The 55002-nt window shown below is 72.0% G+C and carries 60 protein-coding genes (2 of these 60 only partly in view); 25 read left to right on the plus strand and 35 right to left on the minus strand.

Features of this window, described 5'->3' with window-relative positions; all coding sequences use genetic code 11:
- The 9 genes in view from EDF48_RS12445 to EDF48_RS12485 are tightly spaced (at most 55 nt apart) and all read right to left on the minus strand, a layout consistent with a single transcriptional unit that may run on beyond the window.
- A protein-coding gene (locus EDF48_RS12445; RefSeq protein WP_131846590.1) for a TetR-like C-terminal domain-containing protein crosses the window boundary here: on the minus strand, positions 1-287 show its 5' end (the start). 370 nt of this gene lie to the left of the window's left edge; only the first 287 of its 657 coding nucleotides appear in the window; its start codon is at positions 285-287; its stop codon lies off the left edge, out of view.
- Positions 284-907 (minus strand): isochorismatase family protein, encoded by a 624-nt coding sequence (locus EDF48_RS12450; protein WP_131846591.1) that lies wholly within the window; start codon positions 905-907, stop codon positions 284-286. The genes EDF48_RS12445 and EDF48_RS12450 overlap by 4 nt, the downstream gene beginning before the upstream one ends.
- 46 nt (positions 908-953) lie before the next feature.
- Complete coding sequence (locus EDF48_RS12455; RefSeq protein ID WP_165932389.1) at positions 954-2411, minus strand: MFS transporter; 1458 nt, start codon at positions 2409-2411, stop codon at positions 954-956.
- Between the two features lie 43 nt (positions 2412-2454).
- Positions 2455-4152 carry an amidase gene (locus EDF48_RS12460; RefSeq protein WP_131880352.1) on the minus strand — a complete coding sequence of 566 codons (1698 nt, stop codon included), beginning with the start codon at positions 4150-4152 and terminating at the stop codon, positions 2455-2457.
- On the minus strand, positions 4149-5060 hold the full coding sequence (locus EDF48_RS12465; RefSeq protein ID WP_131880354.1) for a carbon-nitrogen hydrolase family protein: 912 nt from the start codon (positions 5058-5060) through the stop codon (positions 4149-4151). The genes EDF48_RS12460 and EDF48_RS12465 overlap by 4 nt, the downstream gene beginning before the upstream one ends.
- Positions 5057-6157, minus strand: coding sequence for a pyrimidine utilization protein A (gene rutA / locus EDF48_RS12470; protein WP_131846595.1), 1101 nt, complete (start codon positions 6155-6157; stop codon positions 5057-5059). Before rutA ends, EDF48_RS12465 begins: the two co-directional genes overlap by 4 nt.
- Before the next feature lie 55 nt (positions 6158-6212).
- Positions 6213-7250 (minus strand): ABC transporter permease, encoded by a 1038-nt coding sequence (locus EDF48_RS12475; RefSeq protein ID WP_123341179.1) that lies wholly within the window; start codon positions 7248-7250, stop codon positions 6213-6215.
- The gene (locus tag EDF48_RS12480; protein WP_243648863.1) at positions 7250-8863 is read right to left on the minus strand and encodes a sugar ABC transporter ATP-binding protein; all 1614 of its coding nucleotides are present in this window, start codon (positions 8861-8863) and stop codon (positions 7250-7252) included. The genes EDF48_RS12475 and EDF48_RS12480 overlap by 1 nt, the downstream gene beginning before the upstream one ends.
- On the minus strand, positions 8860-10041 hold the full coding sequence (locus tag EDF48_RS12485; RefSeq protein WP_131880356.1) for a sugar ABC transporter substrate-binding protein: 1182 nt from the start codon (positions 10039-10041) through the stop codon (positions 8860-8862). The genes EDF48_RS12480 and EDF48_RS12485 overlap by 4 nt, the downstream gene beginning before the upstream one ends.
- A gap of 632 nt (positions 10042-10673) precedes the next feature.
- On the opposite strand from EDF48_RS12485, the gene EDF48_RS12490 reads away from it, so the two are divergent.
- Together EDF48_RS12490 and EDF48_RS12495 are read left to right on the plus strand one after the other, a co-directional pair.
- Complete coding sequence (locus EDF48_RS12490; RefSeq protein WP_131880358.1) at positions 10674-11189, plus strand: NAD(P)H-dependent oxidoreductase; 516 nt, start codon at positions 10674-10676, stop codon at positions 11187-11189.
- On the plus strand, positions 11186-11689 hold the full coding sequence (locus EDF48_RS12495) for a flavin reductase family protein (protein WP_123673676.1): 504 nt from the start codon (positions 11186-11188) through the stop codon (positions 11687-11689). The genes EDF48_RS12490 and EDF48_RS12495 overlap by 4 nt, the downstream gene beginning before the upstream one ends.
- Before the next feature lie 83 nt (positions 11690-11772).
- Here EDF48_RS12495 and EDF48_RS12500 read toward each other — a convergent pair whose 3' ends face one another.
- The 5 genes from EDF48_RS12500 to EDF48_RS12520 all read right to left on the minus strand — a co-directional run bounded on the left by EDF48_RS12500 (position 11773) and on the right by EDF48_RS12520 (position 16746).
- Positions 11773-12849, minus strand: coding sequence for an ABC transporter permease (locus EDF48_RS12500; RefSeq protein WP_111086644.1), 1077 nt, complete (start codon positions 12847-12849; stop codon positions 11773-11775).
- Positions 12846-13727 carry an ATP-binding cassette domain-containing protein gene (locus tag EDF48_RS12505; RefSeq protein ID WP_123341174.1) on the minus strand — a complete coding sequence of 294 codons (882 nt, stop codon included), beginning with the start codon at positions 13725-13727 and terminating at the stop codon, positions 12846-12848. The genes EDF48_RS12500 and EDF48_RS12505 overlap by 4 nt, the downstream gene beginning before the upstream one ends.
- 373 nt (positions 13728-14100) lie before the next feature.
- A complete protein-coding gene (locus EDF48_RS12510; protein ID WP_123291748.1) occupies positions 14101-14805 on the minus strand; it encodes a response regulator transcription factor in 705 nt (234 codons plus the stop codon).
- A complete protein-coding gene (locus EDF48_RS12515; protein ID WP_243698099.1) occupies positions 14787-16061 on the minus strand; it encodes a sensor histidine kinase in 1275 nt (424 codons plus the stop codon). The genes EDF48_RS12510 and EDF48_RS12515 overlap by 19 nt, the downstream gene beginning before the upstream one ends.
- 10 nt (positions 16062-16071) lie before the next feature.
- Complete coding sequence (locus tag EDF48_RS12520; protein ID WP_131880360.1) at positions 16072-16746, minus strand: peroxiredoxin-like family protein; 675 nt, start codon at positions 16744-16746, stop codon at positions 16072-16074.
- A 147-nt stretch (positions 16747-16893) separates the two neighbouring features.
- Here EDF48_RS12520 and EDF48_RS12525 point away from each other — a divergent pair, with 147 nt between their 5' ends.
- A complete protein-coding gene (locus tag EDF48_RS12525) occupies positions 16894-17232 on the plus strand; it encodes a YciI family protein (RefSeq protein ID WP_131880362.1) in 339 nt (112 codons plus the stop codon).
- Here the strand turns inward: EDF48_RS12525 and EDF48_RS12530 are convergent.
- Positions 17138-18361, minus strand: coding sequence for an MFS transporter (locus EDF48_RS12530; protein ID WP_165932390.1), 1224 nt, complete (start codon positions 18359-18361; stop codon positions 17138-17140). The genes EDF48_RS12525 and EDF48_RS12530 overlap by 95 nt on opposite strands.
- A 53-nt stretch (positions 18362-18414) precedes the next feature.
- Between EDF48_RS12530 and EDF48_RS12535 the strand changes: the two genes are divergently transcribed.
- Positions 18415-18975, plus strand: coding sequence for a TetR/AcrR family transcriptional regulator (locus tag EDF48_RS12535; protein WP_131880366.1), 561 nt, complete (start codon positions 18415-18417; stop codon positions 18973-18975).
- Positions 18976-19094: 119 nt separating this feature from the next.
- Positions 19095-19988, plus strand: coding sequence for a hypothetical protein (locus tag EDF48_RS12540; RefSeq protein WP_207913263.1), 894 nt, complete (start codon positions 19095-19097; stop codon positions 19986-19988).
- 118 nt (positions 19989-20106) lie between these two features.
- On the opposite strand, the gene EDF48_RS12545 is transcribed toward EDF48_RS12540, so the two are convergent.
- Genes EDF48_RS12545 through EDF48_RS12555 form a run of 3 tightly spaced genes read right to left on the minus strand, consistent with a single transcriptional unit; the run spans position 20107 to position 21728 of the window.
- A complete protein-coding gene (locus EDF48_RS12545) occupies positions 20107-20589 on the minus strand; it encodes a RimK/LysX family protein (protein ID WP_123939327.1) in 483 nt (160 codons plus the stop codon).
- Between the two features lie 33 nt (positions 20590-20622).
- Positions 20623-21255, minus strand: coding sequence for an RES family NAD+ phosphorylase (locus tag EDF48_RS12550; RefSeq protein WP_131880368.1), 633 nt, complete (start codon positions 21253-21255; stop codon positions 20623-20625).
- Positions 21252-21728 (minus strand): hypothetical protein, encoded by a 477-nt coding sequence (locus EDF48_RS12555; protein WP_131880370.1) that lies wholly within the window; start codon positions 21726-21728, stop codon positions 21252-21254. Before EDF48_RS12555 ends, EDF48_RS12550 begins: the two co-directional genes overlap by 4 nt.
- A 338-nt stretch (positions 21729-22066) precedes the next feature.
- Between EDF48_RS12555 and rimK the strand changes: the two genes are divergently transcribed.
- Genes rimK through EDF48_RS12575 form a run of 4 tightly spaced genes read left to right on the plus strand, consistent with a single transcriptional unit; the run spans position 22067 to position 28099 of the window.
- Complete coding sequence (rimK, locus tag EDF48_RS12560) at positions 22067-23245, plus strand: 30S ribosomal protein S6--L-glutamate ligase (RefSeq protein ID WP_123291758.1); 1179 nt, start codon at positions 22067-22069, stop codon at positions 23243-23245.
- A 53-nt stretch (positions 23246-23298) separates the two neighbouring features.
- Positions 23299-24405 (plus strand): 3-oxoacyl-ACP synthase III, encoded by a 1107-nt coding sequence (locus tag EDF48_RS12565; RefSeq protein WP_111084764.1) that lies wholly within the window; start codon positions 23299-23301, stop codon positions 24403-24405.
- A complete protein-coding gene (locus EDF48_RS12570; protein ID WP_243698100.1) occupies positions 24402-27116 on the plus strand; it encodes an alpha/beta fold hydrolase in 2715 nt (904 codons plus the stop codon). The genes EDF48_RS12565 and EDF48_RS12570 overlap by 4 nt, the downstream gene beginning before the upstream one ends.
- Positions 27113-28099 (plus strand): NAD-dependent epimerase/dehydratase family protein, encoded by a 987-nt coding sequence (locus tag EDF48_RS12575; protein WP_131880372.1) that lies wholly within the window; start codon positions 27113-27115, stop codon positions 28097-28099. The genes EDF48_RS12570 and EDF48_RS12575 overlap by 4 nt, the downstream gene beginning before the upstream one ends.
- On the opposite strand, the gene EDF48_RS19470 is transcribed toward EDF48_RS12575, so the two are convergent.
- The 11 genes from EDF48_RS19470 to EDF48_RS12630 form a co-directional block, all read right to left on the minus strand.
- Positions 28075-28725: a gamma-glutamylcyclotransferase family protein gene (locus EDF48_RS19470; RefSeq protein WP_243698101.1), complete on the minus strand. Its 651-nt coding sequence runs from the start codon at positions 28723-28725 to the stop codon at positions 28075-28077. The two genes, EDF48_RS12575 and EDF48_RS19470, sit on opposite strands and share 25 nt — an antisense overlap.
- 73 nt (positions 28726-28798) lie before the next feature.
- Positions 28799-28990: a hypothetical protein gene (locus tag EDF48_RS12585; RefSeq protein WP_111084762.1), complete on the minus strand. Its 192-nt coding sequence runs from the start codon at positions 28988-28990 to the stop codon at positions 28799-28801.
- Between the two features lie 38 nt (positions 28991-29028).
- Positions 29029-29445, minus strand: a complete 417-nt coding sequence (locus EDF48_RS12590) for an MFS transporter permease (protein WP_131880374.1) — start codon at positions 29443-29445, stop codon at positions 29029-29031.
- On the minus strand, positions 29442-30557 hold the full coding sequence (locus EDF48_RS12595; protein ID WP_131880376.1) for an Asp23/Gls24 family envelope stress response protein: 1116 nt from the start codon (positions 30555-30557) through the stop codon (positions 29442-29444). The genes EDF48_RS12590 and EDF48_RS12595 overlap by 4 nt, the downstream gene beginning before the upstream one ends.
- Positions 30558-30633: 76 nt before the next feature.
- Positions 30634-30807 carry a CsbD family protein gene (locus tag EDF48_RS12600; RefSeq protein ID WP_131880377.1) on the minus strand — a complete coding sequence of 58 codons (174 nt, stop codon included), beginning with the start codon at positions 30805-30807 and terminating at the stop codon, positions 30634-30636.
- A 98-nt stretch (positions 30808-30905) separates the two neighbouring features.
- Positions 30906-31469 (minus strand): hypothetical protein, encoded by a 564-nt coding sequence (locus EDF48_RS12605; RefSeq protein WP_111084758.1) that lies wholly within the window; start codon positions 31467-31469, stop codon positions 30906-30908.
- Positions 31466-32041, minus strand: a complete 576-nt coding sequence (locus tag EDF48_RS12610) for a DUF6286 domain-containing protein (RefSeq protein WP_111084757.1) — start codon at positions 32039-32041, stop codon at positions 31466-31468. Before EDF48_RS12610 ends, EDF48_RS12605 begins: the two co-directional genes overlap by 4 nt.
- Positions 32042-32050: 9 nt before the next feature.
- The gene (locus tag EDF48_RS12615; RefSeq protein ID WP_123291765.1) at positions 32051-32368 is read right to left on the minus strand and encodes a hypothetical protein; all 318 of its coding nucleotides are present in this window, start codon (positions 32366-32368) and stop codon (positions 32051-32053) included.
- Positions 32365-32556: a DUF2273 domain-containing protein gene (locus EDF48_RS12620; protein WP_123291766.1), complete on the minus strand. Its 192-nt coding sequence runs from the start codon at positions 32554-32556 to the stop codon at positions 32365-32367. The genes EDF48_RS12615 and EDF48_RS12620 overlap by 4 nt, the downstream gene beginning before the upstream one ends.
- Positions 32553-33020 (minus strand): Asp23/Gls24 family envelope stress response protein, encoded by a 468-nt coding sequence (locus EDF48_RS12625; RefSeq protein WP_131880379.1) that lies wholly within the window; start codon positions 33018-33020, stop codon positions 32553-32555. Before EDF48_RS12625 ends, EDF48_RS12620 begins: the two co-directional genes overlap by 4 nt.
- Before the next feature lie 162 nt (positions 33021-33182).
- A complete protein-coding gene (locus tag EDF48_RS12630) occupies positions 33183-34391 on the minus strand; it encodes a helix-turn-helix domain-containing protein (RefSeq protein ID WP_131880381.1) in 1209 nt (402 codons plus the stop codon).
- Between the two features lie 114 nt (positions 34392-34505).
- Here EDF48_RS12630 and EDF48_RS12635 point away from each other — a divergent pair, with 114 nt between their 5' ends.
- The 4 genes from EDF48_RS12635 (at position 34506) to pgi (ending at position 39173) form a co-directional block, all read left to right on the plus strand.
- A complete protein-coding gene (locus EDF48_RS12635; protein ID WP_111084793.1) occupies positions 34506-34796 on the plus strand; it encodes a metal-sensitive transcriptional regulator in 291 nt (96 codons plus the stop codon).
- Positions 34797-34861: 65 nt separating this feature from the next.
- Positions 34862-35050, plus strand: coding sequence for a heavy metal-associated domain-containing protein (locus EDF48_RS12640; protein ID WP_123292282.1), 189 nt, complete (start codon positions 34862-34864; stop codon positions 35048-35050).
- Positions 35047-37284 (plus strand): heavy metal translocating P-type ATPase, encoded by a 2238-nt coding sequence (locus tag EDF48_RS12645; protein ID WP_131880383.1) that lies wholly within the window; start codon positions 35047-35049, stop codon positions 37282-37284. Before EDF48_RS12640 ends, EDF48_RS12645 begins: the two co-directional genes overlap by 4 nt.
- Positions 37285-37451: 167 nt before the next feature.
- Positions 37452-39173, plus strand: a complete 1722-nt coding sequence (gene pgi, locus EDF48_RS12650; RefSeq protein WP_131880385.1) for a glucose-6-phosphate isomerase — start codon at positions 37452-37454, stop codon at positions 39171-39173.
- Positions 39174-39357: 184 nt separating this feature from the next.
- Here the strand turns inward: pgi and EDF48_RS12655 are convergent, their stop codons facing one another.
- Positions 39358-40257: a LysM domain-containing protein gene (locus EDF48_RS12655; RefSeq protein WP_131880387.1), complete on the minus strand. Its 900-nt coding sequence runs from the start codon at positions 40255-40257 to the stop codon at positions 39358-39360.
- Between the two features lie 140 nt (positions 40258-40397).
- Here EDF48_RS12655 and EDF48_RS12660 point away from each other — a divergent pair, with 140 nt between their 5' ends.
- The 4 genes from EDF48_RS12660 to EDF48_RS12675 all read left to right on the plus strand — a co-directional run bounded on the left by EDF48_RS12660 (position 40398) and on the right by EDF48_RS12675 (position 43942).
- Complete coding sequence (locus tag EDF48_RS12660) at positions 40398-40952, plus strand: hypothetical protein (RefSeq protein ID WP_131880389.1); 555 nt, start codon at positions 40398-40400, stop codon at positions 40950-40952.
- Positions 40949-41752, plus strand: coding sequence for a zeta toxin family protein (locus EDF48_RS12665; protein ID WP_123338485.1), 804 nt, complete (start codon positions 40949-40951; stop codon positions 41750-41752). The genes EDF48_RS12660 and EDF48_RS12665 overlap by 4 nt, the downstream gene beginning before the upstream one ends.
- A gap of 40 nt (positions 41753-41792) precedes the next feature.
- Positions 41793-42326: a hypothetical protein gene (locus EDF48_RS12670; protein ID WP_123938435.1), complete on the plus strand. Its 534-nt coding sequence runs from the start codon at positions 41793-41795 to the stop codon at positions 42324-42326.
- 158 nt (positions 42327-42484) lie between these two features.
- On the plus strand, positions 42485-43942 hold the full coding sequence (locus EDF48_RS12675) for a sugar porter family MFS transporter (protein WP_131880391.1): 1458 nt from the start codon (positions 42485-42487) through the stop codon (positions 43940-43942).
- Positions 43943-44033: 91 nt separating this feature from the next.
- Here the strand turns inward: EDF48_RS12675 and EDF48_RS12680 are convergent, their stop codons facing one another.
- Genes EDF48_RS12680 through EDF48_RS12690 form a run of 3 tightly spaced genes read right to left on the minus strand, consistent with a single transcriptional unit; the run spans position 44034 to position 45953 of the window.
- Positions 44034-45008 carry a zinc-binding dehydrogenase gene (locus EDF48_RS12680; protein ID WP_131880631.1) on the minus strand — a complete coding sequence of 325 codons (975 nt, stop codon included), beginning with the start codon at positions 45006-45008 and terminating at the stop codon, positions 44034-44036.
- Positions 45009-45035: 27 nt separating this feature from the next.
- Positions 45036-45458 carry an organic hydroperoxide resistance protein gene (locus EDF48_RS12685; RefSeq protein WP_123291776.1) on the minus strand — a complete coding sequence of 141 codons (423 nt, stop codon included), beginning with the start codon at positions 45456-45458 and terminating at the stop codon, positions 45036-45038.
- A 21-nt stretch (positions 45459-45479) separates the two neighbouring features.
- Entirely contained in the window at positions 45480-45953 is a 474-nt protein-coding gene (locus tag EDF48_RS12690; protein ID WP_185020884.1) for a MarR family transcriptional regulator, read from the minus strand.
- 81 nt (positions 45954-46034) lie between these two features.
- Between EDF48_RS12690 and mvk the strand changes: the two genes are divergently transcribed.
- Genes mvk through EDF48_RS12715 form a run of 5 tightly spaced genes read left to right on the plus strand, consistent with a single transcriptional unit; the run spans position 46035 to position 51339 of the window.
- Positions 46035-47030 carry a mevalonate kinase gene (gene mvk / locus EDF48_RS12695; RefSeq protein ID WP_131880393.1) on the plus strand — a complete coding sequence of 332 codons (996 nt, stop codon included), beginning with the start codon at positions 46035-46037 and terminating at the stop codon, positions 47028-47030.
- Positions 47030-48055 (plus strand): diphosphomevalonate decarboxylase, encoded by a 1026-nt coding sequence (mvaD, locus tag EDF48_RS12700; RefSeq protein WP_243648866.1) that lies wholly within the window; start codon positions 47030-47032, stop codon positions 48053-48055. The genes mvk and mvaD overlap by 1 nt, the downstream gene beginning before the upstream one ends.
- Positions 48052-49134, plus strand: coding sequence for a phosphomevalonate kinase (locus EDF48_RS12705; RefSeq protein WP_123291779.1), 1083 nt, complete (start codon positions 48052-48054; stop codon positions 49132-49134). Before mvaD ends, EDF48_RS12705 begins: the two co-directional genes overlap by 4 nt.
- The gene (locus EDF48_RS12710) at positions 49127-50191 is read left to right on the plus strand and encodes a hydroxymethylglutaryl-CoA reductase (protein WP_123291780.1); all 1065 of its coding nucleotides are present in this window, start codon (positions 49127-49129) and stop codon (positions 50189-50191) included. The genes EDF48_RS12705 and EDF48_RS12710 overlap by 8 nt, the downstream gene beginning before the upstream one ends.
- Positions 50188-51339, plus strand: coding sequence for a hydroxymethylglutaryl-CoA synthase (locus tag EDF48_RS12715; RefSeq protein WP_131880397.1), 1152 nt, complete (start codon positions 50188-50190; stop codon positions 51337-51339). The genes EDF48_RS12710 and EDF48_RS12715 overlap by 4 nt, the downstream gene beginning before the upstream one ends.
- 66 nt (positions 51340-51405) lie before the next feature.
- Here the strand turns inward: EDF48_RS12715 and EDF48_RS12720 are convergent, their stop codons facing one another.
- Positions 51406-52389 (minus strand): SRPBCC family protein, encoded by a 984-nt coding sequence (locus tag EDF48_RS12720; RefSeq protein ID WP_131880399.1) that lies wholly within the window; start codon positions 52387-52389, stop codon positions 51406-51408.
- Positions 52389-52733 (minus strand): metalloregulator ArsR/SmtB family transcription factor, encoded by a 345-nt coding sequence (locus EDF48_RS12725; RefSeq protein ID WP_123291783.1) that lies wholly within the window; start codon positions 52731-52733, stop codon positions 52389-52391. The genes EDF48_RS12720 and EDF48_RS12725 overlap by 1 nt, the downstream gene beginning before the upstream one ends.
- Before the next feature lie 158 nt (positions 52734-52891).
- On the opposite strand from EDF48_RS12725, the gene EDF48_RS12730 reads away from it, so the two are divergent.
- The 3 genes in view from EDF48_RS12730 to EDF48_RS12740 are tightly spaced (at most 4 nt apart) and all read left to right on the plus strand, a layout consistent with a single transcriptional unit that may run on beyond the window.
- Positions 52892-53281 carry a hypothetical protein gene (locus tag EDF48_RS12730; protein ID WP_123938427.1) on the plus strand — a complete coding sequence of 130 codons (390 nt, stop codon included), beginning with the start codon at positions 52892-52894 and terminating at the stop codon, positions 53279-53281.
- On the plus strand, positions 53281-54186 hold the full coding sequence (locus EDF48_RS12735; protein WP_123938426.1) for a hypothetical protein: 906 nt from the start codon (positions 53281-53283) through the stop codon (positions 54184-54186). The genes EDF48_RS12730 and EDF48_RS12735 overlap by 1 nt, the downstream gene beginning before the upstream one ends.
- 4 nt (positions 54187-54190) lie before the next feature.
- Positions 54191-55002, plus strand: partial view of an alpha/beta fold hydrolase gene (locus EDF48_RS12740; RefSeq protein WP_131880401.1) — the 5' portion only. Its footprint extends 331 nt past the window's final position; only the first 812 of its 1143 coding nucleotides appear in the window; it begins with the start codon at positions 54191-54193; its stop codon lies off the right edge, out of view.

The raw sequence follows: 55002 nt of genomic DNA on the forward strand, positions 1-55002 counted from the left end.
GCGATCGGGGCGTCCTGGATCGTGGGGATGTGCTCCTCCATCAACCGGATGACGGTCTCGGTGAGCAGCACCTCCTTGCTCGACCACCGCCGGTAGATCGTCGCCGCCCCGACCCCGGCAGCGTCGGCGACGGCCCGGATCGTGAACGCGCGCGGGTCGCCCTCGGCCAGGATCTCGACGCACGCCGTGTAGACGGCCTCGCCGACGGCGGCACTCCGGGGCCGACCGCGGACCGGCGCCGCGGTGCTCGTCACCGTGCTCGCCGCGGTGCTCGTCGCGGGGCTCATGCCGCGTCCCAGTGCTCGAGGACCCGGTCCATGCTCCAGACCTCGCCGATCTTGGCGGCGATGTCGAACAGGTTCGCCTCGTGCACGCTCGGCAACCGGTCGCCCACCGCCTCGCGCACGACGATAGGGACGAACCCGTGCTGCATGGCGTCCGTGGCTGTCGCGCGGATGCACCCGCTCGTCGACAGCCCCGCGATGAACAGGGTGTCCACACCGCGGGCGACGAGGTCGGCAGCCAGCGAGGTGCCGAAGAACGCACTCGGGTACTGCTTGGGCACCAGGGTGTCCCCGTCCTGGGGCTCGAGCCCGTCGACGAACGCCCCCGTGGACGCCCCCGGCAGGTACGCGGCGAGCGCCGGCACCTTGCGGAAGAACACCCCGGCGTTCGACCCGTCGGCGGACAGCGCCATGGTGGTGATCGCCACGTGCACCCCGGCGGCGCGGGCAGCGGTCGTGAGCTCCCGCATCCGCTCGACGGGTTCCTCGACCCCGGCGTAGAGCCCGCAGTCGGGGTCGACGTAGGCGCGGACCGGGTCGACGACGACGAGCGCAGCGCGTCGTCCTGGCTGCAGCGCGCCGGTGAACCCGGCCGCCGCGTAGTCCTGGTGGTCGTCGGTCATGGGGTCCTGCTTCCGTCGTGGGTGGTCGTTGCCAGGGTGGGGACGGTCACGTGGACGCCCCCGGCTCGGGGACCGGACCCGACCTGTCGGGCCGGAGTGGTGCCTCCCGGTCGGGTGGTCCGAACGGACCGAACGCGACGATGAGCGCACCGAGGGCCGCGCAGCCGGCGAAGGTGAGCGCTGCGGCGCGGACGCCGTCGACGAACACCTGGACGTCGCCGGCCGGCAGACCGAGCAGGCTGCCGTCGTAGGCGGCTGCCGCCTGGGAGGCGGACAGGCCGCCCGTCGCGATCGCCAGTCCGAGGGCCGTCGAGAACAGGAAGCCGGCGTTCTGCAGGGCGGAGCGGATGGCGTTGGCGATGCCGCGTCGGTGTTCCGGGACCCGGGTCATCAGTGCGGACGTGCTCGGCGTCATGAACACGCCTGTCCCGACCCCGACCGCGCCGAGGCCGGTGGCGGTGACGACGTAGGCGCTGCCGTCGGCGAGCGAGACGGCGAGCACCGCGGCGCCGAGGGCGATGAGGAGCATGCCGATGGTCGACAGGGTCCTGGCGGCCACGCGACGGGCGAGGAACCCTGCGGTCACGGCGGCGACGGTCGTGCCGATCGGGGTCGGGAGCACCCAGAGGGCGGCCTCGACGGCGTCCTTGCCGTCGACGGCCTGGAACGACAGGGACGCCAGCAGCACCAGTGCGTAGCTGGACAGGGCGCAGAGCCCGGCGGCGGAGAACAGGGTGATGGTGGCGCGGTCGCGGAAGATCGCCGGGTCGACCAGGGGGTGCGCGACCCGGCGCTGGGTCCACACGAACACGCCGCCGAGGACGACTGCGCCCGAGGCCATCGCCACGACGGGCACGGCCGACCAGCCGATCGAGCCGCCCATCGAGACGGCACCGACGAGCAGGCCGACGGCCGCGACCGAAAGGATCGACCCCGGCACGTCGAGGCGCTCGCCGGAACGGGGGCGGGTGCTGTGCGGGATCAACCGGAGCGACCAGACGAGTCCGGCGAGCGAGATCGGCACGCCGGCGAGGAAGATCCAGCGCCACCCGAAGGACTCGGCGACCAGCCCGCCCACGACCGGGCCGATGACCTGCCCCACCGCGGCGACGGTGGCGTTCAGGCCGAGGCCGAGCGACAGGATCGACTCCGGGAAGACGTCGGTGAGCAGTGCGGTCGTGTTCGTGACGATGGCCGCCGCACCCACGCCCTGCACGAGCCGGGCGCCGAGCAGGACCGCGGCGTCCGGGGCGAACCCGCATGCGAGCGAGGCGAGCAGGAAGACGAGGATGCCGGCGATGTACAGGCGGCGCCGACCGACGAGGTCGGCGATCCGTCCGAAGACCAGGATCAGGGTGGTCGTGGTGAGCATGTAGCTGAGGAGCACCCAGCTGGACTGCACCGCGCTGGCGTCGAGGTCGCGGCTGACGTCGGGGAGTGCGACGAGCAGGGCGCTCGAGGAGATGAAGACGAGGACGACGCTCAGGCTCGAGGCGCAGAGCACCTGCCAAGCGCGTCGTCGGGCGGCGCCCTCGTCGATGGTGCGGCTACTGATCGGTCAGCCCTCGCACGGCGGACGACGGCGGCACCAGGCGGTGGTGCGTCGTGACCCGCTGGAAGGCGGCGGCCGCGGACAGCACCAGGCGGTCGTCCCACGGCCGCGCGACGAGCTGCACGCCGACGGGCAGACCGTCGGGCGCGGTACCCGCCGGCATCATCAGCGCCGGGAACCCCACGTAGTCGAACAGGCGGGTGTTCCGGGGGATGACGTCGTGCAGGTTGAACCGCTCGCCGTCGACGGACATCGTCAGGTCGTCGAGTCGCGGAGCGGTGGCCCCGATGCCGGGGGTGAGCACCACGTCCACGCCGGCCTCGTCCATCCGGGCGACCATCGCGGCCTGCACGAGCGGGCGGCGGCGGAGCGCCCGGAGGTAGTCCGCCGCGGTCGGCAGGAACGACACGTCGAACCGGGCTCGGGTCCCGGCGTCGAACAGGTCGGCCGTGGCGGCGTTGGCCTCCTGGTTCGCGGCGAGTTCGCCGTAGAAGACGGTCCAGCACTCCGCGTCGATCGACTCGAGGTCGTCGAACTCGATCGGCACGAGGGTCGCTCCGAGGGCGCGGAACTGCTCGGTCGCGGCGGCGTGGGCGTCGAGCACCGCGGTGTCGACGCGTTCGGTGAACCAGCCGCGCGGCACCCCGATGCGGAGCCCCTCGACCCGCTCCGGTTCCGCCTCGATGAGCGGGACGGCGGTGAACGTCGTCGGGTCCTCGCCGTCGGACCCGGCGATGACCGCCAGGGCGAGCGCGAGGTCCTCGGCGGAGCGGGCCATCGGTCCGACGTGGTCGAGGGTCCACGACAGGCTCGCGACCCCGGTGCGCGGCACGAGGCCGTAGGTCGGCTTGATCCCGGTGGTGCCGCAGAGTGCGGACGGCACGCGGATCGACCCGCCGGTGTCCGATCCGAGCGCCAACGGGACGATCCGGGCGGCGAGCGCCGAACCCGACCCAGTCGACGAGCCACCGGTCCAGCGCTCGGGGTCCCAGGGGTTCCGCACGGCACCGTACCGGGCGTTGTGCGGCCCCCCGCACGCGAACTCCGTCGTGGCCGCCGTGAACACGGGGATCGCGCCGGCTGCACGGAGTCGGGCCACGACGGTCGCGTCGGCCGGGGCCACACGGTCGCCGGTCTGGAGCGAGCCGCTCGTGACGATCGTCCCCGCGACGTCGATGATGTCCTTCACGGCGAACGGGATGCCCTCGAGCGGCCGGGCCTCGTCGTCCGCCCAGCGGCGGGTGGACTCGGCGGCGGCTGCCTCGGCTCCGTCCACCAGGCGCAGGACCGCGTCCGACCAGACGTCGTCGCTCGTCCAGTGCGGAGCGAGCGCGGCCAGGACGGCGGACGGGGTGGTGGTGCCGGAACGGTAGGCGTCGAGGAGCTCGATGACCGTGGCTGCGGCGGAGTCGGCCGCGGCGTCGGCGGCGGTGTCGGCGGCGGGGCGGGACGCCGACGGCGCGTCTGCGGGCCGGGCCGGGGTCGTGTCGGCGCCCGTGCCCGGTGTCGCCGCCACGGCCGGGGCCGCCTCGATCGCTGCGCCCAGGAGCCGACCGAACAGCTGCGCACTGTGTGCCGGTTCCGCGCGCAGCGCCGACGGGGCGGCCGGCAGCGGGTTCGCGCGGCTGGCGGCCAGCGCCCGGTCGAGCTGCGGGGCGATGGTGCCGCGGACCACGGCGGCGACGTCCGTCACGCGGGGACCGCCGCCGGGGCGTGGGCGTCGGCGAGGTACCGGAACACCCCGGGCTGGCGGTCGCGTCCGAGCGGGAAGTCGTGGCGTGCCGCGGCGACCTCGCCGACGTCGATGGTGGCCCGGATGATCGGTCCCGCCTGGTGGGCCGGTGCCGAGACGACCAGGTCGCCCCGCGGTGAGACGACCGACGACCGACCGAAGTAGCTCACGGTCTTGCCGTCGACGGTCTCCTCGCCACCGCGGTTCGGGGCGACGATCCAGGTCTGCGTCTCGAGCGCGCGGACCTGGAGTTCCTGGGTGAACAGGGTCTCGCGGAAGCCCATCGACGACACGAGCACGAGCATCACCTCGGCACCGGCGGCCCGCGATGCGAGCCAGTACTCCGGGAAGCTCCGGTCGTAGCAGATGAGCATCCCGAAGCGGGTGCCGAGCGCGTCGAACACGACCGGTCCGGAGCCGGCGGCGAAGTAGTGCTTCTCGTCGACGTCGGAGATCGCGTTGGTCGGGATCGAGGTCTTGCGGTACGACGCCACCTGCTCGCCGTGCACGTCGGTGCCGTGCACGAGCGTGCCGTCGGCGTCGATGAGCACGGCGCTGTTGTACTGCGCGTCGCCCGCGTCCTCGTACAGGCCGAAGGCGACGGCGGTGCCCAGACGCTTCGCCGCCGCTGCGAACCGTGCGGTTGCGGGGCCGGGGACGGGCTGCGCCCAGGCCTTGCGGCTGTCGTTGACCACGCCGCAGAAGTAGGGCGTGGTGCAGAGCTCGGGGAACACGACGAGGTCGGCGCCCTCGGCCGCCTGTTCGAACAGGGCGATGAGTTCGTCGAGCGCGGCGTCGCCGTCGGCCGGGGTCTGTCCGGCCTGCACGACCGCGACCTCGATGACCGGTCGGCTCCCTGCGGCGCTCATGCGGTGACCGCGCTCGGAGCAACGGACTCCACGCCCTCGCGGGTGCGCATCAGCGGCTGGATGCGGGTGCCGAAGTCGTCCATGCCCTGCAGGAAGTCGTCGAACACGACCATGATGCCCTTCGTGCCCTCGACGACGGCGGCCTCGTCGAGCATGGCCGCGACCTGCTCGTACGAGCCGACGAGCGTGCCCATGTTCATGTTCACGGCGCCCTCGGGCAGGGAGATCCGCTTGGCGGTGTTGCCCTCCTCGCCCTCGGTGTCGGTGAGTGCCTGACCCGTCATCCACGAGATCGCCTCGACGTCGACACCGTCGTTGTAGAGCGCCCACTTGGCCTGGGCGGCCTCCTCGGTCTCGTCGGCGATGATCATGAACAGCACGTACGAGCCGACGTCACGACCGGTCTTCGCCCGCGCCTCGATGAGGGCCTTGTTCTGGTCGGCGTAGGCGGTCGGGGTGTTCACGCCGACGCCCATCGAGAAGTTGTAGTCGGAGTACTGGGCGGCGAACGCCATGCCCTGCGACGACTGGCCGGCCGAGACGATCGGGATGTGTCCGGTCGGCTTCGGCAGCATCTTGCAGTCGTTCATCGTGAAGTAGTCGCCCTTGAAGTCGGACTCGCCGTGCTCCCACAGCTCCTTCATGACCTGCATGTACTCGGTCTGGTAGGCGTAGCGGCGCTTGAAGTGCACGTCGTCGCCGGGCCACAGACCCATCTGGTCGTACTCGGCCTTCTGCCACCCCGCGACGAGGTTCAGACCGAAGCGACCGTGCGAGATCGAGTCGACCGTCGCCGCCATGCGCGCCGCGATCGCCGGCGGGATCGTCAGGACCGCAGTCGTGGCGAACAGGCGGATCCGCTCGGTGCGGGCGGCGAGACCGGCCATCAGCGTGAACGACTCGAGGTTCTCGTCCCAGAACCCGCTCGGGCCGCCGTACCCGTGCAGCTTGATCATCGACAGCGCGAAGTCGAAGCCGTACGCCTCGGCCTTCTGCACGATCTCGAGGTTCAGGTCGAAGGACGGCTTGTACTGGGGCGACGTGGTGGAGATGAGCCAGCCGTTGCTGCCAATCGGGATGAAGACTCCGATGTCCATGGGGGACTCGCTTTCTGTGGTGGGTGTCGAGCAGGGAGGGGGAGGACGAGGTGGGTCAGGAACGCTTCGCGGCGGCCTTGGCGGCGGTCGCGACGGAGTGCCGCCGGATGGTCTGCGACACGGCGACGGCGACGATCAGGGCGCCGCCGTAGAACAGCTGCTGCACGAAGTTGTCCGCGCCGAGCATCTGCAGGCCGACGACCCCGGAGAACAGGAAGTACACGGCGATGAAGGTGCCGATCGCGTTGAACCGGCCCGGGATGATGGCGGTCGCGCCGAGGTAGCAGGCGGCGAACGCCGGGAGCAGGAACGACTGTCCGCTCGACGGGTCCGCGCCGCCGAGCGTGCCGGCGTAGACGACCCCGGCGACCGCGGCGGTGAGGCCGGCGCCGACGAACGCACCGACCCGGAGCCGTCGCACGTTCAGCCCAGACAGTTCGGCGACGGTGCGACCGGTGCCGACGAACAACAGCCGTCGGCCGACCGGGGTGGCGCTCAGCACGACCAGGACGACGACGGTGGCGATCAGGCCGTACACGAACGCCAGCGGCAGGCCGGCGAGCCCGCGCCACCCGACCGTGGCCTGCACGAGCGCGGGGTCGATGCCCGTCACCGACGACGAGGCGCTCATCCACTGGATGATCCCGATCATGAACGTCGAGGTGCCCAGCGTGACGATGAACGAGTCGATGCGGAACCCGACGGTGAGCAGGCCGTTGACGAGCCCGACCACGACGCCGATGACGAGACCGGCGGCGATCGCGGGCACGAGCGGGACGTCCATCTTCGCGTTGAGCACGGCGATGGTCATGGCGGAGAGCGACATCGTCGAGGCGCCGGACAGGTCGAACTCGCCCGCGGTCAGCGGGAAGAGGAACCCGAGCGCCAGGATGAGCAGGACCGACTGGGACCCGAGGATGTTCTGCAGGTTGCCGAGGGTCGGGTAGGTGTCGGGCAGCGCGATGCTGAACGCGATGACGATGACGAGCCAGGCACCGAGCAGGGCGTAGCGCTCGGTGTGCCCCCACGAGAAGCGCGGGCGGGTCGGACGGACGATCGAGGTCTCGAGGACGGGGTCGGCGGTGGTGGACATCAGGCGTTCTCCTTGACGAGGGAGGGAACAGCAGCAGGGGACGGAGCAGCGGCGGACGGAGCATCGGGTTGGGCCGCGTCGACGAGGCTCGCCACGACGGCGGCCGCGATGACGTCGCGGTCGACGCGCTCGTCGGTCAGCACGTCGTGCACGCGGCCGTGGGCGAGGACGACGACGCGGTCGCACAGTTGCGCGAGCTGGTCGTAGTCGGTGGACGCGCAGACGATGGCGACGCCCTGCTCCGCAGTCCGGCGGAGCATCGAGAAGATCGCCGCGCGGGCGCCGACGTCGATGCCCTGGGTCGGTTCCTGCAGGAGCACGAGCCGGGGGTCGTCCTGCATCCACTTCGCCAGGACGGCCTTCTGCTGGTTGCCGCCGGACAGCGTGCCGAACAGGGCGGACGGGTCGGCGGGTCGGACGTCGTAGTCGCGGACGAGTCCCGCGACGTGCGACCGTTCCCGTGCGGGGGAGAGGCCGAGCAGTCCTCGGAGCTTCCCGAGGACGGGGAGCGTGACGTTCTGCTCGACGGACAGGGTGAGCGCCCCGCCCTCGCGCTTGCGGTCGGCGGGGACGTACACGACACGGCGGGCGATGGAGGAACCGGGCGACACCCGGGTCAGGTCGATCGGGGCGGCCTGCACCCCGTCGTCCCGCACGGTGAGCGATCCGGTCGCGGGTCGTGCGCCGTACAGGCCGGGCAGCACGTCCTCGACTCCAGAGCCGGCGAGGCCCGTGATGCCGACGACCTCGCCGTCGGCGACGTCGAACGACAGGCCGTCGACGACACCGACCCGGAGGTCGCGGACCGCCACGACGGCGTCACCGGTGGTCGCCGGCCGAGGGGTCCTGGCGGCGGCGCCGTCGAGCCCGCGTCCGACGATGAGCGCGACGAGTTCGTCGGCCGTCGTCGTGGCGGTGTCACGGTGCGCCTGGACCCGGCCGGCCCGCAGGACGGTGACCCGGTCGGCGTGCTCGAGGACCTCCGACATGTCGTGCGACACCAGCAGTGCCGACGTGCGGCCGTCCGCCACCAGGTCCTTGACGACCCGGAACAGCAGGTCGGCGTCCTCCTTGGGCAGGAACACCGTCGGTTCGTCGAGCACGATGAGCGCGCGGTCGTCACCGAGTTCGGCGACGGCCCGCAGGATCGCGACGAGCGCCTTCTGGGTGTCGGAGAGCTCGTCGATCCGTGCGCGGGGGTCGATGTCGACCCCGTACCGTGCGAACAGCTCGGCGGCGGCGCGGTGCTCGGCGCCCCAGCGGACGAAGGGGCCCCGGCCGGCCACGACGGTCGCGAGCCGCAGGTTCTCGGTCACGCCCAGGGACGGGACGAGCGCGAGGTCCTGGTGGACGAAGCTGATCCCGACGCGGCGGAAGTACCCGGGCGGCACCGGGAGGGGCAGTCGGGCGCCACGGACCTCGATCGTCGCTCCCGGCTCCGGCGCGTAGGTGCCGGACAGGATCTTGATGAGGGTCGACTTGCCGGAGCCGTTCTCGCCGAGGAGCGCGTGGACCTGGCCGGGCAGGACCTCGAGGTCGACGTCGTCGAGTGCGGTCAGTCCGCCGAAGCGCTTCGTGAGTCCGCTGATCCGCAGCACCGGCACGGCGGTCACTCGGCCGCGCCCCAGATGGCCTCGTACCCGGTCTTGTACGCGTCGCCGTAGCCCTTGCTCGGCGCCGGCGGGGTGCCGGTCTCGTCGACGTTGTCCTTCGTGAAGACCTTGAGCGGGGTCTTCTCGTCGCCGTCCTCGATGATCGGGGTGTCGGTCAGGATGCGGCCGGCCTGGTCGAGCGTGGCGTACGCGAGCCACTCCATGTTCTCGCCGATGTCCATCGTGAGGACGCTGCCGTCCTGCAGGATCTTCAGCACGGCGGGGGTGCCGTTGTACGACGAGGTGAACACCTGGCCGGTCTTGCCCGCCGCGGTCACGCCGGCCTCGACGTAGAGGGTCATCGAGTCGTAGACCGGCAGCACGTAGTCGAGGTTCGGGTTGGACTGCACGGCGGACTGCACCGTCGACGAGATCTTCGTCGCCCAGTCGGCGACCGGCACGTTCGTCACCTTGACGCTGCAGCCGTCGCACTGCGCCTCGAACTCGTCCTGCATCGCCTTGACGATGCCGTCGGACGGGGGGACCTCGGAGGACGTGATGATCAGGACGTCGCCCTGGCCCTTCGTCTCCTTGATGGCCCAGTCGGCGTTGAGCTTCGCGGCCTCGTGGAACGGGGCGGTCACCTGCGCGGCGACGAGGTCCTGCAGCTGGTCCGGCAGCGCCTCGCCGGTCTGGTAGGTGTGGCTGATCAGCACGGGGATCCCCGCGGCCTTCGCACGCTTCAGTGCCGGGACGATGAGCTCACCGTTGACGCCCTGCGCCAGCACGATGATGTCGGCGCCGCGGCTGATCGCCTGGTCGATGCCGGCGGAGTGCTCGGTGGGCGTGCCCTGGTTCGTGTACTCGATCCACTTCGCGCCGTACTGCTCGGCGACCTTCTCGCCGGCCTCGTCGACCGCGGTGATGAAGGGGACGGCGGACGAGTTCGGGATGTTGAAGATCGTCTTGCCGGCGATCCCCGACATGTCGAAGGGCTCGCCCTCGAAGGTGAACTCGGGGTCGACGCTGGCCGCCTCGATCTGGCTCGTGGCGTGCTCGACCCCGGCGGTGTCGTCACCGGAGCTCGTCGACGCGGTCGAGGTGGCCGAGCAGGCGGACAGGAACAGCACGCCGGAGAGTGCGGCGGCGAGGAGCGCGGGGCGGGGGAGACGCGTTCGGGACGGTGCGGGGGACGACATCGGTCGGGGACCTCCTGGACGGGTGGAGCAGGGAAGGTGCGGGGAAGCTGCAGCGGGTACGACGAACACCCCGCGGCGCGGGGTGGCGTGTGCAGGGAGCCGGGAGACGTTCACCGGCGGCGGGGCGTCGGGGTGACGCCGGCCGCTGCAGTGGGGCTGATGCGAATGTAACGGCAGCGGGGAGCCAGCAGGCGGTCGCCCGGTAACGGTCCTGTTAGGCGTTTGTTTCGCTGGTGTTAGGCCACCCGTCGCGCTGGTGCGCGCGGGGCGTCCGCCGCGTGGTTCCGCGGGGGACGACTGCGCCACCGAGGCCCGTGCACGCGCGGATCCGGGCGGTGACGGGGCGGCGACGGCGGGGCGAAACACGCCGGACGCATCCGAGGCGACTTCCGGTAACGGCGCTCTCACAATTCGCAGGCGACGGCCGCGCACGGCGGCTGGCGGAATGCCCGGGGCCCCCGGACGCACAGCCCGGCTGACCGGGACATTCCGGCGTTGCCGGTCCGGGGGTCGCTGGCGTAACCCAGCCGATATGGATCCGGCACGACGGCGAAACGAACGAGCGGTGGACTGCACCAACGACCCGCAGCACCAACGACCGCAGCACCAACCACCACGACAGGAGCACCCCGATGATCACCACCGTCGTCGCCGGCAACCCCAAGCCGGCCTCACGGACGCTCGACGCCGCGACGGTCGTGCTCGAACGCCTCACCGGTCGCGCCCCCGACCACGTCGTCGACGTCATCGACCTCGGCGCCGGCCTGCTCGGCTGGGGCGACACGGCGGTGTCCGACGCCGTCCGGACCGTCGCCGGCTCCGACCTCGTGGTCGTCGCGTCGCCGACGTTCAAGGCGACCTACACCGGCGTGCTCAAGCTGTTCCTCGATCAGTTCGGCACCGGTGACGGGCTCGCCGGCGTCGTCGCGGTACCGCTCATGCTCGGTGCCGGCCCGGCCCACGCGCTCGCCCCGGAGGTCTTCCTCAAACCGGTGCTGGTCGAACTCGGCGCGACCGTCCCCGCCCCCGCCCTGTACCTGAACGACAAGCAGTACTCGGACCCCGCATCGACCGACGTCTGGCTCGCCCGTTGGCGGGACGTCGTCCTCGGTGCGACCGCCAGCCACCAGGAAGGAACCGCGTCATGATCAGCCCCTACTCCACCGAGGCCCCGGACCTCTCCGCACTCAAGCAGGCGTTCTCGGGCTTCCCCTGCGGTGTCGCCGCACTGTCCGCCGTCGTGGACGGCGAACCGACCGTGCTCGTCGCGTCGTCGTTCACCGTCGGGGTCTCGCAGGACCCGCCGCTGGTGATGTTCGCCGTGCAGCACACCTCGACCACGTGGCCGGTGCTCCGCGACGCCGGCACGATCGGCGTCTCGATCCTCGGCGAGGGGCACGCGCAGGTCACGCGGCAGCTCGCCTCACGCGACAAGTCGGTCCGGTTCGTCGGGGTCGACACGACGGTCGCCGACACGGGAGCGGTCTTCCTGCAGGGGGCGCCGATCTGGCTGGAGTGCTCGGTCGAGCACACCTACCCGGCCGGCGACCACGACATCGTCGTGCTCCGGGTGCTCGGACTCATGTCCGACTTCGCGCACAGCCCGCTGGTCTGGCACCGGTCCGCCTTCGCGACGCTGAGCGCCTGACCGGCACGGGCAACGGACAGGAGGCCCGGATCACGTGAGCCGACCTGCTCACGTGATCCGGGCCTCCCGTCCACACCGCGGCGTCAGCCGCGCAGCGCCTCCGTCAGCTTCACGCGACTGCCCGTCCGCAGCAGCGCGTTCTCGTAGACGCGGGCGCCCACCAGCACGACCACGACCACCGCGGCGACCACGATCAGGAGCGACAGGATCGGCTCCCACCACTCGGCCGTGCCGAGGAAGATCCGCATCGGCATGCCGATCGGTGCACTGAACGGCACGTACGACATGATGCCGAGCACCGTTGGGTTGTTGTACGCGACGATGATCAGGATGTACGGGATCATCACGAGCATCATCACCGGCGTGGTGACGCTGCCGACGTCCTCCTGACGCGACACCAGCACGGCCGCCGCGGCGAACAGCGACGCGATGAGCACGAAGCCGACGGCGAAGAACCCGACGAACCACAGGATGCTCGGGCCGAGCATCGAGAACATGTTGTCCTGCCCGGTGACCGCCAGGGTGACGACGGCGGCGATCGCCACGGCGACGATCTGCGCGAACGCCATCACGCTGTTGCCGAGGACCTTGCCGGCGAGCAGCGCCCTGGCCGAGATCGCGGACATCAGGATCTCGACGACCCTGGTCGACTTCTCCTCGACCACGCTCTGCGCGATGGACTGGCCGAAGGTCACGGCCGAGGCGAAGTACACGACGCCGAACGCGATGGCGATGAGGTAGACGAGTCCGCCGGGTAGCGCGTCCGGGTCGAGCAGTTCGATCCGCGGTGTGACGCTCAGCGCGGAGACGACGTCGGTCGGGGCTTCGTCGAGGCCGACGACCTTGTAGCCGAGCGGGTCGTCGGACGGCACGATCGCCGCGTCGACGTCGCCGTTCTGCACGAGTCGTTCGGCGTCCGCCACCGAGGTGGAGTCCGTGACGTCGAGGCCCGCGGTGGTGGGCAGCGAGACGCCGTCGACCACGGCGACCGGCGTGGTGTCGTCGGCGGTGGCCTTGCCGACGATGCCGCCGACGACGATGGACGCGACGACCATGCCGATCAGGATGAGGGCGGAGACCACGAAGGCCTTGCTGCGGATGCGTGCCTGGATCTCGCGTGCGGAGACGAGCCGCACGGCCTGCACGAAGGAGTCGTTCATCGGATGACCTCCCGGAAGACCTCGCTGAGCCGCGGGACCCGCGGGGCGAACGACCCGACGGTGCCCTGCTGGACGGCCCGCTGCAGGACGTGTTGGGCGGTGGACGGGTCGGCCTCGAAGACGGCGTAGCCGCCGTCGAACTCGCGGACCGTCACACCGGGCTCGTCGCGGAGCCAGGCGACGTCGCCGTCGACCAGCAGCTCCCAGGCGGCGGGGCCGGCCTGCTTGCGGAGTTCGTCCTGCGGGCCGGCGGCACGGATGGTGCCGCCCGCGATCACGACGACGTCGTCGCAGAGCCGTTCGACGACGTCCAGCTGGTGGCTCGAGAACAGCACCGGGACCCCGCGCGCCGCGGTCTCGCGCAGGACGCCGAGCACGGTGTCGACCGCCATCGGGTCGAGGCCCGAGAACGGCTCGTCGAGCACCAGCACCTCGGGGTCGTGGGCGAGGGCCGCGGCGATCTGCACCCGCTGCTGGTTGCCGAGCGACAGCTTCTCGACGGCGTCGTCGGCGTGGCCGGTGAGCTCGAGCCGTTCGAGCAGCTCGGTGGTCCGCGTGGTCGCCGCGCGCTTGTCGACGCCGTGCAACCGGGCCATGTAGGTGATCTGCTCGGCCACCGGCATCTTCGGGTACAGCCCGCGTTCCTCGGGCATGTAGCCGAAACGGCGGCGGTCGGCGGGCCGGACCGCGGTGCCGTCGATCGAGACGGATCCCGCGTCGGCCTGCAGCACGCCGAGCATGATGCGCATGGTGGTCGTCTTGCCGGCGCCGTTGCCGCCGACGAACCCGGTGAGGCGGCCGTTGCCGACCGTGAACCCCACGTCGTCGAGCACCCGGCGGTCGCCGAAGTGCTTGGTCACCCCTTCGATGGTGAGCATGTCGTACCCCTCTCGCGACGGCCTGCGCCGCCTGCGTCGACGCTATTGGCCGGGAGGCACGGGGCGCCTCCGCCATCCGGCGGGACTTGGGTGGGTGGTCGGCTCCACCGCGCGGGGGAGGGGGCGGGTGGGCTGCGTCGTCCCGCGGTGCCGTGGTGTGGCTCGGTGCGGTGCGGTGCGGTGCGGTGCGGTGCGGTGCGGCGCGGTGCCGGATGCATGTGCATCTTCCGACGTTCCACGCGTCGAACGACTCACGTTCTGTCGGAACATGCACCCGCACGCAATGCGTGTGCATCTTCCGACGTTCCACGCGTCGAACGTCTCGTGGAACGTCGGACTTCGCGGCGGCGGCCGGTCGGCGAGTCGGCCTCGGTCAGCCGGCGACGCCGTGCTCGAACGCCCAGACGACGGCCTGGATGCGGTCGCGCAGCGCGAGCTTCTGCAGCACGTTCGACACGTGGGTCTTCACGGTGGCGTCACCGACGTACAGCTCGGCGGCGATCTCGGCGTTGCTGAGGCCCCGGGCGAGCAGCCGGAGCACCTCGGTCTCGCGCTCGGTGAGTCCGGCGGCTGCCAGCGCGCCGTCCGCGGTCCGCGCGCTCGCCACCGGTGCGGCGGTCGCACGGCTGATCACCCGGCGCGTGACGTCGGGCGCGAGCAGGGCGTCCCCGGCGGCGACGGTCCGGACGGCGTCGATCAGCCGTTCGGGGGAGGCGTTCTTCAGCAGGAAGCCGCTGGCACCCGCCTCGAGTGCCTGGAACAGTGCGTCGTCGCTGTCGAACGTCGTCAGGATGAGCACCGCCGGCGGGTCCGGCAACGCTGCGATCCGCCGAGCGGCCTCGAGTCCGTCGACGCCGGGCATCTGCACGTCGAGGCAGACCACGTCGGGGCGCAGGGCCCGGACGGCCTCGACCGCACGGGCACCGTCGGGGGCCTCGCCGATCACCCGGAACCCCGGCTCGGACTCCAGGATCACGCGGAACCCGGCCCGCACCAGCTCCTGATCGTCTGCGAGCACGATCGTCAGGTCGGTCGCGCCGTTCGGGTCGTTCGTCTCGTTCACGTCGTCGGCAGCCATGCCCGCACCAGGTAGCCTCCCCGGGCGCGTGGCCCGATCTCGATCCGTCCGTCCACGGCTGCGACCCGCTCCCGCATGCCGATGTGCCCGAGGCCGCTGCCCGACGGGTTCCGCGCAGCACGGTCACCGTGCCCGTCGTCGGTGACCTCGACCTCGAGCCCGTCGTCGAGGTACCTGAGCCGGACGTCGGCGCGGGCGGTGGGCCCAGCGTGCTTCAGGACGTTCGTCACGGCCTCCTGCACGATCCGGTACGCGACGGCGGCGACCGTCGGCGGCACGGGACGCTCGTTGCCCACGACCACGTACTCGGTCGGGTGACCGGCGACCCGAGCGGACTCGGCGACCTCGACGATGCGTGCGATGCCCTCGGTGCTCGGAGCGTCCCCGACACCGCGGTCATCCGTGCCGGGTTCGTCCGCCGACCGCAGGGTGCCGAGCATCTGCCGGAGTTCCTCGACAGCCGTGCGCGCGCTCTCCTCCACCACGCCGAGCGATGCCGTCGCCTGCTCGGGATCACGGTCGATGACCCGTCGGGCAGCGCCGGCCTGCACGCCCATCAGGGACACGTGGTGCGCGACGACGTCGTGCAGTTCACGGGCGATCCGGACCCGCTCGATCGTCACGGCCTGGGCAGCGCTGCGCTCCCGTTCGGCTGCCAGCTCCGCGGTGCGCTCGTCGAGCTGGTGTCGGGCGACGGCCGAGGCCCACGCCCGGTTGCCCGCGTACCAGGCAGCGCCGAAGTAGACGACGTTGATCACGATGTTCAGCAGCGAGTAGGCGATGTACGGCGGGATGAGCGAACCCTCGTCGTTCGGCAGTGCGTTCGGCACCGCCCACCCGAACGAGATCGCGAGGAACAGCCACGCGAACATCCCGCCGATGACGACCCACCGGACCGCCTCGGCACGGACCCGGTCGGAGCACCACGCGCCGACCGAGTACAGCGAGATGAACAGGGTGAAGTTCACGACGAACAGCTCGGGGACGTGCAACAGCTGGGTGGCTGCGAACGCCAGCGCGGACACCACGGCGGCCGACATCGGGAACCGGCGGCGGAACGCGATCGGGACCGCGTTCGCGACGATCATCAGCGCGGAGACCCACCAGGCCGCCTGGTCGTCGCCGTAGATGCCGGACGCCCCGTACAGGACTGTGGTGATCGTCAGGCCGGCGGCGAGCACCAGGGCGAGCACGGCGTCCTGCCGGTGCTCGCGGCGCCCCACGGGCAGCCGTGACCACTCCGCCGTCGTCCCCATGCAGCAAACGCTAGCGGGTGCCGCCCCCGTCCAGGCCGTCGAGGGTCGCGAGGACCGTCGCGACCTCGGTGCGCGTCGTGTAGTCGACGTGCACGTCCGCGAACCGGACCACACCGTGCTCGTCGATGACGAAGACCGACGGGAACGGGATCGCGGCGGTTCCGTCGGCGTTGCTGTCGGCGACGTCGAACCCGAGCTCCGTGTGGGCTGCTCGTGCCTCGGCGCTCGGCGCCGTGACGACGCCGAACCGACCGGCGAGCACGTTCTCCGGGTCGGACAGGACCGGGAACGCCAGCTCGCCGTTCGCGATCGACTGCTCGGTGCCCTCGGGTGTCTGCGGCGAGACGGCGACGAGGCGTGCCCCGCGTCCCTGCAGCGCGGGGAGCAACTCCTGCTGGTAGGTGCGGAGCGTGAGGTTGCAGTACGGGCACCAGGCGCCGCGGTAGAACACGAGCACGGTCGGCGTGTCACCACGCGCGGCGCCCAGCGACGTGGCGGCGCCGGTCGCGTCCAGCAGTGGAGCGTCCGGCGCGTCGTCCCCGACGGCGAGGACGCCGTCCGGGACACCGTCGGTACGCAGGTCGGCCTGTTCCCGGTCGAACACGGCGCTGAGGTCGGGGCCGATCTGCGCGGTGAAGCCGGCGTTGAACTCGTCGACTCGACGAGCGATGGTGTCGTGGGGCATCGGGTACTCCGTGGTCGTGGTCGGCCGGGTCGCCGTCGGAGGGAGCGTAGGCACGTCCCGGGGTTCGCGGTGCCGTCGGTCGTCACGGAGCGTCACGGAACCGGGCGGTCGCGGAGTAGCCTCCGGCCACCGAGCAGGGGAGTCGCCATGCAGTTCCTCGTCAACGTCATCGACGACGGGCAGGCCGTCGCTGCCGGTCGGACGGAGTCCGCCACCCAGGCCGAGGCCACTGCGGTCGATGCCCTGAACGAACGCCTGGGTGACGCCGTCGTGTTCGCCGCCGGGGTGTCCGCCCCCGCCGACGGCACCGTCGTCGACGCCCGCGGTGGCGGTTCGGACACCACGCCCGGACTGGTGGCCGACAGCGCCGAGTTCGTCGCGGGCTTCTGGGTCATGGAGCTGCCGGATGCCGAGACGGCGCTCCGTGTGGCGCACGAGGCGTCGCAGGCGTGCAACCGGAAGATCGAGCTGCGTCCGCTGCTGTGACGCGGGTACCGCTCCCCGGCCCGCTCCGCTTCCCGACCACGGCGGGCACGGCGCTCGCCGCCGTGACGAGCGCCCCGACCACGAACGTCGCCGCGTAGCCCGCCGTGCCGACGAGTGCGCCCGATGCCGCCGATCCCACGGCCTGGCCGAGCACGAGCGCGACGAAGAGCATCGACGTCCCGGCCGACGACCGCGCAGCGTCGAGTTCGGTCGTCCAGGCGATCAGCGCGCCGGTGGCCGCTGTGTAGCCCCAACCGAACACCGCACACGCCAGCATCGCGACCGCCGTGGACTGCGGCGCGGTACCGAGTGCGACGACGGCCACCGCCACGGCGCCCGCGGTCACCGCCCAGAGCGTCCGCGCGCGGAGTCCGCTCGTCCACCGAGCCGTCACGGCGACCGCAGCACCGCCGACCCCGAGCGCGATCCACGCCGACACCGACACCGCGACGGGCGCGCCCGCGTCGACCAGCGCGGAGCGGCCGTAGGTCCACACGACCGCCGATCCGGCACCGAAGAGCAGCGCGAGCGCGATGACCCGTCGGTGCACCGCGAACCACGCCGTCCCCGGTGCGGTTGGTCGGTCACCGCCGGACCCGCTCCCACGGGACACCACCAGCAGCACGACGCCGACGACGAGTGCGAAGACCCCGGACCACGCCCAAGCCGTCCGCCAGTCCGGCAGGAGCACGAGTGCGAGCGCCCCGGCGGCGATCAGCCCCGGGCCGGTCCCCGAGTTGACGACCGCCTGCGCCGTCCCCTGCACGGACCCCGGCACCGCGCGCGACACGAGCTGCACGAGGGCTGGTGACGCGAGCCCGGCCCCGGTCGAGGCGACCACCGCAGCGATCCCGAAGGACCACGGCCCCGGCGCCGCTGCCATCGCGAGCGCACCGACCCCGGCGACCCCGGCGGCTGCGGCGACGAGCACCCGGGGGACGCGTGCGGCGACCAGGAACCCGACCACCGCGCCGACGCAGTACATCGCCGAGGCCCCCGAGGAGACCCATCCGGCGGCGTCCGGGCGCAGGCCGAGGTCGCGTTGGACGTCGGGCAGGAAGAGGCCGAACGCCAGGCGCACCAGCCCGTACGTCGCGGCGATGAGCGCCAGCCCGCTACCGAGGAACACCCACCGTCGTAACAAAAACGATCGTTTCACTTTTGAGAGCCTAGGGTGCTTGCATGGCGATGCGTCCAGGAACCGAGCAGCGGCTGCTCGACGCGGCCGAGGAGCTCTTCTTCACGCGCGGCATCGCCGCCACCCCGATCGACGCCGTGCTCGACCGTGCCGGGATCTCGAGCGCCACGCTCTACCGCGGGTACGCGAGCAAGGAAGCCCTGGTCGCCGCGGCACTGGATCGGCGGCACGACGACTGGCTCGCCACGTGGGACCGCGCGGTCAAGGCCGCTCCGGACGACCGTGGCCGCCTGCTCGCGGTGTTCGACGCGCTCGACGACTACCGGTCGACCGCCGCTGGTTCACGCTGGTGCGCGTTCCTCGGGACCGCTGCCGAGTACGCGGACGCCCCAGCCGAGGTGCACGAGGTGCTCGACCGCGAGACCGGGGCGCTCCGGACCCGGCTGACCGAACGTGCCGCGCCCGTCGTCGGCGAGCGCGCCGGGGCCCTGGCTGACCAGCTGTTGCTCGTCGTCTCCGGGTACCTGGCGATGCGCCTGCGCGATCCGTCGGTCGGCACGGCGACGGCGCGCGCGGTCGCTGCGGCGCTCGTCGCAGCAGCCTGACCGCTCGTCAGCGCCCCGGGGTTCTCCGACGCTGCGCTGGGTATCTTGCCCGGTGTGCAGCGACTCTCCCCGATCCTCGTGATGAAGCGCGTGACCTCTGACGGAACGGTGCCCCTCGGATGACCCGTTCGCGTGCGTCGACGATCACCCGTCGGTCGCTGCTGATCGGGGGAGTCGGCATCGTCGCCGCGGGGGCAGCCGCCGAGGCGGTGAACCTCGACCTGCTGCCGGGTCGGTCGACGATGTACCGCGTGCTCGGGCTCAACGGTGCCGACGGCACGATCCCCAACGTCGACCCGGTCCCCTCGGTCTCCGGCACCTTCGTGTCGACCGCGCGGAAGGGACGGACCGTCGGGTGGACCATCGCCGCTCCGGAGTCGGACACCCCGCTGCCGGTGGCCGTCGCGTTGCACGGCTACGGCGACGACCACTCGGCGTTCTTCGGGCGGGCGCTCGGCTGGGACCGGTTCCTCGCGGCGCACATCACGGGTGGCGGCGCTCCGTTCGCGATCGCCTCGATCGACGGCGGCAACCGCTACTGGCACCACCGTTCCGACGGGGATGACCCCGCAGCGATGGTCGTCGACGAGTTCCTGCCCCGGATCGCGCGGCGCGGATTCGACACCGACCGGCTCGCGCTGACCGGGTACTCGATGGGCGGGTTCGGCGCCCTCCGGCTCGGCGGGGTGCTCGGTGCGTCCCGCGTCCGCGCCGTGTCGGCGATCAGTCCGGCGCTCTGGACGTCAGCAGCGGACACCGCCCGCGGAGCCTTCGACGACGCGGCCGACTTCCGTGCGAACACGGTCCTCGGTCGGCAGCGCGCGCTCGACGGGGTCGCCGTCCGTGTCGACTGCGGCAACGGTGACGGGTTCGCTCCGGCGGCGCACGCCTACGTCGACGGTTTCGCGACGCCGCCCGCCGGGGGCTTCGAGCCCGGCGCCCACACGCACGGCTACTGGCGCCGCCTGGCACCGCAGCAACTCGCCTTCCTCGGCCGTCACCTCGGTCGCTGACCCAGCCCGCGCCCTGGGCGGTCGCCGAGGCGGACGGGAGGCCCGTGGCGTCCCCGCACCGCGCCTCCAGGCCGCCGATCGGTCGCGCCCACGGCCCGTGCCGCGTGGCGAGCAGCGCTCAGGCTCGCCCGCGGTTGCGGCGCCGGATCTCCTTCGGCGCCCGACCAGCCATGAAGGACCTCGCAGGATCGACGAGGAAGCCCTGTCGCAGGGCCTCGCGCCCGACGAGCATCCGGAACCCCATCTGGTCGCGGTTGCTCAGGGTGACCTCGGACACGACGGCGCGCCCGGCCAGGGTGATCGTGGTGAGCACGACGATGCGCTCCTGGGTGTGCCCGGTCGAGCTGCGGATGATGCGCCGGTCGTGCACGTCGCACTCGATCGTGACGGCGTCGGCATCGGTGTCCTGCCACGGGTGCACCGAGAACCGGACCCGGTCGCCCGGGAGTTCTTCGAGGTCGAACGCGTGCAGTGCCGAGCTGCGTGCACCGGTGTCGAGCTTGACCTTGATCCACGGCAGACCGAGGTCCGGCAGGCCGGCCCACTCGCGCCAGCCGGCGACGACGAGCCCGCCGTCGGGGGACTTCGGAGCACGGGCCATGTGCCCATCCTGTCCCATGCGCGACTGTGCCGGTCAGGCGGGCGGGTTCGGCACCATCCGGACGGCGCTCTTCCGCGGCGGCCCGGGCAGCACCGAGACGCCGGCTGCCTCGGCCGCACGTGCTCCGTCGATGACCGCGGTCGCGCCGCCGAGCGACGGTGCCGGCCCCGCGGTTCCGAACAGTGCCCACGCCTCGCCCCCCGGGTCGAACCGCGAGTCGTAGCGGAGCGCATCGACCCGGTCCTTGAACAGCTCGGCCCATGCCTGCGTCACGGCGTAGTCGCCCATGGTCGTGAGTTCGCTCGTGACCCCGAAGCGTGCAGCGCCCGCGCCGCTGACGTGGGCGGAGCTCGCATCGGACGGCGGGGTGATCGTCGAGACGCGGAGGACGGCAGCGTCGGCAGCGCTCACTTCGTTGCGGCGGACCTTCGGGCCGAAGAACTCTCGGACAGCGGTCGAGGCCGCGGCTGCGAAGCAGCACGTGCCGTTCGGTTCCCGGAGGTTGAAGCGGCCGTGGGGGTGGCTGGCGAAGTACCAGGGCGCGAACTCGGCGAGGTGCGCGCGGAACACCTCGGCGGGGAGTCTGCCCCCGTCGGGGAAGCCGGTCAGGTCGAGACCGGCCGGTGGCGCGGTCTGGACGACGTCGGTGCGTGCGACCGTGGTCATCCGAGTCGGAACGCTCCGGCGAGTGCGGCGAGACGGACCACTTCGTCCGCGCGGTCCGTCCGGAGCGCCTGGGCCGGCGTGAGTCCGTCGAGTTCGTCCGCCGGCGCGTTCAACCACACGGCATCGCCCCAGGGGTCGACCCGCTCGGGGTCCAGGCCGGCCAGGACATCGCGCAACCGTGGCAGCAGGATGCCCCGTGCATCGAACTGGAACGACGGGTAGAGCCGGAAGCCGTCGGCCGACAGCACGCAGAGCACGTCGCCGACCTTGGCCTGCGCGTCGAGGGTCTGGCGGCTCATCTGGAACCACTTCCGCAGGCCGGCAGTGTCGTAGAACGGTCCGACGCGGTCGTCGAGCACATCGGCGCCGGGGATGCTGGCGAGCATCCGCTCCGCGACGGCGTCCATCGATCCGTTGACCCGCTCGACCTCGGCGAGGTCGATCAGGTCGACGTGCCGCAGGAGCGCGGCCACGAGGCGATCCCGGAGGTCGTCCGCCGGACCGGTGGAGGTGGTGGTCGGTTGCGCGACCGCCTCGGTCGAGGAAGGTCTCCGCGATCGGACACGCCACTCGGATGACGCGGGTCGCCGCGACGTCGACCGTCCGGACCCTGCGAGTCGAGGGGTCCGGTTGCTCCGGGTCGCCCGGAGACCGTGCTGGTTCTTCGTCATTGCGCGCCCCGTCCGATCAGTCAATCCACGATAGCGCAAACGCGTCAAAAGAGTACAACGCGCGGTGGTCGGCGGCGCCGCGGCGCGGGCGTGCTTGGATGGACCGTCGCCGTCGATCCCACCCCGCGGAGAACCCCTCGATGAAACTCGCCATCCTGTCCCGCGCCCCGCAGGCGTACTCGACCCAGCGCCTCCGTGCTGCGGCGCTCGACCGCGGCCACGACGTCAAGGTGCTGAACACGCTGCGCTTCGCGATCGACCTGTCCGGCGAGGACCCGGACCTGCTGTACCGCGGCAAGCTCCTGTCCGACTACGACGCGGTGCTGCCCCGGATCGGCAACTCGATCACCTACTACGGCACCGCGGTGGTGCGGCAGTTCGAGCAGATGGACGTGTACACGCCGAACACCGCGACGGGCATCACGAACTCCCGCGACAAGCTCCGGGCGAACCAGATCCTGTCCCGCCACCACATCGGCATGCCGGCGACGACGTTCGTGAACAGCCGGGCCGACGTCCGCGGCGCGATCGAACGGGTCGGCGGGGCTCCGGTCGTGATCAAGCTGCTCGAGGGCACGCAGGGGATCGGCGTGATCCTGGCGCCGGAGGAGAAGGTCGCCGAGTCGATCGTCGAGACCCTGCACTCGACGAAGCAGAACGTCCTGATCCAGTCGTTCATCTCGGAGAGCCGTGGCCGTGACATCCGCGCGCTCGTCGTCGGCGACCGGGTGGTGGCCGCGATGCGCAGGACGGCGTCGGGGGACGAGTTCCGCTCCAACGTGCACCGTGGCGGCACCGTCGAGAAGGTCACGCTGTCGCCGGAGTACGAGGCGGTCGCGGTCCGGTCGGCGCAGATCATGGGACTCAAGGTCGCCGGTGTCGACATGCTCGAGGGCAACGACGGTCCGCTCGTGATGGAGGTCAACTCGTCACCGGGGCTCGAGGGCATCGAGCGTGCGACGGGTCTGGACGTCGCGGGCGCGATCATCGACTTCATCGGCAACCAGGTGGCCTTCCCCGAGATCGACGTGCGCCAGCGGCTCAGTGTGTCGACGGGCTACGGCGTCGCCGAGCTGCTCGTGCACACCAACGCCGACCTGGTCGGGAAGACGATCAAGGAGTCCGGGCTGTGGGACCGGGACATCACGGTGCTGACCCTGCACCGGGGCGCGACCGTCATCCCGAACCCGCGCAGTGGCGTCGAGCTGCAGGCCAGTGACCGGCTGCTCTGCTTCGGCAAGCTCGAGGAGATGCGCTCGATGGTGCCGGACCGTCGACGCCGTCGCAGCAAGATCCGGAAGCTCCCGAAGGACGCCTGACACCGCGCGTCCAGCCGAGCCGGACTGCACACACAGGTGAAATGAGGAAGTATGTGTCGGTGACGATCATGACGGAACGGCCGGTCGACCGGGCAGCGAGCAGTGACCGGGCGCCGAGCAGTGAACCCGAGCAGCCCGGCAACGCCACGGCGAAGCACCACAACGTCTCGCTGCTGTCCGTGGCGACGACGACCGCCGAACGCGTGACGACCTCTGCGGACATCGAAGCGCGGCTGCGCGGCGTGCTCCGCCGCCTCCGTCTGCCGATGGGACTGCTCGAGCGGGTCGCCGGTGTGATCGAGCGCCGCAACTGGGGCGAGGGCCAGACCTTCCAGGACGCCGCCATCGACGCGGGCCGTCGTGCCATGGCCGAGGCGGGGGTGCGCCCGGACGAGATCGGGCTGCTGATCAACACCTCGGTGACCCGGCCGCACCTCGAGCCGTCGGTCGCCGTGCGCCTGCACCACGGGCTCGGTCTGCCGTCGTCCGCGATCAACTTCGACATCGCGAACGCCTGCCTGGGGTTCGTCAACGCCATGAGCGTCGCCGCGGGCATGATCGACTCCGGTCAGATCAAGTACGCGCTCGTCGTCGACGGCGAGGACGCCGACCAGGTGCAGCTCAACACCATCGACCGCCTGAACCAGGGCGGTCGGAACCGCAAGGACTTCATGAGCGAGTTCGCGAGCCTGACCCTCGGGTCCGGTGCCGCGGCCGCCGTGCTCGGCCCGGCGGACCTGCACCCCGAAGGACACCGGATCGTCGGCGGCGTCACCCGCGCGGCGACCCAGTGGTACGACCTGTGCGTCGGCAGCGTGGACGGCATGTTCACGGACGCCAAGATGCTGCTCAAGGGCGGCATGGAGCTCGTCGTCGCGGCCTGGACCGAGGCCCGTGCCCACTTCGACTGGGCCGACATGGACCGCTACGTCCTGCACCAGGTCTCCGACGTGCACACCAACGCGTTCGTCGAGGCCATCGGCATCCCGCGCGACAAGGTCCCCACCACCTACCAGCGCTTCGGCAACGTCGGCCCGGCGTCGATCCCGATCACCCTGGCCGACGAGGTCGAGTCCGGCGGCATCCGCCGCGGTGACCGCGTGTTCCTGGGCGGCGTCGGTTCCGGCATCAACACGGCGATGATGGAACTCCACTGGTGAGGTCCCGGCTGCCCCGCGTCGCCGCGAGCACGGCTCCGGCGACGCAGCCGCCCTCCCTGCCCGGACTCGACCCGGCTTGGTCACGCCTCGTCACGGTCCCGGAATGGTCCGAGAACCGGACGGGAGGCACAGATCGCGCCGCGCGCACCTGGCACCTCCTCGACACGGCCGGGTCCCTGGCGGCGCTCGGCGTGGAACCGGTCGGCACCATCCTGTGCGTGCACGGCAACCCCACGTGGTCGTACCTGTGGCGGTCGGTGCTCCGCACCTCGCTCGAGGTCGCCCAGGCCGGTGGCCCGGCCTGGCGCGTGGTCGCCGTCGACCAGCTCGACATGGGCTTCTCGGAGCGCACCGGGGTGGAACGGGGGCTGCCGCAGCGCGTCGCGGACCTCGGCGGCCTGACCGACGAACTCGGGCTGACCGGCCCGGTCGTCACCCTCGGCCACGACTGGGGCGGAGTCGTGTCGCTCGGATGGGCGGTCGACCACCCCGACGTCCTGGCTGCCGTGATGACGTGCAACACCGCCGTGCACCAGCCCGACGACGCCCCGATCCCGGCGCCGCTGCGGCTCGCCCTGGGGCCGGGGCTGCTCGGCCGTGCGACCGTCGTGACGCCTGCGTTCCTCGAGACGACGCTCGGCATCGCGCACCCGAAGCTCGACCGTGCCGTGGCCGACGGCTACCGTGCCCCCTTCCGCGGTGCCGCGCGTCGTGGCGGCATCGGCGGCTTCGTGGCGGACATCCCCGTCGACGCCCGGCACCGGAGTGCGCCCGAGCTCGACCGGATCGCCGCCGGGGTCGCTGCGCTCGACGTCCCGGCGCTGCTGCTCTGGGGTCCCCGCGATCCGGTGTTCCTGGAGCGCTACCTCGACGACCTGTCCGAGCGGCTGCCGCAGGCCGACGTGCACCGCTTCGAGGGTGCCGGCCACCTGCTGCCCGACGACGCCGACGTGGCGGGCGCGGTGTTCGACTGGATCGGCGACCGTCTGCCGGGCGGACACGTGCCTGCTCCAGCCGAGAAGGGCCTCCCGGTCGACGTCGACCAGTCGACCGACGTGAGCCGCCCGCTCGGTGCCGCGCTCGAGGACCTGCGCGACAGCGACGAACCCGCCCTCGTCGAGATGGCCGCGGCCGGCGGCCCCCGGACGATCACGTGGCGCCTGCTCGCCCGTCGGGTGGACGAGATCGCCGCCGGGCTGGACGACCTCGGTGTCCGGAGCGGTGACCGTGTCTCGCTGCTCGTCACCCCGGGAGCCGACCTGACGGCCGTCCTGTACGCCTGCGTGCGGATCGGCGCGGTCGTCGTGGTGGCCGATGCCGGACTGGGGCTGCGCGGTCTGACCCGTGCGGTCCGCGGAGCCCGGCCCGACTGGATCATCGGCGCGCTGCCCGGCCTTGGAGCCGCTCGTGCACTCGGCTGGCCGGGTCGGCGCATCGCGACCGTCCCGCTGCCCGCACCCGCACGGCGTGCGCTGCGCGTCGAGCACACGCTCGTCGACGTCGCCCGGCGGGGTGCCCGTCGGCTCGCGCACGGTTCCGTGCTGCCCATGGTGCCGGCGTCCGATGCTCCGGCCGCGATCCTGTTCACGTCCGGTTCGACCGGCCCGGCGAAGGGCGTCGTCTACACGCACGAACAGCTCGGTGCCGTCCGCGACGTCCTGGCGGCCCAGTACGACATCGGTGTCGGCACCGGCCTCGTCGCGGGCTTCGCACCCTTCGCGCTGCTCGGCCCGGCCCTCGGGGCCCGGTCGGTGGCGCCGGACATGGACGTCACCGCGCCCCGGACCCTGACCGCGCGCGCCGTCGCGGCCTCGGTGGCCGCTGCCGACGCGACCGTCGTGTTCCTGTCGCCGGCGGCGCTGGCGAACGTCGTGGCGACGGCATCGGTGCTGACCGACGCCGACCGTGCGGCACTCGCGCGCGTCCGGTTGTTCCTGTCGGCGGGCGCCCCGGTGTCGGCCGCGCTGCTGACCGCGGCGACCGAGCTGATGCCGAACGCGAGTGCGCACACCCCCTACGGCATGACCGAGGGGCTGCTCATGACCGACGTCGACCTGGACGGCGTCCGTTCGGCGGCGGCCTCGGACGACGAGGGCATCTGCGTCGGACTCCCGGCGGCGAACGTGCGGGTGCGGATCGCGCCGCTCGACGCCGCGGGTGCTGCGACCGGTGCGCTGACCGACGCGGCGGGCGTCACCGGCGAGATCGTCGTCGTGGCACCGCACGTGCGCGACCACTACGACCGGCTCTGGCGGACGAACCGCGTCGCGCGGCTCGGCGTCGAGGACCCGCGCGGACACCGCACCGGTGACGTCGGACACCTGGACGCGTCCGGGCGACTCTGGGTCGAGGGGCGGATGCAGCACGTGCTCACCACCCCCGGCGGTGTCGTCACCCCGGTCGGACCGGAGCAGCGCATCGAGGGCGTACCCGGAGTCGGCCGTGCCGGCGTCGCAGGGATCGGCCCGCGCGGGACGCAGCAGGTCGTGGCCGTCGTCGAGACCACCGGCGGGCGACGTGTCCGACGGCCTGCCCTGGCTCCGCCGGCGTTGGCAGCTTCGGTCCGTGCCGCGGCCGGGGTCCCGCTCGCAGCGGTGCTGACCGTGCCCGTGCTGCCGACCGACATCCGGCACAACTCGAAGGTCGACCGCGCCCGGCTGTCCCGCTGGGCGACCGCGGTGCTGTCGGGTGGACGGATGGCCCGCCCGTGACGGTCCTGGTCACCGGCGCCAGCGGGTTCCTCGGACAGGCGACCGCCGCAGCCGTGCGGGACGCCGGACACGAGGTCCGCACGTTCCAGCGACGGCCGTCCGGGGTCGCGGGCGTGCAGGACGTCGCCGGTTCGATGACCGATGCCGCCGCGGTGGCACGCGCGGTCGACGGGGTCGACGCCGTCGTGCACCTCGCCGCGAAGGTCTCCCTGGCGGGTGACCCGGCCGACTTCGTCCGTGTGAACGTCGACGGCACCCGAGCACTCGTCGACGCCGCACGCCGTGCCGGCGCCCGGCGGTTCGTGTTCGTCTCGTCGCCGTCGGTCGCGCACACCGGATCGTCGCTCGTCGGCGCCGGAGCCGGTGTCGCCGAACCCGATCGTGCTCGTGGCGACTACGCCCGCACGAAGGCCGCGGCCGAACTCCTCGCGCTCGACGCCGACGCTCCTGGGTTCGCCGTCGTCGCCGTCCGGCCGCACCTGGTGTGGGGGCCGGGGGACACGCAGCTGATCGGCCGGATCGTCGAGCGGGCACGGGCCGGGCGCCTGCCGCTGCTCGACTCCGGTGCCGCCCTGATCGACACCCTGTACGTCGACAACGCCGCGTCGGCCATGGTCGCGGCGCTCGAGCACGCGGCCGACGACGACGTGCACGGCAACGCCTACGTCGTCACGAACGGCGAACCCCGGCCCGTCGCGGACCTGCTCGCCGGGATCTGCGCGGCCTCGGGGGTCGCGGCACCGCGGTGGCACGTGCCGGCTGTCGTGGCCCGGGCCGCGGGGTCGCTCGTCGAGGCCGTGTGGCGGGTGCGTCCGGGGCAGGACGAGCCGCCGATGACGCGGTTCCTCGCCGAGCAGCTCTCCACGGCGCACTGGTTCGACCAGCGCCGCACCCGTGCCGACCTGCAGTGGGCCCCGTCGGTGTCGATCGACGAGGGCCTCGCGCGCTTGGCCGCGGCTCAGACCTCGTCGGCCGCCACGTAGACCCAGGCCGACAGACCCGAGGTGAGCTCGACCCGGATGCGCTGGTAGTCAGCGACCTCGTAGTCGTCGACCGCGCGGAGCTGCCACTCGTAGCCGAGGGTCAGGGCGACACCTTCGACGACGTCGTCCGGTGCACCCCGGCGGAGGATCGGGTGCAGGTCCGAGCCGCTCGTCCGGACCACCTCGGGGTCGGTGATCGCCACCCAGTCGAGCCGCCACCCGGGCAGCGTGTCCGGGGTGGTCGGGACGTGGCCGCCGAACAGCGACTCCTGCACGAGCGGCTGCCGCAGCGTGCCGTACGAGAACACCCGGTGAGTCGCACCGGCGCCCGGTGTGGGGCGCTCAGCGGGGCCAGGAGCGATGGCCGGGGTCGAGGTCCAGACGAGCGCACCGGCCAGGCCGGTCAAGCCGAGGTGCAGCAGGCCGATGATGCCGAGGGCGCTGCCCCAGAAAATGCCGGAGTCGTCGCCGAGGCAGCGCTCCTGCGGCCAGACGTCTCCGTCCGAGAGGCACCCGTACCGGTTCGTGACGCCGACGACCAGACCGATGATGCCGACGACGAGACAGACGAGCGCGAACGCGCCGAGACCGATGACCCAGCGCTGGCCGGGGGAGAGACGCTTCACGTCGCGAGGGTAGCGGACGCGGGGCCCGGATCACGCGCGCCGATCGGCACAGGTGATCCGGGCCTCCAGGTCGTCAGCTGTGCCGCTTGGCGGCCTTGGCGATCTTCTTGCCCAGCTTCTTGCGGGCCTTGCGGGCGTGCGGGTCGTTCCAGGCCTTGCGGACGGTCTCGCCCTTGGACGTCTTGATGACCGGGCGGTTCGCGCGGGAGCCGAACCAGAACCCGATCAGGACGATCAGGCCGATGACGATGATGCGGTTGCGCATGGTGGGACTCCTTGGTCGGTGGTGCAGGTGCCGGCGGATCAGCCGGTGAAGCGTTGCCAGAGCTCGGTGACGATCGGCCACACGTCCCCGGCGCGGTCGGCGGACCCGACGGCCACCAGCACCACGGGGACGATCGTGACGGCGATGCTCACCAGGACGGCGAGCACGACCGAGATCGTCGCCGTCGTGGTGTGCCGACGGGTGAGGGCCATGGCGAGGAGCGCCAGCACGACGATCAGCCCGAGGACCGCGACGACCGTGACCCGCACGAACGGGAACGGCACGAGGCCGGCGGTGGTGGCGGTGACGCCGCCGAGGAACCCGACCAGGGGCAGGAACGCCCCGAGCAGGACCCCGGCGACCAGGACCACGCCGATGCCACCGGCAATCCACACACCGCGCGGCCGGGGCTGACGGGTGCGGGGCCGACGACCGCCGGACCAGGCGGTGGTCACGGTCGGTCCGTGGTCGGGTCGGTCGGCTGGTCGGCGTCGCGGGCTGCTGCCCGCGCTGCCTCGCTGGCGTCGGCTGCGGCGTCGGCGGCGTCCTGCGCTGCGTCCTCGGCGGAGTCGGCGGCACGCACCGCTGCGTCGGCAGCCGTCTCGGAGGCCAGGACGGGGGTGGCAGTGTCCTCGTCGACGACGGCCGCACGTGCGCTGCTGGCCGCGTCGCGCGCGGTGTCGGCAGCGTCCCGTGCGCCCTCGGACGCACGGTCGAGGGCGTCGGACGCGGCTTCGTGCACACGGCCAGCCGTGGCGGTCGTCGCGTCCACGGCCTGTTCAGCGGCGTCCGCGGTGACGTCGGCGGCACGCTTCGTGGCGTCCGCGGTGGCGTCGGCTGCCTGCTTGGTGGCGTCCGCGGTGGCGTCGGCTGCCTGCTTCGTGGCCTCAGCGGTGGCCGAGGCAGCACGCTTGGCGGTGTCGACCGTCGCGTCGGCGGCACGCTTGGTGACGTCTGCGGTGACCTCGGCCGCCTGCTTCGTGACGTCGGCGGTGGCGTCGGCGGCGCGCTTGGTCGCCTCGGCCGTCGCGTCGGCCGCCTGCTTCGTGGCGTCGACGGTCGCCGTCGCCACGCGCTTCGTGGTCTCGCTCGTCGCCTTCGCGGCGTCCTGCACGGCATCGCCGACAGCGGTGGCCGCACGCTCGACGGGCGAGGGCTCGTCGTCGAACGGTCCGTGCACGTCGAGGACACGGACGTCCACGGTCGTCGGCGCGGATGCGACCTGGCCGGCTGCTGCAGCGACCTGTCGCTTCACCTCGTCGGCGACCTCGCGGACGTTCCGCGGGTAGGTCACGATCACGGAGACCTGCACCGCGAAGGTGCCGTCCTCGTCGTCGACCTGCACGCCGGCGGTCCCGGCGGAGCGGCCGAGCCGCTTCCGCAGTTCGTCGGCGGCTCGGGACACGGTCCCGCCGAGGTGGTGCACGCCGGGCACGCCGAGCGCCGTCTCCGCCGCGGTTCGCGCGATGAGCATCGCGGGGGTCGCGTCGTCGGGCAGCGGCTCCGTCAGTTCTGCGGGCAGGGCCACCTCGGTGACCTGCGTGTGCGCATGGGGGTCGTGCTGCATGGTTCCTCCTCGTTCGGGTCCGCGGAACGCATCGGGGCACTCGAAGTCGCGAGTGCCCCGACACGCATCGAGCGTCCTAGTTCTTGAAGACGTCCTTGACGTCCTCGCCGGTCTTCTTGACGCTCGCGGAGGCCTGGTCCTTCTGGCCCTCGGCGACCTTGGAGTCGTCGTTCGTGGCCTTGCCCACGGCTTCCTTCGCCTTGCCGGCGATGTCCTGAGCAGCGTTCTTGATCTTGTCGTCGAGTCCCATGACGGGTCCTTTCATCGGTCGGGCGTTCGCCCGGTGGTGGGTGTTGCGTGGGTCTTCGGTGGGCCGGGAGGCCCGGGGTCGCGTCCTGCTGGCGGGTGTCAGTGGACGCGGGTCGACTTCGCGAGCGCCGAACGAGTCCCACCGGTGAGGTGGACCAGGACGGGCACCTGGCGGCCGAGCGTGCGGTCGAGGACCGCGACGGCGCGGTCGACGGCGTCGAGCACCGAGACGGCGTCCCCGCCGCGGCGGACCGCGACGCGGATGCGAGCAGCACGCTGCTTGCGCACCAGGTAGGTGTCGACGCGGGAGCCGACGACGTCGCGGACCCCGGCGAGCTCGTGCTCGACGACGTCGCGGACGAGTGCGACGTTCACGGTGACGGCGTCCTCTCCGGAGCGCTCGCGGACGGCGACGGACGTGCCGCCCCCGCCGCGGGTGAACACCCAGACCAGGGCGAGCACGATGACGACGGCGCAGGCGACGGCGACGATCCAGAGCGAGGACGCGGGGACGTCCAGGTTGCTCGGCAGGTCGACGTACGGCTTGATCGCGTCCTGCACGGCGGGCAGCACACCCGCGCCGATCGTGAGACCGACGACGACGGCGACGAGGCCGAGGACGAAGAGGATGATCCGGTTCATGGTCCGGTTGCTCTTGGTCATGCGAGGGTCCCCTTCTCGTCGATGCGGACGCGGATGTTCTGGCCGAACCGCTCGTCGAGACCACTGAGGCGGTCGCGGACGGCTGCCTGCACGGCCTGCTCGTCGACCGGGATGCCGGTGACGGGCACGATCCGGACGTCGGTGCGGCGACCGCGGGCGGTGGCCGAGGCGTTGCCCTCGGGGACCCCCGCGGCCGTCCCGGCGGCGTTGGCCGCGGTCGAGGCGACGATGCGGGTGTCGATGACGACGGCGCCACGGTCGTGCTGGACGACGGAGCGGTGCTGGCGGCCCGGCTTCAGGGCCAGGACGATCAGCACGATGCCCAGGACCACGAGCACGACGGCGATGACCTCGGCGATCGTGACGAACGCGGCGTCGGGCTGCAGTGCGGCGTCGACGGCGGTCTGCGGGTCGGCGAGGAGCGGAGGCCGCCCGATCGCCCGCAGGACCGACTCCGTGCCGATCCACGCGGCGACCAGTGCGAGGACCACCAGCGCCACCGCCACTGCGGTCGAGCGGGAGCGGTGCACGCTCCGACGACGGATGCGTCGTTCGACGGAACCGTTGCTCATGATGGTCTCCTACCGGGTTCGGGACTCGCGCTCGCGCACGATCCCGGTGAGTTCGATGTGGGCACTGCCGACGCGGCGGCCGGTGAGTTCACTCACGCGGCGCTTGACCTCGTCGGCGACCTGGGCCGAACGGGCGACGAGGTCGTCGCCCGCGGCGATCGGGCCGGTGACGTCGAGGGCCATCGCGCCGGCCGCGTCTCCGAGACCGACCCTGACCCGCTTGGCGGGGGCGCCGAGCCGTTCGGCTGCGACGGCCCGCGCCAGCGAGGTCAGTGCACGAGCGGTGATCTCGACGCGGCCCGGGACGACGTCCGGGCCGGCGTTCACCGGGAGCTCCGGCGCCCGGTGAGCACGTCGGTCAGGGCGCCACGGTCGATCTTGCCGGTGGCGAGGGCGGCCACGAGGGCCCCGATCGCACCGAAGACGATGACCAGGACGAAGCCCCAGAACCCGAACTGCAGTGCGACGACTGCGAGGACGGCGCCGATGAGGGCACCGATCAGTGTGTTGCTCATGCGACTCGCGCTTCCTTCTTCTCGTCGTTCTCGTTGTCGTCGTCGTCGCCCGGGATGAAGACGTCCTGGACGGTCACGTTGACCTCGGCGACCTCCATGCCGACGATCTGCTCGAGGGCACGAGCGACGCTGCTGCGGACGCCGTCGGCGACCTGCTGGAGCGACACCGGGTACTCGGCGACGATGACGATGTCCGCGGCGACCTGCTTCTCGCCGACCTCGACCTTGACGCCCTGACCGAAGTCGCGCTGGCCGATCGCGTCGCGGAGGGCGCCGATCGCACGGGCAGCGCCGCCGCCGAGCGAGTGCACGCCGTTGACCTCGCGGGCCGCGATGCCGGCGACCTTCGACACGACGGTGTCGTCGATGACGGTCTTGCCGGTGACGCCGCTGTTCGAGCCGGCGTGCGAGGTGGCACGGGCCGCAGCGGTGGTTGCCGGGGTGGTGGTGATGGAGTCAGCCATGGTTCGTTCCTTCCGAGTGACCCGCCGGGCGTTCCCAGCGGTTGCTGTTCACGGATGAGACGGGCTGCACCAGAGATTCGTCACACATGACTTTTCGGATTCGGCAGAAATCCAGGAATCCGCGGAAACACGGGGATGTGGGTGTACCCCCTGGCCGTCCGCTCAGGCGGTTTCGCGTGTTCCGTCCGCCGCGTTGCGTTCTGCAGCGGCGCGGATCGCCCGGGCACACGCCATCGGGGACTCGCCCCGCTCGGCCCGGAAGAGCTGCTGCAGGCGTCGCGGCAGGACCCCGGCGGCGTCGGCGATGTCCTGCAGGGAGAGGTCCTCGGCGGCGTGCTCCTCGATGAACGCGACCGCGCGGCGGACGCGCCACGACGACCGACCGCTGTCGGGGCGTGCGGACAGCGACGTGCGGAGCGTGGCAGCGGGGTCCTCGCCGAACCGCTCGCGGTAGGCGGTGGCGAACCGGCCCGGGTTGGTGAAGCCCCACCGACGCGCGACCACGGCGACCCCGTCGGCACCGGGGGCCCGGTCGTCGCCCGCGCGCAGGAGTTCGCTCCGGGCACGGTCGAGCCGGTGCTCGCGCAGGAACCGGTGCGGCGTGGAGTCGAGGGTGCGGGCGAACACGTCCTGCAGTCCCCGCTGGCTGAGTCCGCACGCCGCGGCGATGTCCGACACCGCCGGACGTTCGGCCGCGTGCTGTTCGACGTAGCGGATCGCGTCGCGCAGCCGGTTCGCGACGGGGACGTCGTCGCCGCGGTTGCGGATCGGGAAGGTGTCGAGCACGACGATCGCCAGGCGACGGTTCAGCGCCGTCCGCATCGGACCGACCACGCGGTCGTCCACGAGCGCCGGGCCGAGCTCCCCGATCAGGTGGCGCAGCGGTTCGCGGCGGGCGATGACCTCGTCCTGCTGCTCGAACAGCAGCGGGCCGTCCGGCAGTCGGTAGCCGAGGTCGCGCCCGACGGTCCGCAGGAACGAGTCCGCGATGTGCACTCCGTTGTAGACGGTGCCGTCGGACTCGAAGCGGTACGCCTCGGACGCACTCGCGATGTACGGGCTGCCCGGCTCGACCACTCGCGTGCGGTCGGCGAAGTGCATCTCGAGTCGGCCCCTGGTGAGCCAGAAGACCACGTGGTCCTCCCGCGCCCCGATCATCCCGCCGCGCCGACCACCCTCGGCGCGCATGGTCCGCAGCGTCAGGTCGTCGTCGCCCACCACGGTGTACTCGTAGCGGGCGTCGTCGGTCGCGTACGTCTCCGAGGCGAAGTCGGACCCGTGGTACTCCGCCTCGAAGATGTCGGAGTAGTCGGAGCCGTCGCCGTCGGCAAACCGCAGTCTGCGGAAGCCGTTCGTCGCCGGATCGGTCATGGTCGAAATCATGACATCGACGGCACGGCGAGGTGAATACCCTCGTTCGTGTCCGCGCGTCCATCGGAGGGAATACCCTAGGGGGGTACCGTATTGAGGACCGTGGAGGCCACCATGCACGAACACGTCGGGTACATCGGCGACAAGGACGACCTGCTCAAGCGGCTCCGTCGCGCCGAGGGCCAGGTGCGCGGCATCGCCCGCATGGTCGAGGACGAGACGTACTGCATCGACGTCCTCACCCAGATCTCGGCGGCGAACCGGGCGCTCGAACGCGTGGCGCTGTCGCTGCTCGAGGACCACCTCAAGCACTGCGTCGCCGAGGCGGTCGCCGAGGGTGGCGACGCCGCGGACGAGAAGGTCCGCGAAGCCAGTCAGGCCATCGCCCGGCTCGTGCGCTCGTGACCGCCGCCCGCACCCGAACCACAGGAGGAGACACCGTGACCACCGAACTGCTGCTCGTCGAGGGCATGACCTGCGAGCACTGCGTGCTGAGCGTGACCGAGGAACTCACCGAACTCGAGGGGGTGTCCGACGTCGCCGTCGCGCTCGTCCCCGGCGGTGCCTCGTCGGTGACCGTCACCTCGGACGCACCCGTCGACGCCGATGCGCTCCGCGGCGCGGTCGCCGAGGCGGGGTACGAGGTCGTGCCGTCGTGACGGACGGCATCGTCGAGCTCGACATCACGGGCATGACCTGCGCCTCGTGCGCGAACCGCATCGAACGGAAGCTCGGCAAGCTCCCCGGGGTCTCCGCCACCGTCAACTACGCCACCGAGAAGGCACAGGTGCAGGTCGCCGCGGACGGCCCCGCCGACCCCGCTGCCCTCATCGCCGCTGTCGAGTCCGCGGGCTACGGTGCGACCGTCCCCGCGCCGCCGGCCGACACGACGGCGCCGGACGACGACGCCGACGACCCGGCCGGAGCGCTGCGCCGACGACTCGTCGTGTCGACGGTCCTGGCCGTGCCGGTCGTCCTGCTCTCGATGGTGCCGGTCCTGCAGTTCCCGAACTGGCAGTGGCTCGCCCTGACGCTCGCCGCGCCCGTCGCGGTGTGGGGCGCGCTCCCGTTCCACCGTGCCGCGTGGGTGAACGCCCGACACGGTGCCGCGACCATGGACACCCTGGTCAGCGTGGGTGTGCTGGCGGCCTTCGGCTGGTCCCTCTACGCGCTCTTCTTCGGCGACGCCGGCACCACCGGCATGCACATGACGTTCTCGTGGATCGCGACCGACCCCGAGGCGACCGACCTGTACCTCGAGGTCGCCGCGGCCGTCACGGTGTTCATCCTGGCCGGCCGGTACATGGAGGCCCGCGCCAAGAAGCAGTCCGGGGCGGCACTCCGCGCCCTGCTCGAACTCGGCGCGAAGGAGGCCACGGTGCTGCGCGACGGCGTCGAGCAGCGTGTGCCCGCGTCGGCGCTCGTCGTCGGGGACGTCGTCGTCGTGCGGCCGGGGGAGCGGATCCCCAGCGACGGCCTCGTGCATGACGGGTCCTCGGCCGTCGACCGCAGCATGGTCACCGGTGAATCCGTCCCCGTCGAGGTCGGACCGGGCGATCGGGTGACCGGCGCGACGATCAACGTCGGCGGCCGGCTCGTGGTCGCCGTCACCCGCGTCGGCGCCGACACCGCGCTCGCCCGGATGGGACGGCTCGTCGAGGACGCGCAGACCGGCAAGGCCGACGTCCAACGCCTGGCCGACCGGGTCTCCGGCGTCTTCGTGCCGATCGTCATCGGGCTCGCCGTGCTGGCGTTCGTCGGCTGGCTCGTACTCGGCGGCTCGGTCACGGCGGCGTTCACCGCGGCCGTCGCCACGCTCATCATCGCCTGCCCGTGCGCCCTCGGACTCGCGACGCCGACCGCACTGCTCGTCGGCACCGGCCGCGGGTCCCAGCTCGGCATCCTGATCGGCGGCCCGCAGGTGCTCGAACGGACCCGTGGCGTCGACACCATCGTGCTCGACAAGACCGGCACCGTCACCACCGGCGAGATGACCCTTCGCGCCGTGACCTCGACGGACGCGACCCTCGACGCGGACGCCGTGCTCCGGCTCGCCGCCGCCGTCGAGCACGGATCGGAACACCCCGTGGCACGTGCGGTCGTACGGGCCGCGACGGCCCGCCAACTCGACGTCCCGACCGCAGAACAGTTCGACTCCACCCCCGGCGCTGGCGTGCAGGCCGTCGTGGACGGCGACGTCGTGCTCGTCGGCGGGACCCGCTGGCTCGCAGCGTCCTGGGCCGTCGTCGTGCCCGACGAGGCCTCGGCCGCGGTCACCGCCGCCGAGGCCGACGGGGGCACCGCGGTCGTCGTCGCGCGGAACGGCCGCGTGCTGGGCGTCGTGGTCGTCGGCGACACCGTGAAGCCCGAGGCCGCCGACGCGGTCGCGCGCTTCGTGGCCCTCGGCCTGCACCCCGTCCTGCTCACCGGCGACAACGACGGCGCCGCACGCGCCGTCGCCGCACAGGTCGGCATCGACGAAGTGCACGCCCGCGCCACCCCGGCCGGCAAACTCGACGCCGTCCGGGCCATGCAGGCGCAGGGACGGACCGTCGCCATGGTCGGTGACGGCGTCAACGACGCTGCCGCGCTCGCCGCGGCCGACCTCGGCATCGCGATGGGCGCCGGCACCGACGCCGCGATCGCGGCCAGCGACATCACGGTCGTGAGCGGTCGGCTCACCGTCGTCGCCGACGCCGTCCGGCTGTCGCGCGCCACGCTCGGCATCATCAAGGGCAACCTGTTCTGGGCCTTCGCGTACAACGTGGCGGCGATCCCGCTCGCGATGGCGGGGCTGCTCAACCCGGTGCTCGCCGGCGCCGCCATGGCGTTCTCGTCGGTGTTCGTCGTGACGAACAGCCTGCGGCTGCGGCGTTTCGCACCCCGGCCCTGAGACCGACCACCCGCCGGACGTGACGCGCGCAGCGAACGCACCCCGTGCCTCCCGTCCGGCGGTGCGCACCACGGTGCCGACGGCACTACGCTCGAAGACGGTCCGCGACGCACTGGTGCGGTGACCTGCGGGCTGTACGTCTCGAACGTGATCCCAGGAGGACCGAAGTGACCGAATCCGCTCCCGTCGACCCCACATCGACCGAAGGCTGGAAGAAGCTCGACAGCATCGCTGCCGGCTTCACCCCTGACCTGCGCGGGTGGTTCGACAGCGACCCCGGCCGTGCCGAGCAGTACACGTTCCAGGCCGCCGACCTGACCGTGGACCTGTCGAAGGGCCTCATCACCGAGGACGTCCTCGCCGCCCTGCTGCAGGTCGCGAAGGACACCGGCGTCGCCGAGCGCTTCCAGGCGATGCTCTCCGGCGAGCACATCAACGTCACCGAGGACCGCGCCGTCCTGCACACCGCGCTCCGCCGTCCGAAGGCGACCGAGGGGCTCGTCCCGGCGGCGCCGCTGACCGTCGACGGCCAGGACGTCGACGCCGACGTGCACGCCACGCTCGACAAGGTCTACGCGTTCGCATCGCAGGTGCGTGACGGCTCGTGGACCGGTGTCACCGGCAAGCGGATCGAGACCGTCGTCAACATCGGCATCGGCGGGTCCGACCTCGGCCCCGTCATGGTCTACGAAGCACTCAAGCCCTACGTCCAGGCCGGGCTCGAAGCCCGCTTCGTGTCGAACATCGACCCCGCGGACATCTACGAGAAGACCGTGGACCTCGACCCCGAGACCACGCTGTTCATCGTCGCGTCGAAGACCTTCGGCACCCTCGAGACCCTGACGAACGCGCGCCTCGCACGCCAGTGGCTGTGGGAGCGGCTCGGCCTGACCGACGCCGGTGACGACGAGAAGAAGAACGCCGTCGCGAAGCACTTCGTCGCCGTCTCCACCGCGCTCGACAAGGTCGAGGCCTTCGGCATCGACCCCGAGAACGCCTTCGGGTTCTGGGACTGGGTGGGCGGCCGCTACTCCGTCGACTCCGCGATCGGCACGAGCGTCATCGTCGCGATCGGCCAGGAGAACTGGGAGCAGTTCCTCGCCGGCTTCCACGCCATCGACGAGCACGTCCGCACCACGCCGCTCGAGCAGAACGTCCCGGTCCTGATGGGCCTGCTCAACGTCTGGTACACGAACTTCCTCGGTGCGCAGAGCCACGCGGTCCTGCCGTACACGCAGTACCTGCACCGCTTCGCCGCGTACCTGCAGCAGCTCACCATGGAGTCGAACGGCAAGCGCGTCCGCTGGGACGGCTCGCCCGTCACCACCGAGACCGGCGAGGTCTTCTGGGGCGAGCCCGGCACGAACGGCCAGCACGCGTTCTACCAGCTCATCCACCAGGGCACCCGCCTGATCCCGGCCGACTTCATCACGGTCGCGAACCCGGCCCGTCCGCTCAAGGACGAGACCGGCGACGGCAAGGGCGTCGCACCCGGCACCGACGTGCACACGCTGTTCCTGGCGAACTTCTTCGCGCAGACCAAGGCGCTGGCGTTCGGCAAGAGCGCCGACGAGGTCCGGGCCGAGGGCACCACCGACGAGGGGATCGTCGCGGCGCGCACCTTCCCGGGCAACAAGCCGACGACGTCGATCCTGGCGCCGGAGCTCACCCCGAGCGTGCTCGGCCAGCTCATCGCGCTCTACGAGCACATCGTGTTCACCGAGGGCACGATCTGGGGCATCGACTCGTTCGACCAGTGGGGCGTGGAGCTCGGCAAGCAGCTGGCGCTGCAGGTCACGCCCGCCGTCGAGGGCGACCAGGCCGCGCTCGACGCGCAGGACGCCTCGACCAAGGCGCTCATCGCGAAGTACCTGGAGCTGCGCAAGTAACGACGCACCCACCTGCGAGACGGGAGGCCCGTGGCGGATCCGCCACGGGCCTCCCGTCCGTCTGCCGGTCGCTGCCAAAGCGACAATTGCGCCCCACGGGGCGCCGTCAGGCCCGCGAAAGTGACAGATGTGCGCCGATGTTCCGCGGAAGAGTGTCGCTTTCGTGGAGGGGTCACCGCCGCGGTCAGCGGGCGAGCGGGTCGAGGTTGAGCGTCGTTCCCTCGTAGAGGTGCTGGTCCGTCCCGAACACCTGCACGCCCTCGTTGAGCCAGACGAGCGCCCGCACGCTGATGCCGAACCGCGCGGCGACGTCTCCGATGAGGTCGTCCGGCGCGACCGTGTACGACCGCGGTGCCCCGCCCGTCGTCGCGGTGACCGGACCGGTCGCGTTCGCCCGGGCGCCGGCGTCCTCCGGGTGCACGTTCGTCTGCCGCGCCGGGACGGACCACCGCACGGTCGTCACCGCGAGCACCTTGCCGGCCCCGATCTCGACCGGGGCCTCCTGCCCCGGAGCCGCCGCGGAGTAGGTCACGAGCGTGGTGAGGTGCGACGGGTCGACGCCGGAGCCGCTCAGCGGGACGTCCACCGCGGTTGCCGTGCTGGTCGGCCCACCGAGCGTCCGGTCGCCGACGCCGGGGTAGGTCAGGCCGTCGCCGACCGCGCGCGGCAGGTCGAACAGGCCGACCCCGACCGGCACCGGCAGGGTCGAGGTGAAGCCGGAGTACTGCGCGGTGAACGTGTCGTCGCCGACCGCGACCACGCGGAACCGGAAGTGCACGCTGCCCTTCGGTGACGCGACGTCACCCTGCGCGAGGACGGTCCCGGCGGGGATCGGCGTCAGCGTCGGAGCCGGAGCCGCCGACTCGGTCGGTTCCGGGGTCGGCGTGCGGGGGTGCGCCGACGACTCGAGGAGGTCACCCTCCGGATCGGCGTCGGGCGTCGGTGTCGGCGTGGCGGACGAGGTCGGCGTCGTCGCCGCGGTGGACGGGGCGGGGAGGGCTCGGTCCGACCCGCGCAGCAGCGAGCACCCCGAGAGCGCCACGGTGGCCGCGACGACGACCCCGATCGCGAGCGTCCGGTTCATGATTCCCCCTCAGCTCGATGCTAACCGCGCGGTGTCCCCGGGGCGAACGCAGCGCCTCCGTCCTGTGTCTGCAGACGTACCGCGGATCCTCCGTCGTCCACGACGAGTGATACCGTCGGTATCAACGAGAGCAGGTGGTCATGGGCGTCAGGGTGGTCCCCGGGCGACGCGGTGGGTCGGACCCCCGTCGACCCGACACCGAAGCCGTCGTGCGCGCGTTGGCCGGTCGGACCGACAGTGCGCCCGCGACCGTCCGTGCGGCGGTCGAGCGCGTCCTGCACAGTCGTGAGCAGCAACACCACGCCGAGATGGAACTGCGGCGCGGGATCTTCAAGCTCGCCGACCTCGGCGTCCCGCAGCGCGAGATCGCGAAGCTCGCCGGGATCTCCCAACCCGAGGTCTCGCGGCGGCTCTCCCGCCGGACCCTGACCACGAAGCGGCCGTCTCCGCGTGAGGTCATCTCCCGGCGCGAGGGTGGCCAGATCGACTCGGAGACGATGCTGCGCGAGCTGTCGTCGATGGCGTTGACGCACCGCACCCCGAAGCGTGGTGCGGCGTTCGACGGTGCCGCCTCGGCCACCGGCACCACCAAGGAACTCGCGGCGGCGTTCCAGGACGGCCTCCTGTCCGAGGTCGAGTACGAGACCGTCCGCCGGGCGATCGCCGAGCGGCAGACCCGCAAGCGCACCCGGTGACGGAGCTCCGCGACCGGGTGGCCGTCGAGCTGGGCCGTGCGCTCCGGGCCGACTCGCTCGACAACCCCTGGTCGGACACTGCCGGCGCGAGCACCAGGACGATCTACGCGCCGGACGGCTTCCTGTACGAGGCGAGCCGCCTGCGGTTCCACGAGTCCGTGCTCGAGGAACACCGCGCGCTGACCCCGTCGCCGGTCACCGACGGCTCGCTCGCGGTGGTCGTGACGGCCGGGCCGCCCGGGTCGGGGAAGTCGACCGCCCTGGAGCGGATGCCGGAGCTGTGCGGGTACCGGTCGATCGACGCCGACGAGTTCAAGGACCCGCTGCTCCTGCGCGCACAGGCGGACGGTCTGGTGGACCGGTGGACGGCTCGTCGCCTGGCCGACGACCGGCCGGTGCAGCTCCGTGAGATCGCCGGGTTCGTGCACGCCGAGTCGACCACCGTTGCCGACACGCTGCGCCGCCGCGCCCTCCGCAACGGCGAGAACGTCGTCGTGCACGGCACCCTGTCGAGCGTGGACTACCTCGACGACCTCCTCGCCGAGCTCGACGACGCCGGGTACGAGAAGCTGCGCATCGTCACCGTGGAGGTCCCGCTCGAGACGGCGATCGCGCAGGCGACCGATCGGTGGTGGAGCGTGCGTGATGCCGCCACGGATCCGCTCGGTGGTCGGTTCGTCCCCGAAGCAGCCATCCGTCGCTACTACCCGACCGGCTCGACCGAGTCGGTGTGCGGCGCGAACGCCCGGGTCCTCGGTGACCGGGCCGCCGACCTCGGCTGGGACGTGTCGATCGTCTGAGCGGTCGCCGGTGTCGGTCGGAACGGCTACCGTCGAAGCCATGGAGCGTTCGGAGATCCTCGCCGCGGCTGCCGCCGCGCACGCCGCCCGCATCGCAGAAGAAGGCGGTGACGACGGCGCTGCTCGTGAACGGGCGGAGAGTGTCCGGCGCCGGGCCGACGGCCTCACCGACCGGTACGACACGGTCGAGGGCGCGAGCGAGTCTGCTGCACGCGATGCCGCGCGCCGTCGAGCGGGCGAGGCCGACCGCGCGGCGTCCCGGACCGAGGGCGTGCTGTCCGACTGGCACCGCATGGGCACCCGACGCGGTGTGACGCCGGACGCCCAGGTGCGCACGGCGTGGACGGTCACCGGGGTGCCCGAACGCGGCGACGCCCGGGCGCTGGCGAACGTCCTGCTCTCGACCGCGGGGCACGCGGGCCGGGTGGCCGATGCCGCGCGACGCAACCCGGCGCTGTCCGGTGCCGCGAGTGCAGCTGCCCGACGGACCGTCCGGCGCTACACCGACCACGGCGCGGACATCGCGTCGCTCGGTGACGTGCTGGGGGACAGCCCGACGCCCGATGAGTCCTGATGCTCACCCGGAGTGCGTTGGACCGCTCCCGTCCTGATCAGGCGTTATGTGGACCGATCCAATCGTCCTGACGACAGAATGTCCAATTGACAGGACATGGATTCGGGTTACCATCGGTGCACGCACTGAAGCGCGATCACCGACGAAGGAGTCACCGAATGGTCGACATCAAGCCGACAGCCCCGACTGTCGCACTGCCCCCGATCGGGACCGGACCACACCGACGCCGCCTCGGCGTCCTGGCCCTGGTCGCCACGTTCGGCGGGCTGCTCTTCGGGTACGACACCGGTGTCATCAACGGTGCCCTGAACCCGATGAAGGCCGAACTCGGCCTCACGAACTTCACCGAGGGCGTCGTCACCAGCTCCCTGTTGTTCGGCGCCGCGATCGGTGCCATGCTCGGCGGCCGCATCGCCGACGGCTGGGGGCGTCGCAAAACGATCATCGCCCTCGCCGTGACGTTCTTCCTCGGCACCCTCATCTGCGTCTTCGCACCGACGTTCGGCGTCATCGTCGTCGGTCGTGTGCTCCTCGGCCTCGCAGTGGGTGGTGCATCGACGGTCGTCCCGGTGTTCCTCGCCGAATTCGCTCCGTACGAGATCCGGGGTTCGCTGTCCGGCCGCAACGAGCTCATGATCGTGATCGGGCAGCTCGCCGCGTTCGTGGTCAACGCCATCATCGGCAACCTGTGGGGTGAGGGCAACGGCGTCTGGCGCGTCATGCTGGCCGTCTGTGCACTCCCCGCGATCGCTCTTTTCGTCGGCATGCTCCGGGTGCCGGAGTCGCCGCGTTGGCTCGCGTCGAAGGGGCGCTACGACGAAGCGCTGTCCGTCCTGCAGCAGGTCCGCACCACGGAGCGTGCGACCGCCGAACTCGACGACATCAAGCGGAGCAACGACCTCGAGGCGCAGGCCGATCGGGTCAGCGGGTGGCAGACGTTGCGCGGCAACAAGTGGCTCATCCGCATCGTGCTCATCGGTGCCGGGCTCGGCGTCGCCCAGCAGCTCACCGGCATCAACTCGATCATGTACTACGGGCAGACCGTCCTCATCGAGTCCGGGTTCCAGGCGTCGGCGGCCCTCATCGCGAACATCGCCCCCGGTGTGATCGCCGTGGTCGGTGGCGTCATCGCGCTGTACAACATGGAGAAGATCAACCGCCGGACGACCCTGATCATCGGGTTCTCGCTGACGACGGTCTGCCACTTCCTGATCGGCATCGCCTCGGTCGCACTGCCCGAGGGCAACCCGGCCCGCCCGTGGGTGATCCTGTTCCTCGTCGTCGCGTTCGTCGGCTCGATGCAGACCTTCCTCAACATCGCCGTGTGGGTGGTGCTGTCGGAGATCTTCCCGACCCAGATCCGCGCGCTCGGCATGGGCATCTCGGTGTTCTGCCTCTGGATCGCGAACGCGTTCCTCGGGCTCTACTTCCCGACGATCGTCGCCGCGACCGGCATCACCGGGACGTTCTTCGGCTTCGGCATCGTCGGTCTGCTCGCGCTGCTCTTCATCTGGAAGTTCGTGCCGGAGAGCCGCGGTCGCACCCTCGAAGAGGTGGAAGAGGGCGTCACCACCGGCAACATCTTCACGGTCCCGCAGAAGGCGTCGCGCGGCTAGGTCGCGCACGTGGCGCGGTGATCGCGCGCACGGACGGACGGGAGGCCCGGTGCCAGCTGGCACCGGGCCTCCCGTCCGTCCTGTGGGCGCGCTACGGGCGCAGGAGCACCTTGCCGACGCGGCCGGCGGTGTCCGAGGCACGGACGGCGTCGCGGACGTCCTCGAACGCGAAGGTCTCGGCGACGGGGAGCGTCAGCGAGCCGTCGAGCACGCGGGTGATGAGCTCGCCGAAGAGCTGGCCCTTCGTCTCGGCGGGCATCGTCTTGCTGACGACGCTGCCCCAGAAGCCCTTCACGGTGAGCTGGCCGAAGATGACCTTGCCGGACGGGATCTCGAGCGTGGGCGAGGCCATCGCGCCGAAGACGACGAGGGTCGCGTTCTCGCCGAGCACGCTGGCGATGTCACCGGCGGCCTTGCCACCCACGGACTCGACACCGGCGACGATCGGGGCGCCTCCGGTGATCGCGGCGACCTGGTCCTTCCAGTCGTCCGCGTCGGTGGCGACGATGCGCTCGATGCCCTGCTCGCGCAGCTCCTCGACGCCGGCGGCGCGACGCACCAGGCCGATGACGTTGATGCCGCGGGCCGCGCCGAGCTGGGCGACCATGCGCCCGACGGCACCGTTCGCGGCGTTCTGGATGAGCCAGTCGCCCTCGTGCAGGTCGAGTGAGTGCAGCAGGCTGATGGCGCTGAACGGCATCGAGACGAGCTGTGCTGCGGCCTCGTCGGTCATGGCGTCCGGCACCGGGACGAGCCCGGCGGCGTTCGCGGTGTAGTACTCGGCCCAGACGCCGAAGGCACCGCCGGCGACGCGCTGGCCGACCGTCAGGTTCGTGACGCCCTCGCCCAGGGCCTCGACGACGCCGAGCGCCTCGGTGCCGGAGGCGGCGGGCAGCTCGGGCTTGAAGCCGTAGGTGCCGCGGACGGTCCACAGGTCGTGGTTGTGGATGGGGGAGAGGACCGTGCGGACGAGGACCTCGCCGGCGCCGGGCGTGGGGACCGGGCGCTCCTGGACGCCGAGGACCTCGGCGGGCTCGGCGAAGGTCTCGTGGACGACGGCGCGCATGGTGGTGGGGGTGGTGGTGCTCATGGGTCAGTCCTCCGAGACGACGATGGTGACGTCGATGTTGCCGCGGGTCGCGTTCGAGTACGGGCAGACCTGGTGGGCTGCGTCGGCGAGTGCCTGGGCCTGGTCGTGCTCCAGGCCGGGGATGACGACCTCGAGCATGACGGCGAGCTGGTAGCCGCCGTCGCCGTTCGGGCCGATCTGCACGCGGCCGCCGACGGACGAGTCGGTGATCTTCACCTTCTGGCTGCGGGCGACGCCCTGCAGTGCGGAGTGGAAGCAGGCGGCGTACCCGGCGGCGAAGAGCTGCTCGGGGTTGGCGCCGTTGCCGGAGCCACCCATCTCCTTCGGGATGGCGAGGTCGAACTCGACCGTGCCGTCGCTCGTGGCAACGTGGCCGTTGCGGCCTTCGCCGGTGGCCAGGGCCTCGGCGGTGTAGAGGGCTTCCATGGTGTTCCTTCCTTCGTGGGGTCAGTGGTCCGCGGCGGCGCGGTCGGGCGTCGCGGCGGTGTCGTTCGTGGCCGCGGCGTGCATCGTCTCGGTCAGCCGGTGCAGGGTCGCGATGAGCTCCGTGGCGGCCTGCTCGTCGGGGAGCCCCATGCCGGCGGCGATCGTCGCCGGGATGTGCGCGAGGTCGGCACGGATGGTGCGGCCGCGGTCGCCGAGCGTGATCGTCACGACGCGCTCGTCGGCGCTGCGGCGCTCGCGGCGGACGAGCTCGGACTGCTCCATGCGGCGGAGCAGGGGCGACAGGGTGCCGGAGTCGAGCTGCAGGTGGTCGCCGAGGCTCGAGACGGTCTGGTCACCCTCGATCCACAGGGTCACGAGCACCAGGTACTGCGGGTAGGTCAGTCCCCAGGGTTCGAGCAGCGAGCGGTACGCCTGCGTGGTCGCGCGGCTCGCTGCGTAGAGGGAGAAGCACACCATCTCGTCGGTCACGGGCATGCCACCAGGATCGCACGCAACTCGGTTGTGCACAACCCAACACGTGCTCCGGCCCGGACGGTTAGGCTGACGTGACCCACGATGACCAGCAGCGACCTCGACTCCACCACGACCCCCGGCTCCGGGACCGCGTCGTCCCACGGCAAGACGATCCTGATCGGTGAGCACGCCGTGGTCTACGGCGCACCCGCACTCGTCCTGCCGGTGCTCGACGCCCGGGTCGTCGCGACCGTGAGCCCCGTCACCGCCGGCGTCGACGAGGCCACCGGCACGGTCGTGGGGCACACCCTCGAGTCCACGGTGCACACCGGCCCCCTCGACCTCGCACCTGCTGCCGTGATGCCGACCGTCACCGCCGTCACCGCGACCCTGCGGCACTTCGGGGTGACCGACCGGCACTTCCACGTCCGGGTCGACAGCGAGGTCCCGACCGCCCGGGGCATGGGGTCGAGCGCAGCGGTCGCCGCCGCCGTGACGGCAGCCGTCGCGGACGCCCTCGGCGAGACCCTCGACGCCGAGACCCACCACGACCTCATCCAGGAGTGCGAGCGGGTCGCCCACGGCCGTCCGTCGGGACTCGACGCCCGCGGTGTCGTCGCCGCGGTGCCGGTCTGGTTCGAGGGTGGCCGCATCGAGCCCGTCGCCCTCGGGGCCCGCTTCACCTTCGTCGTCGCCGACACCGGTGTCCCCGGCCACACCCGGCAGGCGGTCGCGGCCGTGCGGGAACGGCACGACCAGGACCCGGTCGCCGTCGACGCGGTCATCGACCGGATCGGCACGCTCGCACGGCGGGCACGGGGGACACTCGAGGCTGGCGACGCACAGGGGCTCGGTGCCACGATGGACGCCGCGCACGATCTGCTCAGCGCACTCGACGTGTCGAGTGCCGACCTGGACCGGCTCGTCGACGCCGCACGAGCTGCGGACGCCCTCGGCGCGAAGCTGACCGGCGGCGGGCGGGGCGGGTGCGTGCTCGCACTCGCCGCGGACGACGACCACGCGGACCGCATCGCGGCCGCACTCCGCGGCGCAGGGGCCGCAGCCACCTGGACCACCACGATCGGAGCCCGCGCTTGATGACCGCCACCGCCGTCGCGCACCCCAACATCGCCCTCGTCAAGTACTGGGGCAAGGCGGACGCGCAGCTCGCGCTGCCCGCCACGGGCAGCGTCTCCATGGGCCTCGACGTGTTCCCGACGACGACGACCGTCACGCTGGACGGCGGGTCCGGCACCGGCCAGGAGGCCCGTGACCGGTTCACGCTGAACGGTCACGTCGTCGAGGACGGCGCCCTGGTGCGCGTGCAGCAGTTCCTCGACCTCGTGCGGGAGCTCGCCGGCAGCGACGCCCGCGCGTCCGTCGTGTCCGAGAACACCGTGCCGACCGGTGCTGGACTTGCCTCGAGCGCGTCGGGGTTCGCGGCGCTCGCCACCGCGGCCTCGGCGGCGTACGGCCTCGACCTGTCCCCGCGCGACCTGTCCCGCCTGGCCCGACGCGGCTCGGGGTCGGCCACGCGGTCGATCCCCGGCGGTGTCGCCGTGTGGCACGCCGGCGACGACCAGGGGTCCTTCGCCGAGCCGATCCCGGCACCGCCGATGGCCATGGTGGTCGTGACGATCGACGCCGGACCGAAGCCCATCGGTTCGCGCGAGGCGATGCGCCGCACCATCGCCACGTCGCCGTTCTACCCGGCGTGGGTCACGTCGACCACCGAGACCGTCGGCGACATGCTCGACGCCTGCGCAGCCGGCGACTTCACGCGCATCGGCGAGATCACCGAGAGCAACGCGCTGCGCATGCACGCCACGATCGAGGGCGCCTTCCCGCCCATCCGCTACCTCAACGCGCGCAGCGTCGCCGTGTTCGACGCCGTGGGCGAACTCCGCGCCGCCGGGCTCGAGGCCTACGCCACCGCCGACGCCGGCCCGAACGTGGTCGTGCTCTGCCGGCCCGAGGACCGCTCCGCCGTGGCCACCGCGCTGGCGTCCTTCGGCGACGTCATCGAGTCCGGCACCGGACCTGCCGCTCGGGTGCTCCGCTCCGAAGAGATCGGGGTCGCCGCAGCGAGCGACAGCCCCGACCAGAAGGAGTCCGTGCAGTGATCGAGTTCCGCGCCCACGGCAAGCTGTTCGTCGCCGGCGAGTACGCCGTCGTCGAGCCCGGCCAGCCGTCCGTCCTCATCGCCCTCGACCGCGCCATCACGGCACGCGTGTCCGAGGCGCACGGTGCGGGCAGCGTGCACTCGGAGGAGTACGGCCACCTGCCGCTGACGTGGACGCGCGACGAAGACGGCCTCGCCCTGGACCGCGAGCACCACCCCTACGACTACGTGATGGCGACGATCGACCTCGTCGAGAAGCTCCGCGCCGAGCGGGGGATCGCCCCGCGCTTCCACGACCTGCGGATCGAGAGCCAGCTCGACGACGCCAGCGGCCGGAAGTTCGGGCTCGGGTCCTCGGCGGCGGTGACCGTCGCGACCGTCGGTGCCCTCGACCGTTTCTACGGCATCGGCCTGACGCAGCGGCAGCGCTTCCAGGTCGCCCTGCTCGCCACCATCCGGGTGAACCCGCGGGCGTCCGGCGGGGACCTCGCCGCGAGCACCTTCGGTGGGTGGCTGCGCTACAGCGCCCCGGACCGCGACCACCTCGCGTCGTTCGTCGACGAGCGCCGCGTGTCCGACATCCTCACCGACGCCGCCGCGTGGGCGGGCTTCGACGTCCAGCGGCTGCCGGCCCCCGAGAACCTGCAGCTCCTGGTCGGCTGGACCGGCTCGCCGGCCTCGACCACGAAGCTCGTCGGTGTGGTGCGTCGGCACCGCAACGGCGGGTACCAGGCGTTCCTCGACGAGAGCCGCAGCTGCGTCGACGACCTGACCACGGGCCTCCAGACCGGCGACGCAGAGCAGACGCTCGACGCGCTCCGACGTGCCCGGGTGCTGATGCAGCGCCTCGGCGACTCGGTCGGGTCGAAGATCGAGACCGAACGCCTCGCGACCCTGTGCGACGTCGTCGAGGCGGCCGGCGGAGCGGCGAAGCCGTCCGGCGCCGGCGGCGGCGACTGCGGCATCGCACTCGTCCCCGCGGACATCGACCCCGCCGGCATCCACCGCGCCTGGGAGGCGCACGACATCAGACACCTCAGCGTCGCGGTGCGAGCACCAGAAGGAGCCCTCGATGAGTGACCTGCTCACGCCGATCCCGACCAAGTGGGTCGGACCGATCCGCATCAGCGGCAACGCGGTCCAGGGCGAGCACGAGGTCCCGCTCGCCACGTACGAGTCGCCGCTCTGGCCGTCCGTCGGCCGCGGCGCCCGCATCTCGCGCATGGTCGACGACGGCATCGTCGCGACCGTCGTCGACGAGCGCATGACCCGCTCGGTCGTCGTCCGCGCGGCCAGTGCCGCCGCGGCGCACGTCGCTGCGGGGCAGATCCTCGCGCGACAGGACGAGCTCGAGGCGCTGGTCGCCGGGCAGAGCCGGTTCGCGAAGCTCATCGAGGTGCACCCCGAGATCGTCGGTGACCTGCTGTTCCTGCGGTTCGCGTTCACGACCGGTGACGCCTCCGGTCACAACATGGTCACGCAGGCGGCGGACAAGCTCCTGCCCGCGATCCTGGCGTGGCAGCCGGGCCTGCGCTACGTGTCCGTCTCGGGCAACTTCTGCACCGACAAGAAGGCCAGCGCGGTGAACGGCATCCGTGGTCGTGGCCGCAACACCATCGCCGAGATCGTGATCCCCGGCGAGATCGTCGAGAAGCGCCTGCGGTCGAGCACCGAACGCATCGTCGAACTGAACATCGCGAAGAACCTCATCGGCTCGACCATCGCCGGGGCGCTCCGCTCCGCGAACGCGCACTACGCGAACATGCTGCTCGGCTTCTACCTGGCCACCGGGCAGGACGCCGCGAACATCGTCGAGGGCTCGCAGGGCATCACGAGTGCCGAGAACCGCGACGGGGACCTGTACTTCGCCACCTCGCTGCCGCACCTGATCGTCGGCACGGTCGGCAACGGCAAGGGCGGGGACCTGCCCGTCGTCGAGGATGCCCTCGTGCGCCTCGGCTGCCGCGAGGACCGCGAGCCCGGTGCGAACGCCCGTCGTCTCGCCGCCCTGTGCGCCGCCACGGTGCTGTGCGGGGAGCTCTCGCTCCTCGCCGCCCAGACGAACCCGGGTGAGCTGATGGCCGCCCACGTCGCCATGGAGCGACGGGGCACGAAGCCGGCCGGGGGCGCAGCATGACGCGCATCGGCATCCACGACATCGCCATCGCGACCGGGCACCACGTGCTCGAGCTCGACGACCTGGCCGAGCGCCTCGGCGTCGACCCGGCGAAGTACCACGTCGGCATCGGCCAGGACGCCTTCAGCGTGCCCGCCCCGGACGAGGACATCGTCACGATGGGGGCCGCCGCGGCCAAGGAGGTCATCGACCGCCACGGTGTCGAGGGCATCCGCACCGTCCTGTTCGCCACCGAGTCCGGCGTCGACCAGTCCAAGGCCGCCGGCGTCTTCGTGCACGGGCTGCTCGGCCTGCCGAAGAACGTCCGCGTCGTCGAGCTGAAGCAGGCCTGCTACGGCGGGATGGCCGCCGTGCAGCTCGCCCTCGGCATCATCGCCCGGGCACCGCACGAGCGTGTGCTCGTGATCGCCGCCGACGTCGCCCGCTACGACGTCGACACCGCCGCCGAGCCCACGCAGGGTGCCGGTGCGGCCGCGATCCTGGTGTCCGCCGACCCCGACCTCATCGAGATCGAGCCGGCCGCCGGCGTCTTCACCGCGGACGTCGACGACTTCTGGCGCCCGAACGACCGCTCCACCGCGCTGGTCGACGGCCGCCTGTCCGTCAGCGCCTACGTCGACGCCTTCGTGGGCGCGTGGGACGACCTCGCCGAGCAGGGCGGGCCGGCATACGAGGACATCGTGCGCTTCGTCCACCACCAGCCGTTCACGAAGATGGCGCTCAAGGCACACCGGAAGCTGACGCAGCACGTGGGCGTGCCGTTCGACGAGTCGGAGCTGTTCGTCGGATTCACGTACAACAAGCAGACCGGCAACACGTACACGGCGTCGCTCTGGATCGGGCTCGCCGCGCTCCTCGACCTCGACGAGGACCTGGCGGGTGAGCGCATCGCCCTGTTCAGCTACGGCTCGGGCAGCGTCGGCGAGCTCCTCACCGGCATCGTGCAGCCGTCCTACCGTGAGCACCGTCGCGTCGGCCGGGTCCGGCAGCTGCTCTCGGCCCGCGTTCCGCTGACCGTGGACGCATACCGCGAGCTGCACGCGACCGGCGCCGCGACGAGCGACGACGTCGAGCGTCCGCGCGTCACGGCAGGGCCGTACCGCTTCGCCGGGGTGCGCGGCGGCGCGCGCCACTACGAGGCGTCCTGAGACGCACCGCGTGACGGACGGGAGGCCCGTGGCGGCCCCGCCACGGGCCTCCCGTCCGTCCGCTGGTCACGTGGCGGACAGGACCTCGCGTTCCAGACGCTGGTAGCTGGTCTCCATGCCGACGGTCATGCCGGTCGCCAGGATCATGTCGCGCTGCGTCTGGTCGGGGTAGGTGATGCGCAGCGTCAGGAGGGTGACGCCGTCGGCCTCGTCGAACTGCAGGTCGTTCGTGTTCGGCGGGAACGGCGCACCGGTCATCCGCTCGGTCGACACCATCCGCCGCTCCGGTTCCACGACGAGGTTCTCGCCCTCGAACCCGAACGGCTCGCCCTCGGTGTCACCCGTCGGCGCCCACGCCTGCCGGAACGTGCCACCCGGCGTCAGGTCGTTCTCGTACACCGTCATCTCCCACCCGTCCGGTCCGAGCAACCACTGCCGGACGAGCTCGGGCTCGGTGTGCGCCCGCCACAGCAGGTGGCGTGGTGCTGCGAAGGCCCGCGTGATGCGGACGTGGGTGTCGTCGACGAGCTCGGTGACGGTGCCCTTGCCCAGGGCGTACTCGCGCAGGTCGGCGAGGACAGCGTCGAGCTGCCCGAAGGCCTGCTCGTAGCCCTCGACCATGCCCATGTCCACCATGGTCTCGAGGTCGGCGGTGGACCCGAACGACGACCGGACGGTCACACGCGACCCGGTACCGACGGTCTCGAACGACAGGACGGTCTCGCTTGCCGGCAACGCGTCGTCGACCTCGCCGTCCGCGTCGGTGAAGAGGTCGCGGAACACGATGCGGTGTGGCTCGTCGACCTCGGTGACCTGCCAGACGGCGTGGAACCGCTCGCCCTGTGGTGAGGTCATCCGGTAGTCGGCGCGGCCGCCGGGCCGCAGGTCGAACGAGGTGAAGGTGGCGGGGAAGCCGGGCGGACCCCAGAAGCGTTCGAGCTGACGGGGATCGGCGAAGGCGCCCCAGAGGCGCTCGACCGGGACGGGGAACTCGGCGACGAGCGTCAGCGCGAGGGCCTCGGGATCGGTGTGGACGGACGTGGTGGGCATCATTGCTCCTTGTCGGTGTCGAGCAGGGTGTCGAGGCGGTCGAGCCGGCCCCGCCAGAGGTCGCCGTAGGCGTCGAGCAGGTCGCGCACCCGGGCGAGCTGCCCCGGTTCGGCGCGCACGATGCGGGTGCGGCCGCGTGCTTCCTTGCTCACGAGTCCGGCTCCTTCGAGGACGGCGACGTGCTTCTGGACGGCGGCGAACGACATCGAGTACGCGTCCGCGAGGTCACTGACGGACGAGGACCCGACGAGCGTGCGTCGGACGATGTCACGACGGGTCGCGTCGGCCAGTGCGTGGAACACCCGGTCGACCTCGGCGTCGGACAGTGCAATTCGTACAACCATTTGGTTGTACGTTACGACTGTCCACCCTCGTGCGCAAGGGGGACGTGCAGGTAGTCTGTCCGCGGAGATCGAAAGGGGCGATGCCAGTGGGCTCGAGCGCGTCGGACACCGTCAGTGCCCTCGTCGCGACCCTTCCTCCGTCGCCGAGGCTCCCGGACGTGGTCGCCGGGGTCGGTCGGTTCGTCGGCAAGCCGACCCGCGTGGTCGACGTCGACGGTCCGAGCTGGGGGCCGCTCACCGCGCTGGTGTCGCAGTTCGAGCACGAGAACCTCGTCCTGGTGCCGGCCGGCGCCCCCGAGCTGTACCGGATGCACTGCGTCCTGCACGAGCTCGGACACCTCGTGCACGGCGACGCCGGAGCCCCGACCACCACCTCGATCGCCGAGTTCGCCTCGGGCGGGCACGTGTGCCGCCGCGCCCTCGACGGCGACACCGGACTGGTGAGCATCTCGGACGACGACGAGCACTTCGCCGAGCGGTTCGCGTACGAGCTGGCGACCGTGCTGCTCGCCGGCAGCGCGAGCGCGGACGAGCGGGCCTACGGCTGATGGCCGTCCTGCACGCCGCCGCCTTCTGGTGCGCGGCGCTGATCTTCCTCGCCCGCACGCCCTACGTGTTGCGGAACCCACGTGGCCGCGCCGCCTGGGGCGCGACCGGCGTCGGTGCGCTCGGGCTGCTGACACTCGGCAGCGTCGTACCGCAGACCGTGCTCGACGGTGCCCTCGGGGGCACGAACCTCATCAACCTGGTGCAGAACGTGTGTGCCACGGCGGCCTTCTGGCTGATGCTCCGGGCGAGCACGTCCGACCTGCCGAAACGGCCGGGGTTGGCGAGCCCGCTCGCGCTCCTCGTGGTGGTCGTGGCCTTCGCCGTCCCGTTCTTCGCCGTGCGCGACCGGGGCGGCACCGACTTCCACTTCATCGTGCGGGAGATCCACCAGCCGGCGATGTGGCTCTACGGGTCGGTCTACATGGTCGGTGTCGGCGTGATCGCCGCCGCGACGCTCCGGTACGGCGTGCTGCGCAACCCGGTCGCGCTCGTGGTCTTCCGGGTGGGCCTGTCGCTCGTGGTCATCGCGAGCATCGACGAGCTGCTCTCCCTCACCGCCGACCACTTCGGGTGGTTCCCTGCCCCGCTGCGCGACGGACTCCGTCTGGGCTTCGACCCGCCGTTCTACCTGGGCATCGTCCTCATCGTCGTCGCGATGGCGTCCCTGACGTTCCGCCGGTGGTGGCGGGACGTGACGTGTCGTCGGCACCACCGACGACTCCGCCGCATCGCCCGGCGCCACGAGCTGCGCGCCGTCGAACGGGACGGCGACGTGCAGGCACGGACCTACGACCTCGTCATCGCGATCCGCGACGCCGAGGTGCAGGGCCGTACCCTCGACGACGCCGAACTCGCCCAGGTGCGCTCGGCGGAACTGACCCTGACCCGCAGTCTCGGAGGCTGATGCGATGACGATCGTCTGGTGGGTGCTCGGCGTGCTCGTCGTGCTGGCGGCGGCGTTCCTGCTCGTGGTGCGGAAGGTCGTCGGCAAGATCGTGCTGCCCGGCGGCGACCGCTGGACCCCGGTGCTCGAGACGACCGACGACTCGATCCGGCTCCCGATCACCGACGACACCGTGCGCCCGGGGGAGTACGGCCTGTGGCACGACGGCACCGGGCACACCACGGTCGGACCGGTGCTCGACGTCGACGAGGCCGCCGGCACCGTGCGGCGTGCGGTGGTCCGGACGACGGGCGACGTGTCGACACGGGTGCGGTGGAGCGGGCACGTGCACCCGGACCCCGCCGCGATGGACGTCGACTGGGCGGAGGTCGACCTGGCGACGCCCGTGGGCCCGGCGCCGGCGTGGGTCATCCGGCCCGGTGGCCCCGAGGCCGCGCCCGCCGCCACCTGGGCCGTCCACGTGCACGGCATCCGCACCACCCGCGTGACGGCGCTCCGGACCGTGCCGGCGGCACTCGAGGCCGGCTGGACCTCGATCGTCCCGTCGTTCCGCGGCGACGGCGAAGCGCCCTGGCAGGGCCGCGCCTCGCACCTCGGTGCCCGCGAGTGGCCCGACGTCGAGGCCGCACTCGACCACGCCGTCGCGAACGGGGCCGAACGGCTCGTCATCGTGGGGTGGTCGATGGGCGCGACGATCACCCACGAACTGCTGGCACGGTCGGCGCACCGCGACCGGTTCGTCGGGCTGGTCCTCGTGTCGCCGGCGCTCGACTGGGCGACCACGGTGCGCTCCCAGGCCGGTCGTGCCGGGCTCCC

Source organism: Curtobacterium sp. PhB191 (assembly GCF_004346515.1).
Classification (GTDB): Bacteria; Actinomycetota; Actinomycetes; order Actinomycetales; family Microbacteriaceae; genus Curtobacterium.

Coding starts and splice junctions, on each gene's coding strand:
- EDF48_RS12720 (WP_131880399.1), bottom strand. CDS start 52,389: ATGCCCACCACGTCCGTCCACACCGATCCCGAGGCCCTCGCGCTGACG.
- EDF48_RS12630 (WP_131880381.1), bottom strand. CDS start 34,391: ATGACCGATCCGGCGACGAACGGCTTCCGCAGACTGCGGTTTGCCGAC.
- EDF48_RS12450 (WP_131846591.1), bottom strand. CDS start 907: ATGACCGACGACCACCAGGACTACGCGGCGGCCGGGTTCACCGGCGCG.
- EDF48_RS12465 (WP_131880354.1), bottom strand. CDS start 5,060: ATGAGCGCCGCAGGGAGCCGACCGGTCATCGAGGTCGCGGTCGTGCAG.
- EDF48_RS12735 (WP_123938426.1), top strand. CDS start 53,281: ATGGCCGTCCTGCACGCCGCCGCCTTCTGGTGCGCGGCGCTGATCTTC.
- EDF48_RS12525 (WP_131880362.1), top strand. CDS start 16,894: ATGCAGTTCCTCGTCAACGTCATCGACGACGGGCAGGCCGTCGCTGCC.
- EDF48_RS12605 (WP_111084758.1), bottom strand. CDS start 31,469: ATGACCAAGAGCAACCGGACCATGAACCGGATCATCCTCTTCGTCCTC.
- EDF48_RS12725 (WP_123291783.1), bottom strand. CDS start 52,733: ATGGTTGTACGAATTGCACTGTCCGACGCCGAGGTCGACCGGGTGTTC.
- EDF48_RS12510 (WP_123291748.1), bottom strand. CDS start 14,805: ATGGCTGCCGACGACGTGAACGAGACGAACGACCCGAACGGCGCGACC.
- EDF48_RS12620 (WP_123291766.1), bottom strand. CDS start 32,556: ATGAGCAACACACTGATCGGTGCCCTCATCGGCGCCGTCCTCGCAGTC.
- EDF48_RS12545 (WP_123939327.1), bottom strand. CDS start 20,589: ATGGCCCGTGCTCCGAAGTCCCCCGACGGCGGGCTCGTCGTCGCCGGC.
- EDF48_RS12475 (WP_123341179.1), bottom strand. CDS start 7,250: ATGTCCACCACCGCCGACCCCGTCCTCGAGACCTCGATCGTCCGTCCG.
- EDF48_RS12540 (WP_207913263.1), top strand. CDS start 19,095: ATGACCCGTTCGCGTGCGTCGACGATCACCCGTCGGTCGCTGCTGATC.
- EDF48_RS12675 (WP_131880391.1), top strand. CDS start 42,485: ATGGTCGACATCAAGCCGACAGCCCCGACTGTCGCACTGCCCCCGATC.
- EDF48_RS12635 (WP_111084793.1), top strand. CDS start 34,506: ATGCACGAACACGTCGGGTACATCGGCGACAAGGACGACCTGCTCAAG.
- EDF48_RS12715 (WP_131880397.1), top strand. CDS start 50,188: ATGACGCGCATCGGCATCCACGACATCGCCATCGCGACCGGGCACCAC.
- EDF48_RS12670 (WP_123938435.1), top strand. CDS start 41,793: ATGGAGCGTTCGGAGATCCTCGCCGCGGCTGCCGCCGCGCACGCCGCC.
- EDF48_RS12585 (WP_111084762.1), bottom strand. CDS start 28,990: ATGCGCAACCGCATCATCGTCATCGGCCTGATCGTCCTGATCGGGTTC.
- EDF48_RS12610 (WP_111084757.1), bottom strand. CDS start 32,041: ATGAGCAACGGTTCCGTCGAACGACGCATCCGTCGTCGGAGCGTGCAC.
- EDF48_RS12640 (WP_123292282.1), top strand. CDS start 34,862: ATGACCTGCGAGCACTGCGTGCTGAGCGTGACCGAGGAACTCACCGAA.
- EDF48_RS12595 (WP_131880376.1), bottom strand. CDS start 30,557: ATGCAGCACGACCCCCATGCGCACACGCAGGTCACCGAGGTGGCCCTG.
- EDF48_RS12550 (WP_131880368.1), bottom strand. CDS start 21,255: ATGACCACGGTCGCACGCACCGACGTCGTCCAGACCGCGCCACCGGCC.
- EDF48_RS12490 (WP_131880358.1), top strand. CDS start 10,674: ATGATCACCACCGTCGTCGCCGGCAACCCCAAGCCGGCCTCACGGACG.
- EDF48_RS12690 (WP_185020884.1), bottom strand. CDS start 45,953: ATGCCCGTGACCGACGAGATGGTGTGCTTCTCCCTCTACGCAGCGAGC.
- EDF48_RS12685 (WP_123291776.1), bottom strand. CDS start 45,458: ATGGAAGCCCTCTACACCGCCGAGGCCCTGGCCACCGGCGAAGGCCGC.
- mvaD (WP_243648866.1), top strand. CDS start 47,030: ATGACCGCCACCGCCGTCGCGCACCCCAACATCGCCCTCGTCAAGTAC.
- rutA (WP_131846595.1), bottom strand. CDS start 6,157: ATGGACATCGGAGTCTTCATCCCGATTGGCAGCAACGGCTGGCTCATC.
- EDF48_RS12655 (WP_131880387.1), bottom strand. CDS start 40,257: ATGAACCGGACGCTCGCGATCGGGGTCGTCGTCGCGGCCACCGTGGCG.
- EDF48_RS12500 (WP_111086644.1), bottom strand. CDS start 12,849: ATGAACGACTCCTTCGTGCAGGCCGTGCGGCTCGTCTCCGCACGCGAG.
- mvk (WP_131880393.1), top strand. CDS start 46,035: ATGACCAGCAGCGACCTCGACTCCACCACGACCCCCGGCTCCGGGACC.
- rimK (WP_123291758.1), top strand. CDS start 22,067: ATGAAACTCGCCATCCTGTCCCGCGCCCCGCAGGCGTACTCGACCCAG.
- EDF48_RS12625 (WP_131880379.1), bottom strand. CDS start 33,020: ATGGCTGACTCCATCACCACCACCCCGGCAACCACCGCTGCGGCCCGT.
- EDF48_RS12485 (WP_131880356.1), bottom strand. CDS start 10,041: ATGTCGTCCCCCGCACCGTCCCGAACGCGTCTCCCCCGCCCCGCGCTC.
- EDF48_RS12660 (WP_131880389.1), top strand. CDS start 40,398: ATGGGCGTCAGGGTGGTCCCCGGGCGACGCGGTGGGTCGGACCCCCGT.
- EDF48_RS12600 (WP_131880377.1), bottom strand. CDS start 30,807: ATGGGACTCGACGACAAGATCAAGAACGCTGCTCAGGACATCGCCGGC.
- EDF48_RS12535 (WP_131880366.1), top strand. CDS start 18,415: ATGGCGATGCGTCCAGGAACCGAGCAGCGGCTGCTCGACGCGGCCGAG.
- EDF48_RS12710 (WP_123291780.1), top strand. CDS start 49,127: ATGAGTGACCTGCTCACGCCGATCCCGACCAAGTGGGTCGGACCGATC.
- EDF48_RS12515 (WP_243698099.1), bottom strand. CDS start 16,061: ATGGGGACGACGGCGGAGTGGTCACGGCTGCCCGTGGGGCGCCGCGAG.
- EDF48_RS12520 (WP_131880360.1), bottom strand. CDS start 16,746: ATGCCCCACGACACCATCGCTCGTCGAGTCGACGAGTTCAACGCCGGC.
- EDF48_RS12680 (WP_131880631.1), bottom strand. CDS start 45,008: ATGCGCGCCGTCGTCCACGAGACCTTCGCCGAGCCCGCCGAGGTCCTC.
- EDF48_RS12495 (WP_123673676.1), top strand. CDS start 11,186: ATGATCAGCCCCTACTCCACCGAGGCCCCGGACCTCTCCGCACTCAAG.
- EDF48_RS12505 (WP_123341174.1), bottom strand. CDS start 13,727: ATGCTCACCATCGAAGGGGTGACCAAGCACTTCGGCGACCGCCGGGTG.